The organism is Rhizobium yanglingense (assembly GCF_977109285.1).
In genome coordinates this window covers 280,574-336,103 of sequence record NZ_CDSAWY010000004.1, presented here as the reverse complement: position 1 = coordinate 336,103, position 55,530 = coordinate 280,574, and the positions used below count along the sequence as shown (strand labels likewise).

General features: G+C 60.7%; 53 protein-coding genes and 10 pseudogenes (2 of these 63 only partly in view). 33 read left to right on the top strand and 30 right to left on the bottom strand.

The window, feature by feature from the left end:
• Positions 1-667, top strand: partial view of an alanine--tRNA ligase gene (gene alaS / locus ACW4PC_RS06600; protein ID WP_455873233.1) — the end only. It extends 1,994 nt beyond the left edge of the window; the window shows 667 of its 2,661 coding nt (coding positions 1,995-2,661); its start codon lies off the left edge, out of view; it ends in the stop codon at positions 665-667.
• Positions 668-811: 144 nt separating this feature from the next.
• Positions 812-1,663 (top strand): AraC family transcriptional regulator, encoded by an 852-nt coding sequence (locus ACW4PC_RS06595; protein WP_455873232.1) that lies wholly within the window; start codon positions 812-814, stop codon positions 1,661-1,663.
• 3 nt (positions 1,664-1,666) lie between these two features.
• On the opposite strand, the gene ACW4PC_RS06590 is transcribed toward ACW4PC_RS06595, so the two are convergent.
• The 3 genes and pseudogenes from ACW4PC_RS06590 to ACW4PC_RS06580 all read right to left on the bottom strand — a co-directional run bounded on the left by ACW4PC_RS06590 (position 1,667) and on the right by ACW4PC_RS06580 (position 4,093).
• Complete coding sequence (locus tag ACW4PC_RS06590; RefSeq protein WP_455873231.1) at positions 1,667-2,287, bottom strand: glutathione S-transferase family protein; 621 nt, start codon at positions 2,285-2,287, stop codon at positions 1,667-1,669.
• Positions 2,288-2,349: 62 nt separating this feature from the next.
• A complete protein-coding gene (locus ACW4PC_RS06585; RefSeq protein ID WP_455873230.1) occupies positions 2,350-2,796 on the bottom strand; it encodes an N-acetyltransferase family protein in 447 nt (148 codons plus the stop codon).
• A gap of 81 nt (positions 2,797-2,877) precedes the next feature.
• Positions 2,878-4,093 (bottom strand): annotated as a pseudogene (locus ACW4PC_RS06580) (NADP-dependent isocitrate dehydrogenase).
• 192 nt (positions 4,094-4,285) lie between these two features.
• On the opposite strand from ACW4PC_RS06580, the gene ACW4PC_RS06575 reads away from it, so the two are divergent.
• From ACW4PC_RS06575 to ACW4PC_RS06530, 10 genes and pseudogenes are all read left to right on the top strand, one after another.
• The gene (locus tag ACW4PC_RS06575; RefSeq protein WP_455873229.1) at positions 4,286-4,810 is read left to right on the top strand and encodes a hypothetical protein; all 525 of its coding nucleotides are present in this window, start codon (positions 4,286-4,288) and stop codon (positions 4,808-4,810) included.
• A gap of 112 nt (positions 4,811-4,922) precedes the next feature.
• Entirely contained in the window at positions 4,923-5,753 is an 831-nt protein-coding gene (locus ACW4PC_RS06570) for an RNA methyltransferase (protein ID WP_074070284.1), read from the top strand.
• Positions 5,734-6,537 (top strand): glutamate racemase, encoded by an 804-nt coding sequence (gene murI / locus ACW4PC_RS06565; RefSeq protein WP_455873228.1) that lies wholly within the window; start codon positions 5,734-5,736, stop codon positions 6,535-6,537. The genes ACW4PC_RS06570 and murI overlap by 20 nt, the downstream gene beginning before the upstream one ends.
• A 67-nt stretch (positions 6,538-6,604) precedes the next feature.
• Positions 6,605-6,931: an MmcQ/YjbR family DNA-binding protein gene (locus ACW4PC_RS06560; RefSeq protein ID WP_455873227.1), complete on the top strand. Its 327-nt coding sequence runs from the start codon at positions 6,605-6,607 to the stop codon at positions 6,929-6,931.
• Between the two features lie 150 nt (positions 6,932-7,081).
• A pseudogene (locus tag ACW4PC_RS06555) lies at positions 7,082-8,591 on the top strand (helicase HerA domain-containing protein).
• Positions 8,557-8,754 carry a hypothetical protein gene (locus tag ACW4PC_RS06550; protein ID WP_455873226.1) on the top strand — a complete coding sequence of 66 codons (198 nt, stop codon included), beginning with the start codon at positions 8,557-8,559 and terminating at the stop codon, positions 8,752-8,754. Before ACW4PC_RS06555 ends, ACW4PC_RS06550 begins: the two are co-directional and overlap by 35 nt.
• Positions 8,755-9,241: 487 nt before the next feature.
• Positions 9,242-9,859: a 30S ribosomal protein S4 gene (gene rpsD, locus ACW4PC_RS06545; protein WP_022715225.1), complete on the top strand. Its 618-nt coding sequence runs from the start codon at positions 9,242-9,244 to the stop codon at positions 9,857-9,859.
• Positions 9,860-9,930: 71 nt separating this feature from the next.
• Entirely contained in the window at positions 9,931-10,860 is a 930-nt protein-coding gene (locus tag ACW4PC_RS06540) for a glutaminase (protein WP_455873225.1), read from the top strand.
• 56 nt (positions 10,861-10,916) lie between these two features.
• Positions 10,917-11,801: a tRNA 2-thiocytidine(32) synthetase TtcA gene (gene ttcA / locus ACW4PC_RS06535; RefSeq protein ID WP_455873224.1), complete on the top strand. Its 885-nt coding sequence runs from the start codon at positions 10,917-10,919 to the stop codon at positions 11,799-11,801.
• 31 nt (positions 11,802-11,832) lie between these two features.
• Positions 11,833-12,657, top strand: a complete 825-nt coding sequence (locus tag ACW4PC_RS06530) for an inositol monophosphatase family protein (RefSeq protein WP_455873223.1) — start codon at positions 11,833-11,835, stop codon at positions 12,655-12,657.
• Between the two features lie 124 nt (positions 12,658-12,781).
• Here ACW4PC_RS06530 and ACW4PC_RS06525 read toward each other — a convergent pair whose 3' ends face one another.
• Positions 12,782-12,910, bottom strand: coding sequence for a hypothetical protein (locus tag ACW4PC_RS06525; protein WP_455873222.1), 129 nt, complete (start codon positions 12,908-12,910; stop codon positions 12,782-12,784).
• Between the two features lie 215 nt (positions 12,911-13,125).
• Between ACW4PC_RS06525 and ACW4PC_RS06520 the strand changes: the two genes are divergently transcribed.
• Both ACW4PC_RS06520 and ACW4PC_RS06515 read left to right on the top strand, forming a co-directional pair.
• Complete coding sequence (locus ACW4PC_RS06520; protein WP_455873221.1) at positions 13,126-13,374, top strand: DUF982 domain-containing protein; 249 nt, start codon at positions 13,126-13,128, stop codon at positions 13,372-13,374.
• The gene (locus ACW4PC_RS06515) at positions 13,374-14,132 is read left to right on the top strand and encodes a phosphotransferase family protein (protein WP_455873220.1); all 759 of its coding nucleotides are present in this window, start codon (positions 13,374-13,376) and stop codon (positions 14,130-14,132) included. Before ACW4PC_RS06520 ends, ACW4PC_RS06515 begins: the two co-directional genes overlap by 1 nt.
• 66 nt (positions 14,133-14,198) lie before the next feature.
• Here the strand turns inward: ACW4PC_RS06515 and ACW4PC_RS06510 are convergent, their stop codons facing one another.
• The 4 genes from ACW4PC_RS06510 to ACW4PC_RS06495 form a co-directional block, all read right to left on the bottom strand.
• Entirely contained in the window at positions 14,199-15,479 is a 1,281-nt protein-coding gene (locus ACW4PC_RS06510) for a multidrug effflux MFS transporter (RefSeq protein ID WP_455873219.1), read from the bottom strand.
• Positions 15,480-15,518: 39 nt separating this feature from the next.
• The gene (locus ACW4PC_RS06505; protein WP_455873218.1) at positions 15,519-16,724 is read right to left on the bottom strand and encodes a multidrug effflux MFS transporter; all 1,206 of its coding nucleotides are present in this window, start codon (positions 16,722-16,724) and stop codon (positions 15,519-15,521) included.
• 140 nt (positions 16,725-16,864) lie between these two features.
• Positions 16,865-17,197 carry a Grx4 family monothiol glutaredoxin gene (gene grxD / locus ACW4PC_RS06500; RefSeq protein ID WP_022715234.1) on the bottom strand — a complete coding sequence of 111 codons (333 nt, stop codon included), beginning with the start codon at positions 17,195-17,197 and terminating at the stop codon, positions 16,865-16,867.
• A 146-nt stretch (positions 17,198-17,343) separates the two neighbouring features.
• A complete protein-coding gene (locus ACW4PC_RS06495) occupies positions 17,344-17,571 on the bottom strand; it encodes a hypothetical protein (protein WP_455873217.1) in 228 nt (75 codons plus the stop codon).
• Positions 17,572-17,727: 156 nt separating this feature from the next.
• On the opposite strand from ACW4PC_RS06495, the gene ACW4PC_RS06490 reads away from it, so the two are divergent.
• A complete protein-coding gene (locus tag ACW4PC_RS06490) occupies positions 17,728-18,879 on the top strand; it encodes a hypothetical protein (RefSeq protein ID WP_455873216.1) in 1,152 nt (383 codons plus the stop codon).
• A gap of 25 nt (positions 18,880-18,904) precedes the next feature.
• Here ACW4PC_RS06490 and ACW4PC_RS06485 read toward each other — a convergent pair whose 3' ends face one another.
• From ACW4PC_RS06485 to ACW4PC_RS06470, 4 genes and pseudogenes are all read right to left on the bottom strand, one after another.
• Positions 18,905-19,138 carry a BolA/IbaG family iron-sulfur metabolism protein gene (locus tag ACW4PC_RS06485; protein ID WP_039845020.1) on the bottom strand — a complete coding sequence of 78 codons (234 nt, stop codon included), beginning with the start codon at positions 19,136-19,138 and terminating at the stop codon, positions 18,905-18,907.
• 19 nt (positions 19,139-19,157) lie between these two features.
• On the bottom strand, positions 19,158-21,392 hold the full coding sequence (gene purL, locus ACW4PC_RS06480; protein ID WP_455873215.1) for a phosphoribosylformylglycinamidine synthase subunit PurL: 2,235 nt from the start codon (positions 21,390-21,392) through the stop codon (positions 19,158-19,160).
• 128 nt (positions 21,393-21,520) lie between these two features.
• A pseudogene (locus ACW4PC_RS06475) lies at positions 21,521-21,658 on the bottom strand (acyloxyacyl hydrolase); the annotation flags it as partial.
• A 52-nt stretch (positions 21,659-21,710) separates the two neighbouring features.
• The gene (locus ACW4PC_RS06470; protein ID WP_455873214.1) at positions 21,711-23,129 is read right to left on the bottom strand and encodes an aminotransferase-like domain-containing protein; all 1,419 of its coding nucleotides are present in this window, start codon (positions 23,127-23,129) and stop codon (positions 21,711-21,713) included.
• Between the two features lie 73 nt (positions 23,130-23,202).
• Between ACW4PC_RS06470 and ACW4PC_RS06465 the strand changes: the two genes are divergently transcribed.
• Positions 23,203-23,454 (top strand): DUF1127 domain-containing protein, encoded by a 252-nt coding sequence (locus ACW4PC_RS06465; RefSeq protein WP_455873213.1) that lies wholly within the window; start codon positions 23,203-23,205, stop codon positions 23,452-23,454.
• Here ACW4PC_RS06465 and ACW4PC_RS06460 read toward each other — a convergent pair whose 3' ends face one another.
• The 6 genes from ACW4PC_RS06460 to ACW4PC_RS06435 form a co-directional block, all read right to left on the bottom strand.
• A complete protein-coding gene (locus ACW4PC_RS06460; protein WP_455873212.1) occupies positions 23,455-23,853 on the bottom strand; it encodes a hypothetical protein in 399 nt (132 codons plus the stop codon).
• A gap of 47 nt (positions 23,854-23,900) precedes the next feature.
• Positions 23,901-24,572: a phosphoribosylformylglycinamidine synthase subunit PurQ gene (gene purQ, locus ACW4PC_RS06455; RefSeq protein WP_455873211.1), complete on the bottom strand. Its 672-nt coding sequence runs from the start codon at positions 24,570-24,572 to the stop codon at positions 23,901-23,903.
• A 270-nt stretch (positions 24,573-24,842) separates the two neighbouring features.
• Positions 24,843-25,085 (bottom strand): phosphoribosylformylglycinamidine synthase subunit PurS, encoded by a 243-nt coding sequence (gene purS / locus ACW4PC_RS06450; RefSeq protein ID WP_039845014.1) that lies wholly within the window; start codon positions 25,083-25,085, stop codon positions 24,843-24,845.
• 30 nt (positions 25,086-25,115) lie between these two features.
• Entirely contained in the window at positions 25,116-25,880 is a 765-nt protein-coding gene (gene purC / locus ACW4PC_RS06445; protein WP_022715264.1) for a phosphoribosylaminoimidazolesuccinocarboxamide synthase, read from the bottom strand.
• A 229-nt stretch (positions 25,881-26,109) separates the two neighbouring features.
• Positions 26,110-28,335 (bottom strand): bifunctional diguanylate cyclase/phosphodiesterase, encoded by a 2,226-nt coding sequence (locus ACW4PC_RS06440; RefSeq protein WP_455873623.1) that lies wholly within the window; start codon positions 28,333-28,335, stop codon positions 26,110-26,112.
• A gap of 153 nt (positions 28,336-28,488) precedes the next feature.
• Positions 28,489-29,043 carry an RBBP9/YdeN family alpha/beta hydrolase gene (locus tag ACW4PC_RS06435; protein ID WP_194730134.1) on the bottom strand — a complete coding sequence of 185 codons (555 nt, stop codon included), beginning with the start codon at positions 29,041-29,043 and terminating at the stop codon, positions 28,489-28,491.
• 166 nt (positions 29,044-29,209) lie between these two features.
• Between ACW4PC_RS06435 and ACW4PC_RS06430 the strand changes: the two genes are divergently transcribed.
• Entirely contained in the window at positions 29,210-30,007 is a 798-nt protein-coding gene (locus ACW4PC_RS06430) for a DUF2189 domain-containing protein (RefSeq protein WP_455873210.1), read from the top strand.
• Between the two features lie 85 nt (positions 30,008-30,092).
• Positions 30,093-30,551: a low affinity iron permease family protein gene (locus ACW4PC_RS06425; RefSeq protein WP_455873209.1), complete on the top strand. Its 459-nt coding sequence runs from the start codon at positions 30,093-30,095 to the stop codon at positions 30,549-30,551.
• Positions 30,552-30,604: 53 nt separating this feature from the next.
• On the opposite strand, the pseudogene purB reads toward ACW4PC_RS06425, so the two are convergent.
• The 4 genes and pseudogenes from purB to ACW4PC_RS06405 form a co-directional block, all read right to left on the bottom strand.
• A pseudogene (gene purB, locus ACW4PC_RS06420) lies at positions 30,605-31,917 on the bottom strand (adenylosuccinate lyase).
• Positions 31,918-31,981: 64 nt separating this feature from the next.
• On the bottom strand, positions 31,982-32,467 hold the full coding sequence (locus ACW4PC_RS06415) for a hypothetical protein (protein ID WP_455873208.1): 486 nt from the start codon (positions 32,465-32,467) through the stop codon (positions 31,982-31,984).
• A gap of 19 nt (positions 32,468-32,486) precedes the next feature.
• A complete protein-coding gene (gene rpe, locus ACW4PC_RS06410; RefSeq protein WP_455873207.1) occupies positions 32,487-33,164 on the bottom strand; it encodes a ribulose-phosphate 3-epimerase in 678 nt (225 codons plus the stop codon).
• Between the two features lie 115 nt (positions 33,165-33,279).
• Positions 33,280-34,363: pseudogene (locus ACW4PC_RS06405) on the bottom strand (ABC transporter substrate-binding protein).
• A gap of 173 nt (positions 34,364-34,536) precedes the next feature.
• On the opposite strand from ACW4PC_RS06405, the gene ACW4PC_RS06400 reads away from it, so the two are divergent.
• The 7 genes and pseudogenes from ACW4PC_RS06400 to ACW4PC_RS06370 all read left to right on the top strand — a co-directional run bounded on the left by ACW4PC_RS06400 (position 34,537) and on the right by ACW4PC_RS06370 (position 40,223).
• A complete protein-coding gene (locus ACW4PC_RS06400; RefSeq protein ID WP_455873206.1) occupies positions 34,537-35,031 on the top strand; it encodes a flavin reductase in 495 nt (164 codons plus the stop codon).
• Between the two features lie 21 nt (positions 35,032-35,052).
• Positions 35,053-35,976 (top strand): AAA family ATPase, encoded by a 924-nt coding sequence (locus ACW4PC_RS06395; RefSeq protein ID WP_455873205.1) that lies wholly within the window; start codon positions 35,053-35,055, stop codon positions 35,974-35,976.
• Positions 35,977-35,978: 2 nt separating this feature from the next.
• Positions 35,979-37,239, top strand: a pseudogene (locus ACW4PC_RS06390) (vWA domain-containing protein).
• On the top strand, positions 37,236-37,565 hold the full coding sequence (locus tag ACW4PC_RS06385) for an XdhC family protein (RefSeq protein WP_455873204.1): 330 nt from the start codon (positions 37,236-37,238) through the stop codon (positions 37,563-37,565). Before ACW4PC_RS06390 ends, ACW4PC_RS06385 begins: the two are co-directional and overlap by 4 nt.
• The gene (locus ACW4PC_RS06380) at positions 37,565-38,272 is read left to right on the top strand and encodes an XdhC family protein (RefSeq protein WP_455873203.1); all 708 of its coding nucleotides are present in this window, start codon (positions 37,565-37,567) and stop codon (positions 38,270-38,272) included. The genes ACW4PC_RS06385 and ACW4PC_RS06380 overlap by 1 nt, the downstream gene beginning before the upstream one ends.
• Positions 38,269-39,903, top strand: a complete 1,635-nt coding sequence (locus ACW4PC_RS06375; RefSeq protein WP_455873202.1) for an NTP transferase domain-containing protein — start codon at positions 38,269-38,271, stop codon at positions 39,901-39,903. Before ACW4PC_RS06380 ends, ACW4PC_RS06375 begins: the two co-directional genes overlap by 4 nt.
• Before the next feature lie 2 nt (positions 39,904-39,905).
• Positions 39,906-40,223, top strand: a complete 318-nt coding sequence (locus ACW4PC_RS06370; RefSeq protein ID WP_039845002.1) for a TfoX/Sxy family protein — start codon at positions 39,906-39,908, stop codon at positions 40,221-40,223.
• Here the strand turns inward: ACW4PC_RS06370 and ACW4PC_RS06365 are convergent, their stop codons facing one another.
• The 5 genes and pseudogenes from ACW4PC_RS06365 to ACW4PC_RS06345 all read right to left on the bottom strand — a co-directional run bounded on the left by ACW4PC_RS06365 (position 40,224) and on the right by ACW4PC_RS06345 (position 45,012).
• On the bottom strand, positions 40,224-40,646 hold the full coding sequence (locus tag ACW4PC_RS06365; protein ID WP_039845001.1) for an NUDIX domain-containing protein: 423 nt from the start codon (positions 40,644-40,646) through the stop codon (positions 40,224-40,226).
• Between the two features lie 7 nt (positions 40,647-40,653).
• The gene (locus ACW4PC_RS06360; RefSeq protein ID WP_455873201.1) at positions 40,654-42,147 is read right to left on the bottom strand and encodes a DEAD/DEAH box helicase; all 1,494 of its coding nucleotides are present in this window, start codon (positions 42,145-42,147) and stop codon (positions 40,654-40,656) included.
• 157 nt (positions 42,148-42,304) lie between these two features.
• Positions 42,305-43,615 (bottom strand): M23 family metallopeptidase, encoded by a 1,311-nt coding sequence (locus tag ACW4PC_RS06355; protein WP_455873200.1) that lies wholly within the window; start codon positions 43,613-43,615, stop codon positions 42,305-42,307.
• A 101-nt stretch (positions 43,616-43,716) separates the two neighbouring features.
• Positions 43,717-44,526, bottom strand: a complete 810-nt coding sequence (locus ACW4PC_RS06350; RefSeq protein ID WP_455873622.1) for a ferritin-like domain-containing protein — start codon at positions 44,524-44,526, stop codon at positions 43,717-43,719.
• Between the two features lie 11 nt (positions 44,527-44,537).
• A pseudogene (locus ACW4PC_RS06345) lies at positions 44,538-45,012 on the bottom strand (peroxiredoxin).
• Between the two features lie 122 nt (positions 45,013-45,134).
• On the opposite strand from ACW4PC_RS06345, the gene ACW4PC_RS06340 reads away from it, so the two are divergent.
• Positions 45,135-48,533: a YhdP family protein gene (locus ACW4PC_RS06340; RefSeq protein ID WP_455873199.1), complete on the top strand. Its 3,399-nt coding sequence runs from the start codon at positions 45,135-45,137 to the stop codon at positions 48,531-48,533.
• Positions 48,534-48,598: 65 nt separating this feature from the next.
• On the opposite strand, the gene tyrS (ACW4PC_RS06335) is transcribed toward ACW4PC_RS06340, so the two are convergent.
• Both tyrS (ACW4PC_RS06335) and tyrS (ACW4PC_RS06330) read right to left on the bottom strand, forming a co-directional pair.
• Entirely contained in the window at positions 48,599-49,255 is a 657-nt protein-coding gene (gene tyrS / locus ACW4PC_RS06335; RefSeq protein ID WP_455873198.1) for a tyrosine--tRNA ligase, read from the bottom strand.
• Complete coding sequence (gene tyrS / locus ACW4PC_RS06330; protein ID WP_455873197.1) at positions 49,242-49,847, bottom strand: tyrosine--tRNA ligase; 606 nt, start codon at positions 49,845-49,847, stop codon at positions 49,242-49,244. The genes tyrS (ACW4PC_RS06335) and tyrS (ACW4PC_RS06330) overlap by 14 nt, the downstream gene beginning before the upstream one ends.
• A gap of 112 nt (positions 49,848-49,959) precedes the next feature.
• Here tyrS (ACW4PC_RS06330) and ACW4PC_RS06325 point away from each other — a divergent pair.
• Both ACW4PC_RS06325 and ACW4PC_RS06320 read left to right on the top strand, forming a co-directional pair.
• Positions 49,960-51,083: pseudogene (locus ACW4PC_RS06325) on the top strand (anhydro-N-acetylmuramic acid kinase).
• Positions 51,083-51,604 carry a GNAT family N-acetyltransferase gene (locus ACW4PC_RS06320; protein ID WP_455873621.1) on the top strand — a complete coding sequence of 174 codons (522 nt, stop codon included), beginning with the start codon at positions 51,083-51,085 and terminating at the stop codon, positions 51,602-51,604. The pseudogene ACW4PC_RS06325 and the gene ACW4PC_RS06320 overlap by 1 nt, the downstream one beginning before the upstream one ends.
• Before the next feature lie 3 nt (positions 51,605-51,607).
• Here ACW4PC_RS06320 and ACW4PC_RS06315 read toward each other — a convergent pair whose 3' ends face one another.
• Complete coding sequence (locus tag ACW4PC_RS06315; RefSeq protein ID WP_455873196.1) at positions 51,608-52,288, bottom strand: alpha/beta hydrolase; 681 nt, start codon at positions 52,286-52,288, stop codon at positions 51,608-51,610.
• Between the two features lie 201 nt (positions 52,289-52,489).
• Here ACW4PC_RS06315 and ACW4PC_RS06310 point away from each other — a divergent pair.
• The 5 genes and pseudogenes from ACW4PC_RS06310 to sufC form a co-directional block, all read left to right on the top strand.
• Positions 52,490-53,657, top strand: a pseudogene (locus ACW4PC_RS06310) (cysteine desulfurase family protein).
• A gap of 663 nt (positions 53,658-54,320) precedes the next feature.
• A pseudogene (locus ACW4PC_RS06305) lies at positions 54,321-54,410 on the top strand (hypothetical protein); the annotation flags it as partial.
• A 28-nt stretch (positions 54,411-54,438) separates the two neighbouring features.
• Positions 54,439-54,915, top strand: coding sequence for a SufD family Fe-S cluster assembly protein (locus ACW4PC_RS06300; protein ID WP_455873195.1), 477 nt, complete (start codon positions 54,439-54,441; stop codon positions 54,913-54,915).
• The gene (locus tag ACW4PC_RS06295) at positions 54,873-55,322 is read left to right on the top strand and encodes a SufD family Fe-S cluster assembly protein (RefSeq protein ID WP_455873194.1); all 450 of its coding nucleotides are present in this window, start codon (positions 54,873-54,875) and stop codon (positions 55,320-55,322) included. Before ACW4PC_RS06300 ends, ACW4PC_RS06295 begins: the two co-directional genes overlap by 43 nt.
• 72 nt (positions 55,323-55,394) lie before the next feature.
• On the top strand, positions 55,395-55,530 hold the beginning of the coding sequence (sufC, locus tag ACW4PC_RS06290; protein ID WP_455873193.1) for a Fe-S cluster assembly ATPase SufC. It continues 620 nt past the right edge of the window; only the first 136 of its 756 coding nucleotides appear in the window; the start codon lies at positions 55,395-55,397; its stop codon lies beyond the right edge, outside the window.

The window sequence follows — 55,530 nt, the reverse complement described above, 5'->3', positions numbered from 1 at the left end:
GAAGGCCGGCAAGCCTTATTCGATCGAACTCTGCGGCGGCACGCATGTCGCCGCGACCGGTCAGATCGGGCTTGTGCGCATCCTTAGCGAAAGTGCCGTCGGCGCGGGTGTCCGTCGCATCGAGGCGGTCACCGGTGAGAACGCCCGCGAATATCTGGCCGAACAGGACGAGCGCGTGAAAACGCTTGCTTCGTCGCTGAAGGTTCAGCCTGCCGACGTGCTTTCGCGCGTCGAAGCGTTGATGGACGAGCGCCGCAAGCTCGAGCGGGAACTCGCCGATGCCAAGCGCAAGCTTGCCATGGGCGGCGGGCAGGGCGGCTCGACGGACGCGGCGCGTGAGGTTGCCGGCGTAAAATTCCTCGGAAAGGCGGTCACCGGCGTCGATCCGAAGGATCTCAAGGGGCTTGCCGACGATGGCAAAACAAGCATCGGTTCGGGCGTGGTGACGCTGATCGGCGTTTCTGACGACGGCAAGGCAAGCGCAGTCGTTGCCGTAACGCCGGACCTGACGGCGCGGTTCAGCGCCGTCGATCTTGTGCGGGTCGCATCTGCTGCCCTTGGCGGCAAGGGCGGCGGCGGCCGGCCGGACATGGCACAGGCGGGCGGCCCCGACGGCTCCAAGGCCGACGAGGCGATCGAGGCGGTGGCGGCAGCACTTGCTGGCTGATCTCATTTGCCGGTGAGGTTTGAAAGGCGGGGGCTAGTCCTCCGCCTTTGTGTGCGTGCCCCCGTGATCGGCACGAAATTCCGCAGGATTTGTCAAATCGGGTTATGGTTTTCTGGAGCCGATCGATTTGTACGAGGCTTTGACATGAACGGCGAAACGGCATGGGCACTTTATGAAAACCGCCTGCGGCGAGTTTCGGCCTATATCCACGATCATCTTGACGAGGATCTGGATATGGAGCGCCTTGCCGAAATCGCCTGCATGTCGAGCTATCACTGGCACAAGATTTATCGCGCGATTTACGGCGAGACGCTGGCGGCGACCGTCAAGCGGCTGCGGCTGCATCGCGCGGCGGGCGATATCGTCTGCACGGATCTCACTGTCGGCGAGATTGCGAAGCGATCAGGCTATCCCAATCTCCAATCCTTTAACCGCATCTTCAAGTCTGTGTACGGCATGCCGCCGGCGCGCTACCGGAAAGAGGGAAGCCATAAAACCTTTGAACCCTCACCTAACGGAAAGACAGCGGCCATGTTTGACATAACCTTACGCAAGATAGTGCCGATCGAATTGATCGGCGTTGTCCATACAGGCTCCTATATGCAGATCGGCAAGGCGTTCGAGACGCTCTTCGGCGCGCTCCATGCCCGCGGCCTGGCAGAACCGCAGATGCGGATGATCGGCGTCTATTTCGACGATCCGGAAATCGTGCCGGCGGAAAAGCTGCGCTCCATCGCCTGTGTGACTGGCGGGTCAGGCGTTCCGATAGAACCGCCTTTCGAACGGCGGACGATCGATGGCGGCGAATATGCCGTTCTCCGCCATAAGGGACCCTACGCCGATATGCACAAGGCCTATCAATGGCTCTACGCGGAATGGCTTCCGAAATCCGGCAGGCAGATCAAGGACAGCGTGATGTTCGAGGAATATCTCAACAATCCCCGCGACGTTCCGCCGACCGAATTGCTGACGGATATCTACATGCCGCTCGCATGAAGCCTATTGCATCTGCTTCATGACTTCATCGTCCAGCGCGGTGGCTCGCCTGTAGCCTTCGCGGTTGGTCACGCGGCCAAGATAATCCGCAAAGGCCTGGCGATTTTCGAACGTGCCGAAGCCCATCCCCCAGCCGATATGCGAACCGACGTAGACATCGGCGGCCGTGAAGCGGTCGCCGGCTATATAGGGCGAGGCGCTGACAGCTTTTTCGAGCGTATCCATGACGTCGCTGAAGCTGCCGTAACCAGCCATCCTGCTTTTTTCGGCGGGCGTCACAAAGCCGAGTGCACGGTTCGTGGCAGCGGCTTCAAGTGGTCCGGCGGCGAAGAACATCCATCGGTAATAGCTGCCGCGTTCATTCGGTCTTGGAGCGAGCTCCTTTTCCGGAAAGGTATCGGCGAGATAGGCGCAGATCGCGGCGCATTCCGTGACGACCGTCTCGCCATGCCGGATCGCCGGCACCTTACCCATCGGGTTCACGGTCAGGTATTCCGGCGCCTTCATCGTGCCGCCGAAGGTCATGATTTCCGTGCGGTAGGGAACGCCGGTCTCCTCCAGCATCCAGCGAGCGATGCGGCCGCGCGACATCGGGTTCGTATAGAATACGAGTTCTTCCGCCATGTTCTCCTCCTCCTGTTCTTAATTCCGGTTTAGCGTGCGCCCAAGCAAAATCAAGCCTCCGATCAAAGCGCCTTGCGGTACTGGATGAAGCCGGAGCGTTCGGCGATCTGGTCGTAGAGGCGCCGCGCCGTCGCATTGGTCTCATGTGTCATCCAGTAGAGGCGTCCGGCGCCATTTCTGCGCGCAAGGTCGGCAACGGCCTCGATCAAGGCCGCTCCAGTTCCAAGGCCGCGCTGGTCGGCTTCGACATAGAGGTCCTGAAGATAGCAGGTCCATTGCGGCAGCCAGCAGGAGCGGTGGAAGATGGCATGCACGATGCCGGTGAGGCGGCCATCGCCATCGAAGGCGCCCAGCGCGTACATCTCTTCCGCCCGGTCGTGGAAGCGGCTCCAGGTCAGGTCGGTGGTTTCCAGCGGAATAACGACTTCGTAGAAGCGCTGGTAGGCGGCCCACAGAGGCTCCCAGGCGGCGCGGTCAGACGGCTGCAGCGGGCGGATGGTCGTGGTCATTCTGGTGCTCCCCATTCTGTCGCTGAAATGAAAACGGCGGGAAGAACCCGCCGTTACGTTGTTCGATGTCCTCCGGGTGCCTCAGGCGCCCATGGCTTTCTGCAGGTTGGAGTCGATCTTGTCGAGGAAGGCAGTGGTTGAAAGCCACGGCTGGTCGGGGCCGATCAGCAGTGCCAGGTCCTTGGTCATGAAACCGGCTTCGACGGTGTCGACACAGACCTTTTCCAGCGTTGAGGCGAAGCGGGCGAGCTCGGCATTGTCGTCGAGCTTGGCGCGGTGCGCGAGGCCGCGGGTCCAGGCGAAGATCGAGGCGATCGAGTTCGTCGAGGTCTCCTGGCCCTTCTGGTGCTGGCGGTAGTGGCGGGTGACCGTGCCGTGTGCGGCTTCGGCTTCGACCGTCTTGCCGTCCGGCGTGAGCAGAACCGAGGTCATCAGGCCGAGCGAACCGAAGCCCTGGGCAACGGTGTCGGACTGGACGTCGCCGTCATAGTTCTTGCACGCCCAGACGTAGCCACCGGACCACTTCAGCGCCGAAGCGACCATGTCGTCGATCAGGCGGTGCTCGTAGGTGATGCCGGCTTCCTTGAACTGATCCTTGAACTCGGTCTCGTAGACTTCCTCGAAGATATCCTTGAAGCGGCCGTCATAGGCCTTGAGGATGGTGTTCTTCGTCGAGAGGTAGACCGGCCACTTGCGCATCAGGCCGTACATCATCGAGGCGCGAGCGAATTCGCGGATCGATTCATCGAGGTTGTACATGGCCATGGCAACGCCGGCACCCGGCGCGTTGAAGACTTCCTTCTCGATGACCTGGCCGTCTTCGCCGACGAACTTGATGGTGAGCTTGCCCTTGCCCGGGAACTTGAAGTCGGTTGCGCGGTACTGGTCGCCGAAGGCGTGACGGCCGACGACGATCGGCTTGGTCCAGCCCGGAACGAGGCGCGGAACGTTCTTGCAGATGATCGGTTCGCGGAAGATGACGCCGCCCAGGATGTTGCGGATCGTGCCGTTCGGGCTCTTCCACATTTCCTTGAGGCTGAATTCCTTCGACGCGGGCTTCGTCCGGCGTGATCGTCGCGCACTTGATGCCGACGCCGTATTTCTTGATGGCGTTGGCGGCGTCCACCGTGACCTGGTCGCTGGTCGCGTCGCGGTTTTCGACCGAGAGATCGTAGTAGTCGATGTCGAGGTCGAGATACGGATGGATCAGCTTGTCCTTGATGAGCTGCCAAATGATGCGAGTCATTTCATCGCCGTCGAGATCGGCGACGGGATTGGCGACCTTGATCTTCTTCATGTATCTGCCTCGTAAGCTGGGTGGGGACGCATGTCCCGGGTGGGTGACGAAAAAATCCCGAGCGCTATAGCATTGCGAGCCAGGAACGCAAAGCCGCAAGCGCCGTTCAAAGCGTATTTTGGCGTGCGTTTGCCAAGTCTGAAGATTCGGCTAGTGTCCGTCGCTATTGCCTTTCAAACCGGATATTTCATCATGAAGACAATCGCCCTTCTGTTTCTCGCCTTCGCTGGTCTTCCTGCCGTCTGCGATGGAGCGGAGGTTCCGGCGCCGGTGCAGGAAATCATGGATGCGACCGTCAAGAACTGGTCGGGCAACGACACCGAATGGATCGACATCTTCAGCCCTGGAAAGCTCGACAAACTCTACAGCAAGGATTTTGTCGCGAAATATCACGAGGCTGAGAAGCACCCGGCGATGGAGGACGGCATCTCGCCCTTCGACTACGACGTGATCGTCAACGCACAAGACGCATGCCCGCTCCAAGACCTGACGCTGACACCCCAGGCGGCTGCCGACGGCAAGGAGGAGGTCGTCGTCAGCTTCCGCAAGATGGCCTGCGGCGATGGACCGGAGGCGCAGACGATCTCGACCGTGCGTTTCGAGATGGTCACTGATGGCGGCAAGCCACTGATCGACGACATCATGATGGAGAGTGCCGAGACAAAGGAAATGCGCTCGCTGAAGGCGGAAATGGTTGCCATCGCCAAGGGTGAGTGAAGGCGACGTCCGATTTGATCGGCGGCACCCCGAACTGGTCTATCCTCAGGCATGGGCCTTGCCGTTTCGGTTGTGCAAAGCTATTCCCCGCATGAAAGCAAGGACGGCATTCATGGCAGGCACCAACAGCGAGCGTAAACTTTTGGCCGAAGGACCGGTCATCATTCTGGTCGAGCCGCAGATGGGCGAGAACATCGGCATGGTGGCGCGAGCGATGGCGAATTTCGGCCTTGCCGAATTGCGCCTCGTCAATCCGCGCGACGGTTGGCCGAACGAGAAGGCACAGGCCGCCGCCTCGAAAGCCGATCACGTCATCGAAGGCACTAAGGTTTTCGAGACGCTGGAGCAGGCGGTCGCCGACCTCAATTTCGTCTATGCGACGACGGCGCGCGAACGCGATGGCTTCAAGCCGGTGCGTTCCCCGGTGGTAGCCGCAGAAACGCTGCGGGCGAAATTCCGCTCGGGCGAGGGCACGGGCATCCTTTTCGGCCGTGAACGCTGGGGCCTGACCAACGAGGAAGTGGCGCTCGCCGACGAGATCGTGACCTTCCCGGTCAATCCCGCCTTTGCCTCGCTGAACATCGCGCAGGCTGTGCTTTTGATGTCCTACGAGTGGATGAAATCCGGCATGGAGGATACAGGTACCGTGCCGTTCCAGGCGACGTCGCAGACGCAATCGACGAAGGAGCAGCTCTTCGGCCTTTTCGACCAGTTGGAAGAGGCGCTAGAGGCACGCAATTATTTCCATCCTGCCGGGAAAAAGCCGAAAATGGTGGACAATCTGCGTGCAGTCCTTTCTCGCCGCGCCTTCACGGAACAGGAAATCAGCGTGCTGCGCGGTGTAATATCCTCCCTTGACCGCTTCTCGCGCAAGTATCCGCGCGGAAGCCGGCCGCCTGCAGACGCCAAGGAACAGCCAAAAGATGACATCAGCGGCGAATGAGCTGAAACCGGTCTTGATCTTCGATTCCGGTATCGGTGGGCTGACTGTGCTCCGCGAAGCCCGCGTGCTGATGCCGGAACGCGGCTTCATCTACATCGCCGACGACGCGGGATTTCCTTATGGGGGCTGGGAAGAGCAGGCGCTGAAGGAGCGTATCATCACGCTCTTTGGCAGGCTGCTCGGGGAATACGATCCGGAAGTGTGCGTCATCGCCTGCAATACCGCCTTCACGCTGGTCGGTGCCGATCTGCGCGCCGCCTTTCCGCAGAAGACGTTCGTCGGCACGGTGCCTGCGATCAAGCCCGCCGCCGAGCGGACGCGTTCCGGCCTCGTCTCCGTGCTTGCCACGCCCGGCACGGTCAAGCGCGCCTATACGCGGGATCTGATCCAATCCTTTGCGCAGCAATGCCACGTACGCCTCGTGGGCTCGGAAAACCTGGCGCGCATGGCGGAGGCCTATATCCGCGGCGACGCCGTCTCGGACGTGGCCATCATGACGGAAATCGACCAGTGCTTCGTCGAAAAGGACGGCCGCAAGACGGACATCGTCGTGCTTGCCTGCACGCATTATCCCTTCATGGCGAACCTTTTCCGGAGGCTGGCGCCATGGCCCGTGGACTGGCTTGATCCGGCGGAGGCAATCGCTCGGCGGGCGCGCAGCCTTGTACCGCAGGTGGCCGATGGCGTTCACCCCGACAATTTCGACTTTGCGGTCTTCACCTCCGGCAATCCGGATTTCGCCACAACGCGCTTGATGCAAGGCTTCGGGCTGACAGTCAGGTGACGCTTCCGGTACTCAATCGTGATAGGATACTGCGCACGATCGGATCAACCTCGAAGGTGGGCGTGCAATGGCGACGGGCGAAGACTTGCGGCGCATCGCGCTATCACTGGCGGGTACGGTCGAGGCCCCGCATTTCGATCGAAGGGCATTCAAGGTCGCGCGAATCTACGTCGCACTCGCCGCCGACGGCCGGACGGCAAACTTCAATTTCACGCCCGACGAACAGCAATTCAAATCCATGATGTTGCCGGAGGCCTTCTCGCCGGTGCCGAATGCCTGGGGCAGGCGGGGCTGGACGGCCAGCGATCTGTCGCTGCTGGGCGAGGAGGATCTCGAGAATGCATTGCGCATGGCGTGGGCGCATGCGCAGCCTGGGAAGCCGGCCCGGCGATGAACGCTCGATCGCGTAGGCGGAATATCCGCATTCGCTGTGGGTTTTGCAAACGCGTGGGCGAAATGTCCGGAAATCTTTGATAGACGGAAGCGCGCCGTTTCAGGACAATGGCGCTTCGCATCATTGAGTCTCATCTGATAGGTCATTGCATTGCAGGTTGGTATCGATATGGGAATGGCGTCAGGGAACACCCCGGCGACGCTCGATATCGAGGAGCTTCTGGCGACCCGTCTTCTCGTCCAGGGCAATTCCGGCTCCGGCAAGTCGCATCTGCTGCGACGGCTGCTTGAACAGTCCGCGCAATGGGTCCAGCAGGTCATCATCGATCCGGAAGGCGACTTCGTCACGCTCAGCGACGCGATTCGGCCATGTCGTCGTCGATGGCGAACGGACCGAGGCTGAGCTTGCGGGCATTGCCAACCGTATCCGCCAGCATCGCGTTTCCTGCGTCCTGACGCTCGAAGGTCTTGACATCGAGCAGCAGATGCGGGCTGCTGCCGCCTTTCTTAACGGTATGTTCGATGCCGATCGCGAATACTGGTACCCGGTGCTCGTCGTCGTCGACGAGGCACAGATGTTTGCCCCGTCGGTTGGTGGCGATGTTTCCGAAGACGCCCGCAAGATGTCGCTGGGCGCCATGACGAACCTGATGTGCCGCGGCCGCAAACGCGGGCTGGCGGGCGTGATCGCCACGCAGCGCCTCGCGAAACTTGCGAAGAACGTTGCGGCGGAAGCCTCGAACTTCCTGATGGGCCGCACCTTCCTCGACATCGACATGGCGCGTGCCGCCGACCTTCTCGGCATGGACCGGCGCCAGGCCGAAATGTTCCGCGATCTGAAGCGCGGCAACTTCGTGGCCCTCGGTCCGGCGCTGTCTCGCCGTCCGCTGCCGATCCAGATCGGTACCGTGGAAACCTCAGCGCGCTCGTCGAGCCCGAAGCTGATGCCGTTGCCGGATGCGCCGCGGGATGTCGAGGATCTGATCTTCACGCCTGACCCTGAGGAATTCCAGCGGCCAATCATGCGCCGAACGGCACCGGCGCCACGGCCGACGACGGACATCCTGGCAGAACTTTCGCGCTCCGCGCCCGCTGCGACGGCAGCGCCGGCCGAGCCGCGTACAAACCATCCGGATCTCTCCACCGAGGAGCGCGAGGAACGGCTTTCGGCCGTGCTTTTGGAAATCCTCGACGATCCGGCTTCGGGTTTCCGGACGGATTCGGTACTCTATCAGGAATTCCTGGTGCGGCTGCGCATGCGCCGCCTGCCCGGGCCGCCGATGTCGCTTCCGGAGTTCCGCCGGCACGTGGCAATCTCGCGCTCGGGCGTCGATGCCGCGACGGCCGCGACGGAAGCCTGGGCGACGGCGCTGTCGCTTTCAACCGGCGTGACCGACGATCTGCAGGGCGTGTTCCTGATGCTGGCCAAGGCCGCGGTCTGCGGCGAACCTTGCCCCTCCGACGCCCGGATAGCGCGTGCCTACGGCACGCATTCGGCTCGCCGGGCCAGGCGTCTGCTCGGCTATTTCGAGGAGCAGGGTACGATCGTCGTGCACACTGATTTCGCGGGCAAACGCATTGTGGCTTTCCCGGATATGAACTGCCAGACTGCGCCAGGCGATGCGAATGCGCCTGATGATGCGCGGCAAGCGGCGGAATGACGCACAGCTAAGCTTCAATCTGATGGAGCGTTTCGACACCGCCGATGACGGCATCGGTATCGATGCATCGGTCGAGCGTTACAAGGTAGCCGCTGTGTCGGCCGCCTATCCTAACAGAATGTATCTGTTATCTGTCGGGACGACAGTAAGGGAACCGGTCTGAAAAAGTGGCTATCCAAATACTGACCGCCTCCGGGCAAAACTCATATCTCGGATGAAATTCTAGCTCGGCTAGCATTTCCACACCATCAGCGGAGGATTCGTACAGTCAGGATACCGGGGATTGGCAATATTTCTTATGAGGCCACTTTTCTGTAATTGCACGTGTGGCCCAATCAACCTGAGAATTTTCGAGCGACCGATGTGCGGGCATTGTGATGTTCGCGATAGCGATCAACGAGCAGCTGAATAGAGCGATAAACGCGATATCCCCCAACGCGCTCCGCTGTTGACATTTTCATGACGAGCCCCTAAAGACCGCGTGAGCACCGGGCAGCAATGTCCGGTGTTTCATTTGACATGTCCCGTGGATTTGTCCTGTTCGCGTAATAGGATAGTCCTGTCGGGCTTTCGGAAGAAAGCCAAAGGAGGGCGTGTTTCCTTCGCGCGGTTTGGCAACAAACCGTCCTAACACTCTGAAAGGAAATACGATGAGCAAGCGCGAATCGTCCAAGTACAAGATTGACCGCCGTATGGGCGAAAACATCTGGGGCCGTCCTAAATCCCCGGTGAACCGCCGCGAATACGGCCCGGGCCAGCATGGTCAGCGCCGCAAGGGCAAGCTTTCCGACTTCGGTGTGCAGCTGCGCGCCAAGCAGAAGCTGAAGGGTTACTACGGTGACCTGCGCGAGAAGCAGTTCCGCGCGATCTTCGACGAAGCCAACCGCCGCAAGGGTGACACATCGGAAAACCTGATCGGTCTTCTGGAGTCCCGTCTCGACGCGATCGTCTATCGCGCCAAGTTCGTTCCGACCGTTTTCGCTGCCCGCCAGTTCGTGAACCACGGCCACGTGACCGTGAACGGCGTCCGCGTCAACATCGGTTCCTACCGTTGCAAGGCCGGCGACGTCATCGAAGTTCGCCAGAAGTCGAAGCAGCTCGTAACCGTTCTGGAATCCATCGGCCTCGCTGAGCGCGACGTTCCGGAATACATCGAAGTTGATCACAACAAGATGGTTGCGACCTTCGCACGCGTTCCTTCGCTCTCCGACGTTCCGTATCCGGTCGTCATGGAGCCGCATCTGGTGGTCGAATTCTATTCGCGTTAATCAACGCGAGGCGTTTTCGCATACGGAAAAGCCGCCTCCTGGGCGGCTTTTTTGTTCTCTGGAGAGAAGCCATGGTGGATTTGCAGGCCGTCCTCGACAGTATCTACAAAGAGCTGACCCCCCGCATCGGCGAGGGCAAGGTCGCGGACTATATCCCTGAGCTTGCAAAGATCGATCCGAACCAGTTCGGCATGGCGGTCGTGACGGTCGACGGCAAGATCTACCGCACCGGCGATGCCGACGTGCCGTTCTCCATCCAGAGCATTTCCAAGGTCTTCATGCTGACCTTAGCGCTCGGCAAGGTCGGCGAGGGACTCTGGAAGCGCGTCGGGCGCGAACCTTCCGGGTCAGCCTTCAATTCCATTGTCCAGCTCGAGCATGAGCACGGGATCCCGCGCAATCCCTTCATTAATGCCGGGGCAATCGCCGTCACCGACGTCGTGATGGCCGGTCATGCGCCGCGCGAGGCGATCGGCGAGCTGCTGCGCTTCGTTCGCTATCTGGCGGACGACGAATCGGTGACGATCGATGACAAGGTGGCGCGCTCCGAGACGCAGACCGGATACCGGAATTTCGCGCTCGCCAATTTCATGCGCGCCTACAAGAACATCGATCATCCGGTCGAACACGTGCTTGGCGTCTATTTCCATCAATGCGCGTTGTCTATGAGCTGCGAGCAACTCGCAAAGGCCGGGCTGTTCCTTGCAGCCCGCGGCAGCAATCCCATGACCGGCCATTCGGTCGTGTCGCCGAAGCGCGCGCGGCGCATCAATGCACTGATGCTCACCTGTGGCCATTACGACGGCTCGGGCGATTTCGCCTATCATGTCGGCCTTCCCGGCAAGAGCGGCGTCGGCGGCGGCATCTTCGCCGTTGCCCCGGGGATCGCCTCGATCGCCGCCTGGTCGCCGGGTTTGAACAAGGTAGGCAATTCGCAGCTTGGGGCCGTGGCGCTGGAAATGCTTGCAGCGCGCACAGGCTGGTCGGTTTTCGGCGATTGATGCTTCGTTGACGCATGGCTTTCTGCTAAGGCAGAGTTATTGGATTGGGTAGGACGATGAATATCGCAGCCAACATTGATGAGGCATTCGGGGAGGCTGCGGGAGACGGCGTGACCGGCCATGCGCTCTTTGCCAATGCCCCGGGTTCCGTCTCCTTCAACAAGCTGCGAAAGCGCCTGCTCCGGCAGGTTCGCCAAGCCTTCGACGATTTCGGCATGCTGAAGGGTCACAAGCGCTGGCTGGTCGGCATTTCAGGCGGCAAAGATTCCTACGGTTTGCTGGCGCTACTGCTCGACTTGCAATGGCGTGGACTGCTACCGGTCGAACTGATCGCCTGCAATCTCGACCAGGGCCAGCCGAACTTTCCGAAACATATCCTGCCGGATTATCTGGCGAGGATCGGCGTGAAGCACCGTATCGAATATCGGGATACCTATTCGATCGTGAAGGAGAAAGTACCGGAGGGGGCGACTTACTGCTCGCTCTGTTCCCGTCTTCGCCGCGGCAACCTTTACCGCATCGCGCGGGAGGAGGGCTGTGATGCCCTGGTGCTCGGCCATCACCGCGAGGATATCCTCGAAACCTTCTTCATGAACTTTTTCCATGGCGGGCGTCTCGCCTCCATGCCGGCGAAGCTGCTCAACGACGAAGGCGACCTCATGGTGCTCAGGCCGCTTGCATATTGCGCAGAGGACGACATGGCGAAGTTTGCGGCGGCCATGCGGTTTCCAATCATCCCCTGCGATCTTTGCGGCTCGCAAGACGGCCTGCAGCGCAATGCGATGAAGGATATGCTTGCGGATATCGAGCGGCGCATGCCGGGCCGCAAGGAAACGATGCTGCGGGCGCTCGCGCATGTGAACCCCTCACACCTGCTCGATCCGCAGCTTTTCGATTTTTCCAGCCTGATGGTCACAGAGCCGTCACCGAAGAGCGCATAACTGGGCTAACGCTCAAAAGTAAGGACATGCCATGACTTCGACTGTTGATGTGACGACGCTCTCCGATCTCCTCAGGCGGGCGGCGAAGGCCGAGATATTGCCGCGCTTCCGGCGGCTTGGCAGCGGTGACATACGGGTTAAGACCGAGGCGACTGACCTGGTGACGGAAGCCGACGAGCAGGCTGAGCGGATGATGAAGGCGGAGGCGGCAAAACGCTGGCCGGACGCAGTCTTCATCGGCGAGGAGTCGGTTGCTGCCGACACTGCGCTGCTCGGCAAGCTGCAGGGAGCGGATCTTGCGATCGTCGTCGATCCAGTCGACGGCACCTTCAATTTTGCTTCCGGCATTCCCGCCTTCGGCGTCATGGCTTCGGTCGTGTCGAAGGGTGAAACCGTTGCCGGCATCATCTACGACCCGATGGGCGACGACTGGGTGATGGCGGAAAAGGGGGGCGGCGCCTGGCTTCGACGGCCGGAGGGCGAGGCGCAGCGGCTTTCGGTGGCAGCGCCGGTGGCATTGGAACAGATGGTCGGTATGGCTTCGACCGGCTACCTGCCGAAGGAGAAGCGTCCGGAAATTCTCGCAAATCTCGCAAAGGTACGCTTCCTCGTAAATTACCGCTGCGCCGCGCATGAATACCGGACATTCGCGTCAGGACACGTGCATTACCTGATGTACAATAAGCTGATGCCCTGGGATCATCTGGCGGGAACGCTGATCTGCCAGGAGGCGGGCGCCCATGCGGCGCGTTTCGATGGAACGGCCTACCTTCCGCACCACGTCGGCGGCGGGTTGCTGATCGCTCCGGACAAGGCGTCGTGGGAGTTGCTGCGGCGGGAGGTTTTCACGGTCTGAGGACTGAGGGGCGTAAGCCTCGATCCATGCCCGACATATAGAAAGATATGCATATTTCCTCCCAAGCTGTTTTGATCACGATACGGCCCCGCTTCTAAGCGGGGTTTTTCGTGTCGGGCTGGGCTTAGTTCGTCGAACTTGTCGTCACCTGATCGACCGGGATGCTGGGGGAGTTTTGCGGGAGGGATGCGATTGCGAACATCGCAAAGGCATAAGCGGCAAATACAGAAGCCGCGACGGTGGTCTTGATCATCTCTTGCTCCATCGTTGCCAGGGCAGATTAGCCCGAAAGGGCGATGGCCACAAGAAATATGAACGCCAGATGAACAAAACGTCCTGGAAAGTGTCCGCATCGTCGCGCGCGGCGTGCCGTCAGGCTGCTCGGTACCCGAGCGATTGCGCTGGAACGAGTTGCCCGGTGATTCGTTGAGTCGAATGTTTTGCGTGAGGTATTGCGTCATGGAGAAAATGGATATTCGGAAATTCCCGCCCGTCAGGATCAAACTCGGCGGACGCTATCGCGTCGTCAGGACGGTTCACGATGCCTACAAGCTGATGGTCACCGAATGGCCGATCCACGATGGCCCTGCGCTCTACCGCGCCGAGATCACATGTTTGGATGCCTTCAACGACGCGACGCCGGCCGCTGAGGTGCGGAAGAAGTTCCTGGTCGCGGCCAGCGAGGCGCACCTGGAATATTTGTCTGATCCGGCGTGATGAGCTCCATTGATATTGGAGAGCTACTCGGTACCGGCAAAGAGGCGGAGGTCTACGAGCATGGGGCGCTGGTCCTTAAGCTTTACAGGGTCACCGCGTCCAAAAGTGCTGCGTTCAGAGAAGCTGCGATTCTGGCGCAGATCGAGCCATTTGGGCTGCCGGCGCCAAAGGTTTCATACGTCAGACAGTATGGCGACCGCTGGGGACTGGTGATGACCCGGGCCTGCGGGCAGCCATTTGCCAACGCGATGATCTCCCAGCCCGCGTTGGCTCCAAAATACCTGGATGAAATGGTGCGGCTGCACAGGGAAATCCACGGCCAATCCGCGCGCGCACTTCCGGAGCTTAAGGCGAGACTGGCCTCAAATATTCGGCATGCGCCATTCTTAAGTACAGCACATCGTGAAAGGCTTCTGAGGGGACTCGATACGCTGCCGCACGGGAACGTTCTCTGTCACGGAGATTTTCATCCCTCAAACATCCTCGGCTCACCTGGTCAAGCGATGGTCGTGGATTGGTTGGACGCATGCGCCGGCAGCCCGGCCGCTGATGTCTGTCGCAGCTATGTCCTAATACGTCATGCAGCTCCCGAGATAGCCACGTCCTATGCCGAAACCTATGCAAGAGCCAGCGGCCTTGCCCTAGGCGATATTTTCGCCTGGTTGCCCTTTGTTGCCGCGGCCCGGCTGGCAGAGGGAGTTTCGAAGGAAGAAGACGAACTGATACGAATGGCTGACACGGGTTGGTCAGATATCTGATCGCGCGCCAATCGCAAATCGAAGTTCCGCCTGCCGGCGCAAGGCGCAGGCTGACATGGCACACCATCACAAATGCGCAGCACCCGGGTCGAGTTGCGGGCTGTCGCCCGGGTGGGTGAAGAGTTTGCCCTTTTCGGCAAAGAGCGTGGCGACGATGCTGATTGCGCCGAAGACCGCAAAGCCTGCAAAGAGCGGCTGGACGGTGCCGTTGAAGAGCTGGCCGACGCCTCCTCCGAGCAGCGCGCCGACGGAGGTCGAGACGAAACCGGTGATGGCGGTCGCCGTGCCTGCAAGATTGCCCATCGGTTCCAGACTGATTGCCGTGAAGTTCGTGGCGATGACGGCAAACATCATCAGCAGAATGGAGAACAGAGCGTAGTCCAACGCGAAATTGACGTTGGCATCGAGCGCCATGACGTAGCCGAATGCCGAAATCACCGTAAAGAGGATCATTGCGGTGTGCGAGATGCGGCGCATGCCGAAGGTGCGCACGAAGAAGCCGTTGGCGAAGTTGGCAACGGCAATGCCGCCTGCCGTTGCCGCAAAGGCGATCGGCAGCCAGTCGCCGAGGCCGTAGACGTCACCGAAAACCTGCTGGACGGAGATCACGTACGCGCTGATTACGCCCGTGAACATCGTGAGCCCGATCATGTAACCGCAGGTGATGCGGTTGGTGAGAACGGTCCTGAAGCCGTCGACGATCGAGCCGACGGAGAGCGGGATGCGCTCATCGACCGGCAGCGACTCCTTCAGGCGTAGCAGTGCCCAGAGGAAGAGGACCGCGCCGACGATGCCGAGCAGGATGAAGATCCAGTGCCAGTCGGCGTAGCTGATGATCAGCTGGCCGACGGAAGGCGCGACGATCGGCACGATCATGAAGACGATCATCACGTAGGACATGACGCGGGCCATTTCGCGGCCGCCGAAGCAGTCGCGGACAACCGCCATCGTGGTGATGCGCACCGCGGCACCGCCAATACCCTGGACGAAGCGCATGACGAGCAGCATCTCGAAGCTGCCGGTCAGTGCCGCGCCGAACATCGCCAGCACGTAGACGGCGAGGCCGCCGAGCAGGATGCGGCGGCGGCCGAAGGTGTCGGAGAGGCTGCCGAAGATGATCTGCGAGACACCGAAGCCGAGGAAGAAGACACCGATGATGAGTTGCGCATCGTTGGTGCTCGTCACGCTCAGCGAGCGGCCGATGGCGGGAAGCGCCGGCAGCATGCTGTCGATTGCCATGGCGATGCTGGCGGTCATGATCGCGATGGTTATGACGAATTCCGTAAAGCCCATGCCGATCCGACTGGAGCCCTGATTTTCAGTGTGCGGTTTATGCTGCGGGATCATTCTTCAAATCCAGTCAATGTAAAATGGTTAGATGGCTGCTCAGAGGCGCGGATTGTGAGGCTGAAACAGACGGCCCTTCTCGGCAATCAGGACGAAGACGAGTCCGATGATCGACACGGCGAAATAACCGGAGACCATCGGCAGCGCCGTCCCGTCGAAGGCTTGGCCGATTGCCGCGCCGATGATTGCGCCGCCGATCGTGCTCATGAAGCCGAGGACGGAGGAGGCTGTGCCCGCCACGTGGCCGAGCGGCTCCATGGCGAGCGAGTTGAAGTTCGAGCCGATCCAGCCGAACTGGAACATCGCAATGCCGAAAAAGCCGATGAACAGGAAGAAAGGCATCGGCTGCGGGCCAACGACCTGCACGATCATCCAGAGCGTGTTGACCGCGACGAAACCGAGCAGCGATCCATGCGACAGCCGCCGCATGCCGAACTTGCCGACGAAGCGCGAATTGAGAAACGACGCAATGGACATGAAGACCGCGACAGCGGCGAAGGCGAAGGGGAAATAGACGCCGAGATCGTAGATGCCGACATAGATCTGCTGCGCGGAGTTGATGAATCCGAACAGCGAGCCGAAGATGAAGGTGGTCGCAAGCGTATAGCAAAGTGCAATGCGGTTCGTCAGAACGAGCTGGAAGCCGCTGAGGATCGAGCGCGCGGTGAAGGGGCGCATGTTGCGCGGATCGAGCGTCTCCGGCAGGCGATAGAAGGTCCATGCGGCGATTGCCGCCCCCATTGCGGCGATGAAGACGAAGATCATGTGCCAGCTCGCAAAGAGCATGATGATCTGGCCGCTCCCGGGCGCGACGACCGGCACGATCATGAACACCATCATGATCAGCGACATGACTTCGGCCATCTGCCGGCCGCCGTAGATGTCGCGGACGATCGAAATGGTGATGACGCGCGTTGCGGCAGAGCCGATGCCCTGGATGAAACGCAGGACGAGTAAGCCGGCAAACGAGGGTATGAAAGCAATCCCAATCGCGGAAGCGATATATATCCCCAGACCGACGAGAAGCGGCAGGCGACGGCCGAAGCGGTCGGAAATCGGGCCATAGAAGAGCTGAGCGCCGCCGAACCCGAGAAGATAGGACGAGACGACGAATTGCCGGTGGTTTTCGCTTTCGACGCCCAGATTGGCGCCGATCTCCTGCAAAGCCGGCAGCATGATATCGATCGCCAGCGAATTGGTTGCCATCAAAAAGGCGGCGAGCGCGATGAATTCACGCTTGCCCATGGGCGTCTGGCCCGCGGACACGGCTTGAGATGAATCTGTCACAATGAAAATCCCATAAACAGGTCAAGGCGCTGTTGAGCACAGCGCCTTGAACTCGAATTAGAACAGATTTGGAAACCGGACGGACGCCCGGTGACCTGTCAGGCGGCGCGAACCGTTACGCCGTTTTCCTGGAAGTGCTGCTGTAACTCGCCGGCCTGGAACATTTCCCGCACGATGTCACAGCCGCCGATAAACTCGCCCTTCACGTAAAGCTGCGGGATTGTCGGCCAATTCGAATAGTCCTTGATGCCCTGGCGGATTTCCGAATCGGCGAGCACGTCAATGCCCTTGTAGTCGACACCGAGGTAATCGAGGATCTGGACGACCTGGCCGGAGAAACCACACTGCGGAAACTGCGGCGTGCCCTTCATGAATAGGACGACGTCGTTCGTCTTGATTTCGTTGTCGATGAATTCGTTGATACCGCTCATGGGACCTAATCCTTTCAACAGGCAGGTTAAAGGCCTGCCGTTTCAATCGTGAGCCTTAGATAGCATGTGACGGCTCAAATTCCAGCCGCCAAAATCAAAAAAAGATAAGCATGCTTACGGTGGATGATGGCACGATGTCGGTACACCTAGCGGCTGCGCTGCCTGCTGCGGGCAGTGGCAGTGCGGCGTTTGCTGACCTGCTTGCGGGCGGGTTTATTCGCCGTTGAGCCGGTGCGGGCGAAGCGCCCGGTCGTGGAAGAGCGTGTCTGGCGCTTCTTTCGCTTGGTGGTGGTTCGGAGCGCAGTTTTCTTGAGGATTTCCTTGAGCACGGTCTCGACAATGCCGCTCACGAGTTCCTTCACGATATCAGCCATTCAAATCCCTCCAGCACCCAAACGCTTCGTAGCTATTGAATTCCCGATGCTTTCGGTTAGCAAGCGCTCTTCAACAGCACGAGAGCTTTTTTTGCCGCATTTCACATGCATGCGCGTTTTGCGAATTGGCGGGCAGAGCTCGCCGGAAAGATATTTATGGAATTGATCAAGAAGAGGGTGGTACTTCACTTCCCGGGTTTCGAACCGCTGGACGGGAATGCTCACCGGGCGCGCTACGAGCGAACGGCCAGACAAAGCGGAAAGGTTTGGGGCTTCCAGGCGCAGCTAGGCGAAATAGACGATTGCCACGAGTTTGCGAAATTCGACGTACTCGCTGCGTCCGATTTCTGGCAGACCGCAAGCAGGGTTCATATCTTCGATCATGACGTGCTGGTACAGCATCTTAGCGCCAAGCCGGCGGTAAAGCGCATAGTCGACGGCTTTGCGGCCTGCGGCCGCATCATCGTGGACGGGGGATTGGCCGGCTATTTCCGCCATGCCTGGCGCTTCGGCCTCTTCTTCATCTTTCCGTTCGCGCTGATGCTGCTCGGCCTCATGCTGATGGCCACGATCGCTTCGGCGCCGATGGGCTTCGGTCTCGGGATCTGGCACATCGTCTGGAGCCTGCCGGCGGCGGCTGGCTTCTTCGTCTATCTCTTCCTACCTTTCGCCGAACGCTTCTACGCCCTGCATCTCTTCGCGGATTGGGAAATGGCGGTTGCGCTCGGGCGCATGGATCGCCCCGAGGTCGACGCATGGCTCGTACGCTGTGCGACTGCGGCGCGCGAGGCGCTGCTGGAGGAGGCTGACGAATATGTGATCTCGTCGCACAGCATGGGCTCGAGCGTTGCCGCGCATGTCGTCGGTTTGCTCCTTGAGGACGAGCCGGAACTCTTCGACGGCAAGCAGGTTGTCTTTGCTTCGCTTGGTTCGGCGGTGCTGCAATGCGCTCTGCTGTCACCCGCAAAAGCGTTGCGCGCCCGTGTCGGGCGGATCGCATGCTGTCGATCCGTCTCCTGGCTCGACGTGCACTGCCTGACGGACGCCATCCATTTCTATAAGGTGCCGGTTGTCGCCGCAGCGGGCCACCCGGACGCGCCGCAGGCAAGAATGCAGTTCATCCGCGTCAAGCAGATGCTGACGCCGGAACACTACAAGAAGATCAAGCTGGATTTCCTGCGGGTGCATCGGCAATACGTGCTGGGGCCGGACCTGCGCGCAACCTTCGATTTCACGCTGCTGACGGCCGGACCGGTGCCCGCCGCTCTTGTCGCCGATGGCGGACTGCAAAAAATGCCCGGCTTGTGACCGGGCATTCCCAATTATCGAAGCATCATTCCGGGGCCGATGTCTGCAGCGCCAGTGCGTGCAGGATGCCGCCCATGTTTCCTTTGAGGGCCTCATACACCATCTGGTGCTGCTGGACGCGGCTCTTGCCCCGGAAGGCTTCGGCCACGACTTCGGCGGCGTAATGATCGCCGTCGCCCGCAAGGTCGCGGATCGTCACCTTGGCACCGGGTATCCCGGCCCTGATCATGTCTTCGATATCGCCGGGTTTCATGGCCATGATCGTAACTCCTTGCACATCATTCCGCAGCGACAAGTGCCTCTGCGCTATCCATGAATTCAGGGAACCACGATTCATGGGCGTTGCGCAATTGCTGAATGGGGAGCGACAAAAGATCATCGACAACGAGGTCGCTGCCGGCAAGCGTGCCGAGACGGCGGAAGGGCACGCCGGCGCCTTCCGCATTGGCGCAGACGAAATCGGCGACGTCGGATTTGACCGCGATGACGTAGCGTGCCTGGTCTTCCCCGAATAGGAGGGCATGCGGCGCGCCCTTGCCTTCGGCAAGCGTCACCATCAGGCCCTTGCCCGATGCCATCGCCATTTCCGCGAGCGCCAGGGCGAGGCCGCCGGAAGAGATATCGTGGCAGGCGGTGACCTGGCCGTTGCGGATTGCCGAACGAACGAAATCGCCGTTGCGGCGCTCGGCGAAGAGATCCACTTCCGGAGCCGGACCATCGATGCTGCCGACGATATCGCGCAGGTAGATCGAGGAGCCCAGATGGCTGCCGTCGGTGCCGATCAGGATCAGCTGGTCGCCTTCGGATGCGCCGCCGATGCGCGCCATCGCCTGCCAGTCTGGCAGCAGGCCGACGCCTGCGATCGTCGGGGTGGGCAGGATCGCGATGCCGTTCGTCTCGTTGTAGAGCGAGACGTTGCCGGAAACGATCGGGAAATCCAGCGCACGGCAGGCTTCGCCGATGCCTTTTACGGCTTCGACGAACTGGCCCATAATTTCCGGCTTCTCAGGATTGCCGAAATTCAGGTTGTCGGTCGCAGCCAGCGGCTCGGCTCCCGTCGCGGTGATATTGCGCCAGCATTCGGCGACGGCCTGCTTGCCGCCTTCGAACGGATCGGCCTCGACATAACGCGGTGTGACATCGGACGAGAAGGCGAGCGCCTTGGTCGGATGGCCTTCGACGCGGACAACGCCGGCGTCGCCGCCCGGAAGCTGCAGCGAATTGCCCTGGATCAGCGTATCGTATTGTTCGTAGACCCAGCGGCGGCTGGATTGGTTCGGCGACCCGACGAGCTGCAGCAGCGCCTTACCATAATCGTCCGGTGCTGATACGAGCTCAGCGGGGAGGGGAGCGCGCTTACCGGATTCCCGCCAGGGGCGGTCGTATTCCGGCGCCTGGTCGCCGAGGTCCTTGATCGGTAGGTTGGCGACTTCTTCGCCCTGATGCACGACTTGGAAGCGCAGGTCGTCGGTGGTCTTGCCGACGATCGCGAAATCGAGGCCCCACTTGACGAAGATCGCCTTGGCGACCGCCTCCTTGTCCGGCTCGAGGACCATGAGCATACGCTCCTGGCTCTCCGAGAGCATCATCTCGTAGGCGGTCATCTGCTCCTCGCGGACCGGAACCCTGTCGAGTTCGAGCAGGATACCGAGATCGCCCTTGGCGCCCATTTCGACGGCCGAGCAGGTGAGGCCAGCCGCACCCATGTCCTGGATGGCGATGACGGCGCCGGTCTGCATCAGTTCAAGGCAGGCTTCCAGCAGGCACTTCTCGGTGAAGGGGTCGCCGACCTGGACGGTCGGGCGCTTTTCCTCGATCAACTCGTCGAATTCGGCGGAGGCCATCGTCGCGCCGCCGACGCCGTCGCGGCCGGTCTTGGCGCCCAGATAGACGACCGGCAGGCCGACGCCCTTGGCTTCCGACAGGAAAATGGCATTCGACTTCGCGAGCCCCGCCGCAAAGGCGTTGACGAGGATGTTGCCGTTGTAGCGGGCGTCGAACTCGACCTCGCCGCCGACCGTCGGAACGCCGAAGGAGTTGCCATATCCGCCGACGCCGGCGACGACGCCAGAGACGAGATGGCGGGTCTTCGGATGATCCGGCTCGCCGAAACGAAGAGCGTTCATCGCTGCGATCGGGCGGGCGCCCATGGTGAAGACGTCACGCAGGATGCCGCCGACGCCAGTCGCAGCACCCTGGTACGGCTCGATATAGGAGGGGTGGTTGTGGCTCTCCATCTTGAAGACCACACAATCCCCGTCGTCGATATCGACAACGCCGGCGTTCTCGCCTGGGCCCTGGATGACACGCGGCCCCTTGGTCGGCAGCGTGCGCAGCCACTTCTTGGAAGATTTGTACGAGCAGTGCTCGTTCCACATGGCCGAAAAGATGCCGAGTTCGGTGAAGGTCGGCTCGCGGCCGATCAAGTCCAGTATCCGCTGATATTCATCCGGCTTCAGGCCGTGGCTGGCGATGAGTTCGGGGGTGATCGGGCGGGTATTGGATATGGTCATGAGCTCTCGAAAGTCCCTGCCGTTGCGCGTTTTGCGGTGTCTTTAACCTATGTAAGGGCGGCACGCGACAGGAAAATGCCCTCCGTCAACAAAGAGCGGACGAAGTGCCTTTGAGGCCAGGCGTTCGCCTAGAATTTATACCCGATCTGGACGCCTGCGCGCGTCATGCCGTCGTTCGGGCCGTCACAAAGATCTGCGTGCGAGGAATGGGCAACTTGCGCCGTGACGCTCCAGTGGGTGTCGAAACGGTACCCCAGGCCAACAAAGGGCGGCCTGAGCCGCCCCTGAAAATCCCCGTCCCTTCGGACGGGGAAGATGTTAAATTTCGCCGACATAGGCCGAGCCGCCGCCTTCCAGGAGGCTTCTCAAAATGATCAGGCCGTTTTCAAGCGCGTCCTTGCTCTTCGGCGAGGAGAAGCCGATGCGCACGCGGTGATAGACCTTGTCGGCGCGGGCGGCCTTGAATTCATCCTCGTCATCGACGAGCACGCCATCGCGAAACGCGGCGTTCTTGAAGGTGCCGGACATCCAGGGATCGGGAAGCTTCAGCCAGAGGAAGGGTACATGCGGGTGTGATTCGAAATCGAACCCGTCCAGCAGTTCGCGGACGAGCCGCTCTCGTGTGGCAAGTTCGGTGATACTTGCCTTGCGCATGGCATGGGCGATGCCGCTTTCGACGAGGCGTGCGCAGGTCTCCGCGAGAATGAAGGGCAAGCCACCCGTGATCATCTTGTGCGTGACCTTGATTCGCTGGGCAAAATGCGGCGGGCAGGCGACCCATCCACCGCGGACGCCGGCAGCCACCGATTTGGAAAGTCCGTTGACGAGGAAGGTACGGTCGGGCGCCAGCGACGCCAGCAAAGGGATTTCGTCACCCGTCATGCCGCCATAAAGGTCGTCCTCGATTAGCCAGACGCCATGCCTGCGGGCCGTCGCAGCAATCGCGGCGCGGCGTTCATAGGGCATGGTTGCGAGCGTCGGGTTGTGCGCCGTTGGCATCAAAAAGGCGAGCTTGGGATGCTGCTGCTGGCATAGCCGCTCGAAGTCATCAGGAAGGACGCCGTTCTCGTCGGAATCGACGGTGATCGTCCGTCGACCCAGCAGGCGGGCGCTGCGGCTCACCTGCGTGTAGCTCAGGTTCTCAAAGACGATCTTATCGCCGGGCGAGGACACGGCCGAGATGATCGACACCGCCGCCGCATGGGCGCCTAGCGTCGGAACGATATTCTCCGTCTCCGGCGTCCAGCCATTTCGCGCCAGCCACCTCTGCCCCGCCAGGAACCAGTTTCGCGGAAAATTGCGGGAGTAGGAGGATATCTCCGAAATGTTCTGCTCTCCGATTTCGGCGAGGATCTGACCGATAATGCGGCCCTGGCCGAGATCGGGAGCCGCGGTGGTGTCAAAGCGGATCTTGTTTGCCGGCGCGTCGAGAACCCGCGTCCCGCCAAGCGAAATCGTCAGCGGATCGGCCTGTTCGCCCGGCGCCGTCTCCGCGCGATCAAGCACATAGGTTCCACGCCCGACTTCGCCTGCCACCAGTCCACGTTCGTGCACCAAAGCATAGGCCCGGCCGATTGTGCCGATCGTCACGCCGATATCGTAGGCAAGGTTCCGCTGCGGCGGCAGTTTGCTGCCTGCGGGGAGGGCGCCGCTGGCGATGGCGGCCTCGATGCTGTCCGCCAGACGCATATAGACTGGGCCGGAGCCGCGCGAAAGATCAGGGAGCCAATTTGTCATGGTAACAATTTGATAGATTGTCACCATTGGCCTGTCAAGAGTATGAACAATGCCAGTAACGAAGCGGACCTTCATGACGATGTCTATCAATCAGAAGATCGATCAGCGTATTGTATCAATTGTCTCCGTTGGAGAGCGGTACAAATTGCAACCCAGGCCGACGCAAGGGCTGCTTGCCAGGATTCAGGGCAGACTGTCTTGCTGGAGCATGAAGCGCGAAGGGCGGCGAGCCCTGCGCGAGATGGCGGACTGGCAGCTGCGCGACGTCGGGCTTTCGCCGGCAGATGCGGCGAAAGAAATCAGCAAGTCGCGTTTTTGGGATTGATCAGCGGCAGGTTTTGCCGCCGCCGGACCAGCGGGTCACGTCGCCAGCAATGCGGGTGGAAACCGGCTCGGACATCATCGGTCCGAAGGCCTGGAGGCGCGCTGGGTTGCCTTCGGCCTGAACAACGAGCAGCGGCCTGCCTTCCGGGCTGTTCTTGTGGACAACCAGGATTCGTGGGCGGCCGGAAAAGGAATTGAGTTCCGGCGCCAGGCGGTAGGCTGAAAATGCAGCATCGCCGGATTTGAACCAGCACGAATTGGCGCCGACAGCAACGCGCTCCATGGTGGAAAGCGCGCTGCGATCCGGGCCGGAGGCGGGTGCTCTGGACTGGCACGACGCGATGAAAATGCACAGCGTGCTTGCCGCCGCAACCGCTGCGATATTCGTGGAAGGGCGCATCAATCTTGCTCCGGTGGACCTCTTGAGTGCGTCTTACGCGCCGAAGGTTAAGCAGCGATTACGTCGAGCGCCGAAGCAAACAGCCCGCGGCCGTCGGAACCGCCATGGGCTGCTTCGATCAGGTTTTCCGGATGCGGCATCATGCCGAGAACGTTGCCCTTGGCGTTCATCACCGCGGCAATGTCGTTGATCGAACCGTTCGGGTTGGTGCCTTCCGCATAACGGAAAACCACCTGGCCATTGCCTTCTATCTCAGCCAACGTCTCGGCATCCGCGAAATAGTTGCCGTCGTGGTGGGCGACCGGGCAACGTATGACCTGACCCTTGGCATAGGCGCGGGTGAAATCCGTATCGGCGTTGGCGACCTCAAGCTTGATCTCGCGGCAGACGAACCTCAGCGAGGCGTTGCGCATCAGCGCACCCGGCAGCAGGCCGGCTTCCACGAGGATCTGAAAGCCGTTGCAGACGCCAAGAACCCTGACGCCTTTCTGAGCCTTGTCGACGATAGCCTGCATCACCGGCATGCGGGCCGCGATCGCGCCGCAGCGCAGATAATCGCCATAGGAAAAGCCGCCCGGAATGACGATCAGATCGACGTCGGGAATGTCAGTTTCCGTCTGCCAGATTGTCACCGGCGCGTGGCCGGAAATTTTCGTCAGCGCTGCGATCATGTCGCGATCGCGGTTGAGGCCCGGAAGTTGAACGACGGCTGATTTCATGGGTGCGGTTCAAACCTTGCTTGTGCTTCTGCCAATTCTCGAAGTTCGAGACGATTTTTAATGCGGCCCAGGCGATCAAGTACCTGGCTCATCGTGCCATGCAGATCGTTGGTGTCGCCCTGCATGACGTGCAATATGGTTGCGCAGGCTGTTGATTTCTCGACGAATGTCCCTCTGTCCTTCCTTCAACGTAGTGACATCGGACTGAATTTTCCCAAGATTTCAAACAGCATTCCTACGTCAGGTCAGCCATCACATTCTCCGCAACCGTCAGTCGAGAGAAATAGTATAATTTTCGATCACCGTGTTTGCGAGGAGTTTTTCGCACATGGCCTTGAGGTCGGCTTCGGCCTTGGCCTTGTCGGCGCTTTCGAGCTCGAGGTCGAAGACCTTGCCCTGGCGGACATGGCCGATGCCTGTGAAGCCGAGGCCGCTCAGCGCGCCTTCGATTGCCTTGCCCTGCGGATCGAGAACGCCGTTTTTCAGCGTGACGGTTACACGAGCCTTGATCACTTCTTCTTCCCTGTCTTTGACCAGAACGTCTTACTTGACCAAAACCGGGCCGGTGCCGCGCACAGGCTCGTTTTCGTTGATGATGCCGAGGCGGCGCGCGACTTCGGAATAGGCTTCGAGAAGCCCGCCCATATCGCGGCGGAAGCGGTCCTTGTCCATCTTCTCGTGGGTTTCGATGTCCCAGAGGCGGCAAGAATCGGGCGAAATCTCGTCGGCAAGGATGATGCGCATCATGTCGCCTTCGAACAGCCGGCCGCATTCGATCTTGAAATCGACAAGCTGGATGCCGACGCCAAGGAAGAGGCCGGTCATGAAGTCGTTGACTCGGATGGCGAGCGCCATGATGTCGTCGAGCTCGGCAGGGTTTGCCCAGCCGAAGGCGGTGATGTGTTCTTCCGAGACCATCGGATCGTCGAGGGCATCGGATTTGTAGTAGAACTCGATGATCGAGCGCGGCAGAACGACGCCTTCCTCGATGCCGAGGCGCTTGGCCAGCGAACCGGCAGCGACGTTGCGCACAACGATCTCGAGGGGGATCATCTCCACTTCCCGGATTAGCTGCTCGCGCATGTTGAGCCGGCGGATGAAGTGCGTCGGGATGCCGATCTTGTTCAGATGGCTGAAGATGTACTCCGAAATGCGGTTGTTCAGAACGCCCTTGCCATCGATGACTTCGTGTTTCTTCTTATTGAAGGCGGTGGCGTCATCCTTGAAGAACTGGATCAAAGTCCCCGGTTCCGGTCCCTCATATAGAATCTTGGCCTTGCCCTCGTAGATACGGCGGCGACGGTTCATTTTAGTTGTTCTCTGTCGTTGGCGCTCTTGGGATAGCGCGAGTGGATGGATCTCGTGGCGTCCCCATAAAGGAAAAGAGAGAGTTTCACAATGCGCCTGTCACTCCTTCCCCGGATTCCAGATATGTAGGAACGCGGCCCAAGAGAATCGAAGACTTTCTGGAGATAAGCTTACAGCGTTTTGTGATGCGGTGGAATCAAAGCCGCCAGCACGGCCGCTTATGCAGGCTTTATTTGCTGCGGTTGCTTTTGATCTGCTGGCGGAGAACACCCTGAAGGGCGTGGGCGCCGCCGTCGTGCCGCCGCCAGCCCGCATTGCGTACAAAAGCCGGAATCTGCATGGCCGGCATCGGCCGGGCCAGGGCATAGCCTTGCAGCATGTCGCAGCCGAGATCGCTAAGGATGCGGACGTGATCCATGCTTTCGACACCCTCGGCCGTGACGAGGATGTTCAGCGAACGGCCAATATCGATGATCGAACGGACGAGCTTTCTCTGCTCGGCCGACTGCGGCAGCATGCGGATCAGCTCCCGGTCGATCTTCAGCGTACGGGGACTGAGTTTGAGCAGGCTGACGATCGAGGCGTGACCGGTACCAAAGTCGTCGATCTCGATATCGATCCCGAGCTTGCGCAATTGCCTGAGATTGGTCAGGACCGCATCATCGCAATCGTCAAGCGATATGGATTCCAGGAGCTCGAAGGAGAGGATCCCCGGCTCGATCTTCTGCACCCGCAGCTTCTTGCCAAGGCCCGGATCGGCCAGGCGCCGAGAGGAGACATTCACCGAAAGCTTCGGTGTGACGAAACCGTCTCTCGCCCAGGCGGCGCGATCAGCCAGCCCTTTTTCGAGGATCAGGCCGTCGATCGCTGAGACGACGTCGAGATCTTCGGCAATCGTCAGGAAGTGGCCTGGTGTCAGCAATCCGTGCTCCGGATGCCGCCAGCGTGCCAGCGTCTCCACGCCGGCAACCTCCAGGGTCTGGGCATGAAACTGCAATTGATAGAAGGGAATGAATTCGTTGCGTTCCAGGCCCAGCAACATTTCGTCCGACAGGCGCTTCGCCGCGATGATGGTGCGGCGGGCGTCCTTCGAGAAGAATTCGTGGCGGTTGCGGCCTGCGCCCTTGGCGCGGTAAAGCGCGATATCGGCGTTGAGCAACAACTGCTTTGCATCGAGGTCCTTGCCGCTTTCCGCGGCAATGCCGATGCTGGCGCCGAAGCGACAGTCATGGCCTTCGTAGCGGACCGGCTTGCTGAGTTCGCGGATGATGCGGGCTGCCATATTGGAAAGCTTCTTCGGAGAGCTGTCGATCGTGCAAAGTACGACGAACTCGTCACCGCCGATGCGCGCAACGAAATCGCTGGCGCGCACGCTCTCCTTCAGCACCCTGGCCGCGTGTTTCAACATGGCGTCGCCGGCGCGGTGGCCGAGCGTGTCGTTGATCTGCTTGAAACGATCGAGGTCGATATGCAGGATCGCGAGCGTCAAGCCATTCTCGCGGCATCCGGCGGAACGCTCGTCAAGCATGCGGTCGAGATAGCGGCGGTTGGGCAGTTCCGTGAGATAATCGTGAAGCGCCAGATGCTCGATGCTTTCCCTGGCGGCTTCGAGTTCCTGATTGCGGGCTTCCGCGAGATCCTTTGCCTTCTGCAGATCGTTGCGAAGACTGACCTCTTCGGTGACATCCCAATTTGCGCCGATGAGCTTGCGATTGCCGTCGGCATCCAGGAAGAAAGCCGAGCGGGCGCGAATGACGCGTTCGGCGCCATCGCCGCGGATGATACGAAACTCCTGCAGCAGGCCGCGGTCTTTTTCGAGACTTGCATCCAGGTTCTTCAGCGTGCGCTCGCGGTCGTCCGGGTGCAGCGCCTGCTCCCATGCCTCGCTCAGCTTTACGCGCGGCGTGCCTTCAAGCCCGTACATCGCCAGCAAGCGGTCGTCCCACTCGACTGTTCCGGCGTCGAGATCGGCTTCGAAAACGCCTATGCGCGAGATTTCGAGAGCGAGATCCAGCCTGCGCGACAGGTGCTCGAGCATTTCCTCGGATCGCTTGCGGGCCGTGATGTCCGTATCCGTGCCGACGATGCGGGCAGGGGCGCCGTTTTCGTCCCATTCAACGCAGGCGCCGCGGCATTCGATCCAGACCCAGCCGCCGTCCCTGTGGCGCTCCCGGTATTCGAAGACGTGATAATCCGGGTCCCCGGCGATCTGCTTCTCAATGGCCCGGATGACGAAATCGCGGTCATCGGGATGAAGAAGCTTGAGCCATTCCTCGTAGTCTCCGTCGGCCTCCTCGTGCGGAGCCATGCCGCGGATTTCTTTCCATGTATCGGAGTAGTATTTGGTGCCGATTAGGTTGTTGTGGTCCCAGACGCCGAGGCCAGAGCCGACGAGCGCATAGTTCCAACGGCTCTCGCGCTCCGCCAGATCGGAGGTATCCGGTGCCTGCTTCACCGCAAGCTCGTTGTCAGTATTGAAAGCGCTGACCTGTTTTCGCTGCTTCACTGCGCACTCGCTCAATTCGCGTGCAGGCAGTATGAAGTCATTGAATAAAATAACCGTTAAGCAGTGCCTGAAAGACGTGGAAATCTTTCGGTTTTCCAGGGCCTAAGGCTTCAGGCGGCTCAGGAACTGCGCAAAGACCATCGTTCCCTCCGGCCAGGGGCCGTGGCCTGACTCTGCGTTGATATGTCCGGATTCACCAGCGTCGATCAGAAGCGAGCCCCAGCTTGCGGCAACGTCATCGGCATGCTCGTAGCTGCCGAATGGATCGTTGCGGCTCGCCACTGTGATCGCAGGGAACGGCAGCGGATCGCGCGGGTAGGGACCGAAGGTCATGAGGTGCTTCGGGCGGATCTTCGGGTTGGCGACATCGGGCGGTGCCACGAAGAAAGCGCCGGCCACCTTCTTCCTGAAATGCGGGATCGCATGGATCGCCGAGGGTATTCCGAGCGAGTGGGCGACAAGGACGACGGGGCGGGACGAGGCGTTCACCTCCTCGGCGATGCGGGCGACCCAATCTTCGCGGACCGGCTTTGACCATTCCGCCTGTTCGACGCGCCGCGCGGTGCTGAGCTTTGCTTCCCAGCGGGTCTGCCAGTGGTCGGGACCGGAATTCGTGTAGCCAGGGATGATGAGAATATCGACGTCAGAAGCTTTCATGATCCCGCCGATGTGAGAAAGCTTGGCCGTTCTGTCAAGGGAAAGCGCGACAACGGCGGTGAAATTCGTTATCATCGCGCCATTGCCGGTTGCGGTTTCTCGTGTCGGCTGCGTCAATGCCGATGCATTTCCGCCGCCGGCCGATCGGCTTACGGAGGAGAAAGCCATGTCGGCATTTCATGTTATGACAGGATCAGGCGAGCGCTATGCACGTCTCGCTATCAACAAGATCAGCACCGCAGACGTCTTCGACGCATTACGTCGCGGGCTGGACGATTTTCGCGAAAAGCCTTCCCATTACGTGTTCTTATGCCTCATGTATCCGATTGCCGGCATTTTTCTTGCCCTTGCGTCATCGGACGCAAACCTTCTGCCGATGATCTTTCCGCTGATGTCCGGGTTTGCGCTGATCGGGCCGATTGCCGCCATCGGGCTCTACGAAATCAGCCGCCGCCGCGAGGCGGGTCTCGATACGTCGTGGAGGCATGCGCTCGAAGTCAGGCAATCGCCGGCCTTGCCGGCGATCATCGTCGGCGGGCTGCTGCTGTTCGGCTTCTTCATCGTCTGGCTCGTCGCAGCGCAGACGCTCTACACGAACCTGTTCGGCGATGTTTTCCCGCGGTCGATCGAAGTGTTCACCTCGCAGATTTTCGGCACGCCCCAAGGCATGCAACTGATCATCTGGGGCAATTTGCTGGGGCTGGTCTTCGCCATCGTGGTTCTGGCGACGACCGTCGTCACGTTTCCCTTGCTTCTCGATCGCGATGTAGGGCTGGTGGCTGCTATGGCGGCTTCGATCCGCGCAACTGTCGTCAACCCGGTACCGGTCATGCTGTGGGGCCTGATCATTGCTGCGGCGCTGGTCATCGGCACGATCCCGCTTTTTGTCGGGCTGGCGCTGGTGATGCCTATCCTCGGCCACGCAACATGGCATCTCTACAGAAAACTGGTCACGCCTGCATAAGGCACGATGCAGTCTGTGCGTTAAGCGAGCGGAACCTGCAACCTCCTTCAAAGTTAATCTGACGATGTCTTTGAAGGAGGCTTCCATGCCAGCACCGCGGCACGTCTTTACCCGCTTTGCCACCAACGTGTCGGAATGGGCGGGCAAGCCGGCCATCTTCGTTCTCGCGGTCGCGGTCGTCATTGTCTGGGCGGTGTTGGGGCCGTTCTTCGACTATTCGGAAACATGGCAGCTGATCATCAATACAGGCACGACGATCGTGACCTTCCTCATGGTTTTCGTGCTGCAGAACGCGCAGACGCGCGACACGCGTGCCATCCAGGCCAAGCTCGATGAACTCATCCTGACCAGCCATGCCGAGAACCGCTTCATCGGTATCGAAAACCTCGACGAGGAGGATTTGAAACATCTAGACCGGCTGGTGGCGAAAGCCGCCAGAGGGAAAGACCGGACGGAGGCGAGCAATGTATCGCAGGCGGCGGAAGGACGCCGCAAAAGATCGCAGGGAAGCAAACGCGCTGCACCATCGAAATCGCGCAAGTAAAAATGACAACGGCGCCGTTGCGCCGGCGGCGTTTTCGAATGCAGTCGGTGGGGTTAGCCGAAAACGCGCTTGAAGATCGTGTCGACGTGTTTGGTGTGGTAACCGAGGTCGAACTTCTCTCGGATATCGTCTTCCGAAAGTGCCGCACGGACTTCCTGGTCGGCGAGCAGTTCTTCGAGGAAGTCCTTGCCCTGTTCCCAGACCTTCATGGCGTTGCGCTGCACGAGGCGATAGGCGTCCTCGCGGGAAACGCCTGCCTGGGTCAGAGCCAGCAGAACACGCTGCGAATGGACAAGGCCGCGGAACTTGTTGAGGTTCTTCTCCATGTTCTCGGGATAGACCACGCAGCTTTTCGATCACGCCGGCCAGGCGGTGCAGGGCGAAGTCCAGCGTAATTGTCGCGTCCGGGCCGATGGCGCGCTCGACACGACGAGTGGCTGATATCGCGCTCGTGCCACAGCGCCACGTTTTCCAGTCGCCGGAACGACCGACATGCGCACCAAGCGGGCAAGGCCGGTGAGGTTCTCGGTCAGCACCGGGTTGCGCTTGTGCGGCATAGCCGACGAGCCCTTCTGGCCCGGCGAGAAGAATTCCTCGGCCTCCAGAACCTCGGTGCGCTGCAGGTGGCGGATCTCGATCGCGATGTCGCTCGATCGACGAAGCGATGACGCCGAGTGTGGCGAAGAACATTGCATGGCGGTCGCGCGGAATGACCTGGGTCGAGACCGGCTCAGGCGTGAGGCCAAGCTTGTCGGCAGACATGTTCTTCGACGCGCGGGTCGATATTGGCGAAGGTGCCGACGGCGCCGGAGATCGCGCAGGTGGCAATCTCGTCGCGTGCGGCGACGAGGCGGCGCGTGGTTGCGGCCGAACTCGGCATAGAAGCGGGCCAGGGTGAGCCCGATGGTGGTCGGCTCGGCGTGGATGCCGTGGCTGCGGCCGATGCGGACCGTGTCCTTGTGCTCGAAGGCGCGGCGTCTTGAGCGCTGCGAGTACGCGGTCGATGTCGGCGAGCAGAATGTCGGCGGCGCGCACCAGCTGGACGTTGAACGCAGGTGTCAAGCACGTCGGACGAGGTCATGCCCTGGTGCACGAAGCGGCTGTCCGGTCCGACGAATCTCGGCAAGATGCGTCAGGAAGGCGATGACGTCATGCTTGGTGACGGCTTCGATCTCGTCGATCCTGGCGACGTCGAATTCTGCCGCGCCTGCCTTTTTCCCAGATCGTCTTTGCTGCTTCCTTTCGGAATGACGCCGAGTTCGGCCAGCGCGTCGCAGGCATGTGCCTCGATCTCGAACCAGATGCGGAACTTGGTTTCGGGCGACCAGATGGCGACCATCTCTGGGCGGGAGTAACGCGGGATCATGGCTCACTGCTTTCGTTGCGAGGAAGACTTTCTGGCGCCCCTGTAGCAAAGACGCGCGGTAATCTCAACGCATGCGTTTTGCAAGCGCGTAGCTGGTTACAAGCAGGCAGACGAGGCCGAACGGCAGGAAGAGCCGCAGACCGAGGACCAGGAACTGATAGACGGCGTTCGCGCCGGTGAAGATGAACTGGTAGGTCCATACCAGGCTGCCGAACGGCGCATGCCAGCGCGAATAGAAAATGCGGTAGTCCATGGAAAAGAGAAATGCCGTCATCAGCATCGTGCCCGCCGTCAGGCAGACGAAGAAGGCGGCAAAGCGCGTTTCGATCCGGCGCCGGTAGGCGAAGAAGCGGCCGATCGGCAGCATGAAGGGCCAGGACAAAAGGCCGCCGGCGAAATAGAGAAGCGCCAGTTCGGCCGCGTGTTCCGTCTCGAAGCGATTGCGCATGTAAAGCGCCGACATCGCCGAGGCCATCATCATGAGGCCCCAAAGCGCGGCGCCGCCAAACAGCTCGAAAATGGGTGGTCTGGCAGCGCGTATCCGGTCCATCGTCAAGGATATGCCAATGTCATGAGCGCCCGGCCTTTGCAGCGCTTCGCAGGTCGCTGATGGCGGTGCGGTAGGCTTCGACGGAGGCGCCCTTGAAGATCGCCGAACCGGCGACGAGCACGTTGCAGCCCGCCTTGCCGACGATCGGCGCGGTCTCGACCGTGACGCCGCCGTCGACCTCAAGCTCGATCGGCCTGTCACCGATCAGGGATTTCGCGGCTGCAATCTTTCCGGCCATCGCGGGAATGAATTTCTGGCCGCCGAAGCCGGGGTTCACCGACATGATGAGGATGAGGTCGACGTCGTCGAGAACGTTCTCGATCGCCGACAGCGGCGTTGCCGGATTGACCGTCACTCCGACCTTCTTACCGAGATTGCGGATCGTCTGCAGCGAGCGGTGAAGATGCGGTCCCGCCTCAGCATGAACCGTGATGCGGTCGCAGCCAGCCTTGGCGAAAGCCTCCAGATAAGGATCGGCCGGCGAGATCATCAGGTGGCAATCGAAGGTCGCGTCCGTATAGGAGCGCAACGACTTGATGACGTCGGCGCCGAAGGAGATGTTCGGCACCAAATGGCCGTCCATGACGTCGAGGTGGATCCAGTCTGCGCCTGCCGCCGTCACATCGCGCACTTCCTGTCCGAGCTTGGCAAAATCCGCAGCCAGAATGGAGGGGGCAATCCGGATCGGCAGGGTCATGGCACTCTTCTCTCTCCGTGGGGAACTTGCGGCGGTTTAGCAGGGCTTAATCGAACGGGCAACAGCATCAACGCTGCACTCGTGAACTCCGCGTAAACGGCATTCTCGTCTCGGGCTAATCGCCGGGCGCGGCGGGCGCGGCGAAAATGCCGCGGCGCCATTCCAGCAGCCTGTAAGGGTTCTCCGAAAGCTCGTGGCCAGCCGTGAACGTCAGATCGCCGATCGGCGTAGAGAACCTCGTGCCGACGAGTTTTTCCGCCACCGTCCTTCCTTCTGCCGTGGCGGCCGTTGCCGCCTGTTGCGCGACGGCCGCTGCTGCGGCTGCCGGCAGGACATAGCCTTCAGGCTCGATGCCTTGCGCGCGCAGTTCCGCCGCTGCGGCGTGTGCGGGCTGCAAAGTGTCGAATTCCGGCATGGTGACCGCGCGCACGCCGTCCGGAAGCGGTAGCGGCTGGTTTGCCGCGCGCATTGCATCTCCGCCCAAAACAGCGAGCGGAATTTTCTCAGCTGCGGCATCTCGGGCGATGACTGCGACGTCGGCGCGGTCGCCGCCGATGAAAACCTTGGTGGCGCCGGCCTTCTTCAGGCGGCGGACGAGGGCGATCTGCTGATCCTGACCCGGGCGATAGGTGTCCGGTAAAGACGGGCTTCAGCCCTTTTTCCTCAAGCGCATTCCGGATGGCCTCGGTCAGTTCGCGGCCATGGATGGTGCCGTCCTCGATAAGGGCGATCGGTGCTGCCTCCCAGTCGTTGAGCATCGCTTCGATGATGCGTGCGGCTTCGGCGCCATCGGCCGGCGCCAGACGAAACAGCGGCCAGCCGTTCTTCAATGCGTCTTCCATTAGGATGCGTGCGCGTACCGAGACGGTGATCGCCGGAATGTTCGCATCCTTGAGCTTCGGCAATGCACTTTCCAGCGTTTCGCTGCAGAGAAAGCCGATTGCGACTTGCACCTTGGCGTTTACCAGCGCATCGGCAATCGCGGCACCACTGTTTTCCTCGCAGGGCTCGTTGATTGTGACGACGGTATTGCCATCCTTGGTGATCTGATAGTTCGCTCCGGCGAATACCTGGGCGCCAAGCTGCTGCAGGTTGCCGCCCTGCGGAGCGACGACGCCGATCGTAAGGCCCGCGGCATGGCTTTCGGCTGCTGCAAGAAACAGCATCGAAAAAGCCGCTATGCCACGCAGAATACTCATGAAAATCGTCGGTTCCCTGTCGCCCTTCATGCCCTTTTAGCTGCCCGGCGGCAATCGTCAAAGAAAAACAGGCGGAATGCGCCGCATTTCGTCGGCTTCATTGTAGAAAAGGTAACCGATGGCATCCATATTAGCGGCACAAGAATAGGCGGCGCGGCCGCAGGAGACCGCATTTGTTGAACAGGCAGCCGATCGATCCGCAGCTTTATCGCGATGCCATGAGCCGTTTCGGCGGTCATGTGCAGCTCGTGACGACGGTGCTTGGCGAGACACGCCGCGGGGTGACGATTACCGCAGCCTGTTCGGTATCCGACGATCCGGCCTGCGTGCTCGTCTGCCTCAACAACAGCAATCCGAAGAACGACATCTTCTTCCAGAGCGGCATTTTCGCGCTGAACACACTCGGCGCGCACCATCAGGCGCTGGCCGACGCCTTTTCCGGACGCAAGCCGATGAGCAACGACGAGCGGTTTGCGACCGGCAAGTTCGACAAGCTGGTCACCGGTGCGCCCGTGCTCTGGGATTCGCTTGCCTCCTTCGATTGCAGGGTGATGGAGATCAAGGAGATGTCGACCCACCACATCATTTTCGGTGAGGTCGTGGCCGTACGTTTCAACGAAACAAAACCGGCGCTGCTCTATATGAACCGCGACTACCACACGCTATAACTCCCTTAAAAGGGAGGAGACATGCCCGATCATCCGCTGCCGCCCGCGTCTATCGACGAGACGATCGCCATGCTGGCAAGAGAGGATTATCTCGCAGGCCGGTCGCTGGCCACGGTCCTCTTTCTCGCCCTGAAGATGAAGCGGCCGCTGTTTCTCGAAGGAGAGGCCGGCGTCGGGAAGACCGAGATCGCGAAGGTGCTGTCGAAGGCGCTCGACCGGCCGCTGATCCGGCTGCAATGCTACGAAGGCCTCGATATCGCATCCGCCGTCTACGAGTGGAATTATCCGGCGCAGATGCTGGAGATCCGGCTTGCCGAAGCCTCTGGATTGACCGATCGCAGTCGTATCGAATCCGATATCTTTTCCGAGCGCTACCTTATCCGCCGCCCTGTGTTGCAGGCGCTTTCGTCTGCGGAAGGCCGTGCGCCGGTCTTCCTGATCGACGAACTCGATCGTACCGACGAGGCTTTCGAAGCCTTCCTGCTGGAAGTGCTCTCGGATTTCCAGGTGACGATCCCCGAGCTCGGGACCATCAAGGCCGCCGAGCCGCCGATCGTCATCATCACGACCAACCGGACGCGCGAAGTGCACGATGCGTTGAAGCGCCGGTGCCTCTATCACTGGGTCGATTATCCGGAGGCCGCGCAGGAACTGGAGATCATCCGCCGGAAGGTGCCCGGCTGCAACGAGGCTCTCTCCCAGCAGATTATCGCCTATGTGCAGAAGCTGCGCACGCTCGATCTCTTCAAGAACCCCGGCGTGGCAGAGACGATCGACTGGGCGACGGCGCTGACCGAACTCGACCGTCTGGCGCTCGATCCGGAGACCATTTCCGACACGATTGGCACGCTCTTGAAATATCAGGACGACATTGCGCGCATTCATGGTGGCGAAGGCGCTCGTGTGCTGACCGAGATCAAAGACGAGTTGAGGGCAGCGGGTTAAAGATGAAAACGCAACCGGCGCAGGATGGGATCGTCGTTCCGCCGCCGCCGGCCGAGGGGCGCTTTGCCGACAATATCGTCTTCTTCGCCAGGGCGCTCCGTAGCGCGGGGCTCAAGATCGGTCCGGGATCCATTGCCGATGCTATCGAAGCTGTCGAGGCGATCGGCATGGGTTCGCGCGAGGAATTCCACGCGGCGCTCTTTTCGGTCTTCGTCAAACGCCACGAGGACAAGCCTGTCTTCGACGAAGCCTTCCGGCTTTTCTGGCGCTCCCGCGATCTCGTGGAGAAGATGATTGCGATGATGTTGCCGCAGGCGCCGGACAACCGTGGAAGGGAAAAGGCGAAGGCGGGCGAAACGCGCGCTAGCGATGCGCTTCTCGGTGATCGGCGCGATAATAAGCCCCCTCGTGATGAGCCGGAAATCGAGATAGACGCGCGGTTCACCACCTCCGGGAACGAAGTCTTTCGCCGGATGGATTTCGCGCAAATGTCGGCGGCGGAAATTGCGTTGGCGAGAAAAGAACTGGTCCGGCTGCAACTGCCGCTCGACAGCGTTCCCACTCGGCGTTTCAGGCAATCGCATGTTCAGCCGGCAGGTCGATCCACGCGCGACGATGCGCTCGGCGCTGCGCACCGGCGGGTCGCTGATCCTGCCGCGCTATCGCCAACAGAAAGAGATCCAACCGCCATTGGTGGTGCTTGCGGATATTTCGGGCTCGATGAGCCAGTACACTCGTATCTTCCTGCATTTCCTGCACGTGCTGACGGAGAGGCGGCGCCGCGTCCATACGTTTCTTTTCGGAACGCGGCTCACCAATGTCACCAGGCAGATGCGCCACAAGGATCCGGACCAGGCACTGAACGAATGTGCCGCCGCGGTAAAGGACTGGTCGGGCGGCACTCGTATCGGCGAAACGGTGAGGGAGTTCAACCGCCTGTGGGGACGCCGCGTCCTCGGGCAGGGCGCGTTGGTGCTGCTGATCACCGACGGGCTGGAGCGGGAAGGCATCGAATTGCTGGCCGAAGAAATGGACCGGCTGCATCGATCCTGCCGGCGGCTGATCTGGCTGAACCCGCTTCTGCGCTTCGAGGGCTTTGAGCCGCGGGCTCGCGGCGTTCGCGCGATGCTGCCGCATGTTGACGAACTCCGTCCGGTTCACAATCTATCATCCTTGAGCGACCTTGCTGCGGCGCTCGACGCGGGCAGATCACCGGCGCACGATCCCCGGCGCTATCTCGACAGAATGAGAGGTTTTGCATGAGCGAGACGTCTTTCGGCCTCGATCCGCTGATGACGGCGGAGGAATGGATGAAAAGCGGCCGCAGTGTGGCGATCGCGACAGTCATCGAAACCTGGGGCTCGGCGCCCCGTCCTGCCGGCAGCCATCTGGTAGTCGATGGTGACGGCAATTTCGAGGGCTCGATCTCCGGCGGTTGCGTCGAAGGTGCGGTGATCGCGGAGGCGATGGACGTCATCGACGACGGCAAGGCGAAGATGCTGGAATTCGGGGTTGCCGACGAGACCGCCTGGCGCGTCGGCCTATCCTGCGGCGGCCGCATCCGCGTCTTTGTCGAAAGGCTTATCTGATGGACGCCAACAATCTGGAGCGACTGAATGCAGCGCGCCGAGCACGCAAGGCCGTGATGCTGGTCACCAACTTGGAGCATGGAACGGATCGCGTGATCGTCGAAGGCGGGCCGGTCGATAGCGCACTGAGCGATACCGTCGCTGCGGCATTCCGCTCCGGCAAGTCCGGCATCTGCGATATCGATGGCGGCAGGTACTTTCTGAACGTGCACCTGCCGCCAGCCCATGTCGTCATCATCGGCGCGGTCCATATTAGCCAGGTCCTGGCGCAGATGGCGGCGCTTGCCGGCTTCGATGTCCGCATCATCGATCCGCGAACCGCCTTTGCAACGCCGGAGCGTTTCGCCGGCATAGATCTCACCGCCGACTGGCCGGTCGATGTGCTGAAGGCCCGTCCGCTCGATGCCTATACCGCTGTCGTGGCGGTCACGCATGATCCGAAGATCGATGATTTCCCGATCGCCGAAGCGCTTAGAACGGGCTGTTTCTATGTCGGTGCGCTCGGCAGCCGCAAGACCCACGGTTCGCGTCTTGAGAGACTGAAGAAGGAGGGTTGTTCCGACGGCGAACTGGCGAGGATCAATGGCCCTATCGGGCTTGATATCGGCGCCTCCAGCCCGGCGGAGATTGCCGTTGCGATCCTTGCGCAGATCATCCAAGCCTTGCGCTCGCGCGACGTCTCCTATCCGAAAGGTGACAAAGCATGATCTTTGGAGAATTCGATGTCGGCGGTGCGGAAGGGCTCATGCTCGCCCATTCCGTCAAGATGCCGGATGGGACTTTGCCCAAGGGGCATGTGGTTGACGCTGCCGACGTCGAGCGGCTGAAGAGCTCGGGAATCGAGAAGATTATTGCGGCACGCCTGGAGGACGGCGATCTAGGCGAGGACGAAGCGGCGGCACGGCTGAGTGAGGCAATCGCACCCGATCATCTCCGCTTTTCGGAGGCTGCGACCGGCCGCGTCAACATCTATGCTGCGGCGGACGGGCTTTTCGTGGCTGACCGGGAGGCCGTCGATCGCCTGAACCGCATCGATCCGGCGATCACGCTCGCCTGTCTTGACGATCATACACATGTCAGCGCCGGCGATATGGTGGCGACCTTCAAGATCATTCCCCTGGCGGTTCCGGGCGCGAAGATAATTGCCGCCTGTGCGGAGCTTCGTGCGAGTGGGCCATTTCAGGTGAAGCCGTTTGCCGATCATGCCGTTTCGCTGATTGCCACGGAACTGCCTTCGCTGAAAGTGTCGGTGATGGACAAGACGGCGCGCATCCTTGAGCGGCGGTTGGCTGCTTGCGGCAATCGTCTCCTGCGGGAGCGGCGCGTGCCGCATGAGACCAAGGCTCTTGCCGCTTCGATCCAGGATATCATGCGGATTCCGGAGAAGGCGCCGAAGCTCGTCATCGTCTTCGGTGCCTCGGCGGTCATCGACGCGGCGGATGTCATTCCGCAGGCAATACGCGAGGCGGGCGGGCGTATCTTGAGCGTCGGCATGCCCGTCGATCCGGGAAATCTGATGGTCCTCGGCAGCATCGGCGAGACTTATGTCGTCGGTGCGCCTGGTTGCGCCCGCAGTCCGAAAGAAAACGGTTTTGACTGGGTTCTCGACCGCATTCTGGCCGGTGAAGAGCCGGGTGCGCATGAGGTGACCGGAATGGGAGTCGGAGGCCTGCTAATGGAGATACAATCGCGGCCGCAGCCGCGCGATGTGCCTGCCAGGAGACGTGCCGACGCTTCCGTTGCGATCGTCCTGCTTGCCGCCGGCAAGGCACGCCGCATGGGCGAGGGCGGCCAGCACAAGCTGCTGGCGGAATTCGATGGCATGCCGCTGGTGCGCCGCTCGGCATCCATTGCTGTTGCTAGCAGGGCTTTGTCGGTTGCGGCCGTAACGGGACATCGCCGCGCTGAGATTGAAGCAGCACTTGAAGGCTTGAGCGTGCAGCCGGTCTTCAACGCCGATTATGCCTCCGGCATGGCAAGCTCTCTTGCGGCCGGCTTCGCACATGCCCATGCAAACGGCGCCGAGGGCGTCCTTGTCATGCTTGCTGATATGCCGGGGGTCTCGACGGCGGACCTCGATCACTTGATCAGCGCATTCGAGCAGGCCGAGGGCCGGGCGATCGTTCGGGCGGTCTCCGGAGGCAAACGCGGAAATCCGGTCATTCTGCCGCGTTCATTGTATCATGCAGTGCTTTCACTCGAAGGCGATGTCGGCGCGCGCCACATCGTCGAGACGGCGCGGCTGCCGGTCGTCGATGTCGATATCGGCGAGAGTGCGCATCTTGACGTGGATACGCCGGAGGCGATTGCCGCAGCAGGCGGCATATTGAAGGGATAGCAATGGACGCGGCCGGTATAGAGGAAATGTTTCAGGGGCTCGGTCCCGTGACGATCAAGCGTATGTTCGGCGGCAAGGGCATCTATCACCTCGGCCGCATCGTCGCGGTCGAAGTTGGCGGCGAGGTGCTGCTCAAGGCCGATGACAAGAGCTCGCCGGAGTTTGCCGCAGCAGGCTCCAGCCAATGGTTCTATGAGGGCAAGAAGGGCAATCCGGTGAAAATGCCTTACTGGTCGATCCCGGACGCGGCTTATGACGATCCGGATGAAATGGCGAAATGGGTGCGGCTTGCCTATGAGGCGGCGCTTAGAGCCGAATGATCAGCGGAAGTCCTCGTTGTCGAGATAGCCGATTGCGGCCTTGGCAAAGTCGGATAGTGGTGTCGGCAATTGTGATCGCGTAAACCAGCCGAAATCCGAGAGTTTTTCCGGTTCCGTCAACTGAGGGTCGCCGCTGACTTCTCTAGCTATATAGAGAAACGAGACCCAATGCTGCGCATCGGCGCCTGAAATCACTTCCGCATGACCGAGAAGTTCGGTTCGAGCGATCGTCAATCCGGTTTCTTCCTCGGCTTCCCGGCGCGCGGCTTCGGCTATTGGCTCCATATGATCTACTTTGCCGCCGACGATGCTCCAATGACCGGCCTCAGGCACACGAATGCGCTTGTAAAGCAGGATCTTGCCGTCGCGCAAAATCACCAGGCCGACGCCGAGACCTGGAAAATGAATGCCAGGCTTGCCCATCGGAAGATTAGACCTTGGCGTTTGCCGCGATCAGCATGAAGGCGGGAATGTCGTCGCCGAAGCCGACCGGCGTCGGGCCGTCGTCGTGGTCGCGATAGCGGCGGCGCTCGCGATTATCGTCGTTCGCCGGATAGGGCCGAGAGTTGCGCGCGTTGTTCTGCGGCTTGTTTTCTGCTTTGCGCTCGTGCTTCACGCTTTCGGCCTTTGCTGGTGCTGCTGCTTCGATGGCTTCGGCGGCATTATCATCGGCGCCGATATCAGTTTTATGACCCCGGCGCTCCTTGACGCGGCCACGGCCCTTGTCGCGATCCCGGCTACCTGCGCGGCGTGGGCGATCGTCTTCGCGGCCGGGTTCTGGAGGCGGAAGAGCGGAAAGATCGCCATTCAGCCACTCGACCTTCTCGCCGATCAGCTTTTGGATCGCGTCGGCATGTTTCTGGTCACGGCCTGTGACAATGGTGAAGGCAGCGCCGGAACGGCCTGCACGGCCGGTGCGGCCGATGCGGTGCACGTAATCCTCGGCATAAATCGGCACATCGAAGTTGAAGACGTGGCTGACATCCGGAATGTCGAGGCCGCGGGCGGCGACGTCGGAGGCGACGAGCAGTTGCAGCTGTCCATCACGGAAGCTTTGAAGCATATTCGTGCGCGAGCGCTGGTCCATGTCGCCGTGGAGCGCGCCGACGGAAAAGCCATGGCGTTCGAGGGAGCGGAAGAGGTCGGCCACGTCCTTCTTGCGGTTGCAGAAGATGATGGCATTCTTCAGGTCTTCTTGCGCGCGGACCAGATCGCGCAGTGCGGCGCGCTTCTCATAGTCCTTGCCATGCGAAGCAACGAAACGCTGCGTGATGTTCTTGGCGGCGGAGGCCGGCTTTGCGACTTCGATTCGCTCGGGATTTTGCAGGAACCGGTCGGCGAGCTTCTGGATTTCCGGCGGCATGGTCGCCGAGAAGAACAGTGTCTGACGCGTGAAGGGGATGAGCTTGGCAATACGCTCGATATCGGGGATGAAGCCCATGTCGAGCATTCGGTCGGCTTCGTCGATGACGAAGATTTCGACGGCGCTCATCAAAAGCTTGCCGCGCTCGAAATGGTCCAGCAGGCGGCCGGGCGTGCAGATGAGAACGTCTGCACCGCGCTCGAGCTTGCGGTCCTGGTCTTCGAAGGAAACGCCGCCAATCAGCAGCGCGACGTTCAAACGGTGGTTCTTACCGTATTTTTCGAAGTTCTCCGCGACTTGCGCGGCGAGTTCGCGCGTCGGTTCGAGGATGAGCGTTCGTGGCATGCGGGCGCGGGCGCGGCCCTTTTCCAGCAGCGACAACATCGGCAATACGAAGGATGCCGTCTTGCCTGTTCCTGTCTGCGCGATCCCGCAAATGTCACGGCGCTGCAGGGCGAACGGGATTGCTCCTGCCTGAATAGGAGTGGGGATCGTGTAGCCGGCGTCGGTAACGGCGGAAAGCACTTTTTGGCTCAGGCCAAGGTCAGCAAATGTCGTCAAGGGGAAAACTATTTCCGTTCAGGTTCGGCCATACTCTGGTTGAGTCGGCGGGATTGCATGCCGCAATGCAGCGCGACATAGTCCCAAACGGCTTGCAAGTCAAGGAATACGGGCTCTGCAGCCGTCGAACAGGTAAAACTGTGGTTACTGCAATTGGTTATTTGATATAAGTCGCGAGTTTCAAGCCTGCGTTCAAGAAATACACCGGATCGACCGCGCGGCCGTTCTGGCGTACCTCGTAATGCAAATGCGTGCCCGTCGAGCGGCCGGTGCTTCCGGCAAGACCGATCACATCCGAGCGGCCGACCATGTCGCCGGCCGTCACCAGAATCTGCGACATGTGGCCGTAACGGGTAGAAATGCCGTTACCGTGATCGATCTCGACCATGTTGCCGTAGCCGCCCGTCCAGCCGGCATTGACGACCTTACCGGGGGCTGTCGGGCGGATCTCTTCGCCGGCAGCAAAGCGAAAGTCAACGCCGGAATGAAGGGCGAGACGTCCGAGGAAAGGATCGCGCCGATTGCCGAAGGGACTGGTGATTTCCTTGCCGATGGCCGGATTGCGGAATGGCAGGGATTCCGCCGTACTGCGAACGGCTTCGAGCCGGGTCAGGGCGGTATCGAGCTGCGCAAGGGAATTGTTGAAGTTGTCGCCGTTTTCCGGCTCGACATAGGGACCGCCGACAGCGCTGTCATCATCATCGGGCTTGACGGCTGCCTGCTCCGGTACGGCAATCCTGAAGCGGGTCAGGACTTTCTCGATATTGCTGGCGGCATCGCCCGCATCCACGGTCAGCTGCTCAACGCGGGCGCGCTGCTCTTCCTCGACGCCTTTCAGTGAAAGCGTGACCTTCGAGAACAGGCGGTCGGCACGATCGCCGACGGTTTCGGGTGTGGGGACATTGGCGAGTGTCGAATTGTCGGGCGTTGCGGCGGCGGGTTCGTCCGTGCCTGCCAGGAGCTTGTCGATCGCCCGGGCACCGCTTGAAAGCGACGCACGCTTGTCCGTTGCTTCGGGCGCGAGGGATTGAGCCGGTATCATCTCATCCTTCCTCGTCAGGCCGGAATTTTCCGCACGGTCGAGGAGGGAGCCAAACTTACCGTGGCGCGAGGTCAGCGCCATCTGCTGCTGCATGAGCTTGTCCACCTTGTCCTCCACCAGCTGCTGGTCGAGCAGCTGACGCGAGGTGACCCGATCGACCTGCGCACGAAGGGCCGCAATGCGATCCTCATAATCATGCTGCATGCGGGCTTGGCGCGCCATGGTGGCGCCGATCAGGTCGTCGCGAAGGACGAGGTAGGAGGTTGCAAGCAGATAGCCGATCACGAAAACGGCGGAAAAACAGAAGCCGAGGGCTGCCATCCACGGCTTTATGGTTACGTGCCGGACCTTGTCGCCACTGGCGAGAATGAGGATATGTTCCTTCGAACGCTTGCCGAATACGCGATTATGCTGTGCATGCGTCACGGAGAATCTCCCAATTGATGCGCCCGTGCTTCGATCAGGAATGATTACACACTGTTATGGTTAACAAATGCCTTAGCTGGCATATTAATGCACGTATAGGTTTATAGATTGCTGGTCGAGGTCAATGAACGATAGAAAGAAGGCGTGAGGCCTGCTTCGGCGCGCGCCAGGTCGTTGAATGGCGGTTTCAGCGGGCCGCGGAAGTTTGCACGCACCAGCTCCTTGAAGGTCTGCGCCGGGTCGCGGCGCTCGCGGGCGCAGAGAAAGCGGAACCATTTGGCGCCGATTGCCACATGCCCCTTTTCGTCATTGTAGATAACCTCGAGGACGGCCGCACTTTCGAGATCGCCGGTTTCACGCATCTTCGCCTGCAGCGAGGGCGTGACATCCAAGCCGCGGGCCTCGAGAATCAGGGGAACGACGGCAAGCCGCGCCGTGAGATCGTTTCTGGTCGCGTGCGCCGCCTGCCAAAGGCCGTCATGCGCGGGCATATCGCCGTAGTCGGCGCCAAGATCGCGCAGCCGCCCGCGAACCAAGCGGAAGTGCTTCGCCTCCTCGAAGGCAACCTGCATCCATCCGTCGAAGAAAGAATTGGGGACCGCTTCGGTGGCAAACCGCGCAACGATATCGAGCGCCAGGTCAACGGCGTTGAGCTCGATATGGGCGATCGCGTGAAGAAGCGCGATGCGACCGTTGACGGTGTGCAGCGAGCGCCTCTCGACCTGCGTCGGAGGTACCAGTGTCGGCTTTTCCGGGCGACCCGGCCTATCCGGCAGCGCCGCATCGCACGGCGAACGCAGGGAAACCCTTCGTGCGAACCAGCGGGTCGCAGCTTCCTGCGCCAGAGCTGTCTTGCGATCGAGATCGGCGGAACCGATGGCCTCGATCGCGCCACCGCGCAGAGATGGCATCGAAAGCGTACTCACGCGGCAAGGTTCCTGAGGGCCTTCAAAACCTCTTCGGCATGGCCGGGCACCTTGACCTTCTGCCAGATCATCGCGACGGTACCATCGGTGCGGATCAGAAAGGTCGTGCGCTCGACGCCCATGAAATTGCGGCCATACATGCTCTTTTCCTTCCAGACGCCATAGGCCTGCAGCGTCGTTTTCTCCTCGTCCGAGGCGAGCGCAACGGAAAGGCTGTATTTCTTGATGAAGCGTTCGTGGCATTTGACCGAATCAGGGGACATCCCGACGACCGCCGCTCCCGCGGGCATCGAACTCGTCGGCCAGAGCGGTAAAGGCCAGCGATTCCGCGGTGCAGCCGGTCGTATCGTCCTTCGGATAGAAGAACAGAACCAGCGGTTTTCCGCGGAAATCGGCAAGCGATACCCGCCCGCCGCCGTCGCGGGGAAGGTTGAAATCCGGCGCCGTGGCGCCGATGCCGAGAACCGCCATATGTGGAAACCTTTCTTTTGCCGGGTTTATGGATGACACTATGTTCCGCGGATATATATTGAAGCTCAAATCGTCCCGCCAGACCGGGCGGCCACATTCTAACTCGGGGTTATCCAAAGCGCATGTCGGCGATCCGCGGCGAAAAGGTTACATTTCGCAAAAAAGACATCGTCGCGCTGCATGAGCTTCCCTCCGCACAGGCCGAAGACCCCATCATCGTGCATTGCCCGCCGCCGCGGCGTTCACGCATGCGGCGTGCGGCCAATGTGACGGCTGGTTGCTTTGCCGCCGTTCTCTTTGTTCTGGCGGCGATCGTTTTCACTATCGAAAGCGGAATGTTCGACGCGACGCTGTCGCGCCAGGCGCAGACCGCGTTGAATTCGGCGATAGGTCCCCGCTACCGGGCAGAGGTGGGGTCGACCGTCATCCGGTTCACGTCCGGTGCACAGCTCGCGCTTGAAGCCCGTAACGTCAATATGGTCGATCAGGAAAGCGGGCAGCATCTGTCGACGACCGGCGCGATGCGCATGGCGCTCGATCCGTTTGCGCTTTTTCGCGGCCGGGTGGCCGTGACGGCGATCGAAGCCGACGATATTGCGCTCGACACGGCCCTTCTGCCGTCCGGCAGCCCGCTGGACTTAAGCAAGCTTCGCATCGACGCAATTCCGCAGGCGATGGAAGCTGCGTTTTCTCATCTCGATATCCTGGACGATTTTGTTGAGCGCGGGGGTACGGATACCGTGCGTCTCTCCGGCATCGACATCAAGCTCGCCGATACCGCGAATGGTCCGCTTTCGATCGTGGTCGACAATCTGGTCTTTGCACATGCGGGGCCATCTTCGCTGCATTTGACGGGCGAGGTGGCGATCAACGGCGAAGTGGCGATGCTGGACGTGCTTGCTGAAAGGAGCGCCGGGAAAGCGTCGCGGTTCATGGCAAAACTCACCCATGCCGATCTGACGCCATTTACCTTGAAGAGGAACGGGCTCGGGGAAATTCGGCAGGGCGTGAACAGTTTTGCGGACGTTGCCGTTTCCGCGGTGCGGGATGCAGGCGATGTTGCGCCCTCCCTGGCCGCCAGGGCGGATCTTGCGCCCGGGTCGATCTATGTCGACGGAGACGAGCAGCAGCTTTCCGGCGGCCGCATCAATCTCGGCTATGACTTTACGAAGCAGACGCTTGAGATCGCAAGATCGCAAGCGCAATTCGGCAACACCGCCGTCCCGTTCAACGGCGCAATCATCGACCTCGACAAGCTCGATCCGGCCGTCGGCAAGGGTTTTGGCATCGATCTCCTGATCAGCGGCGGCACGGCTGCGCCGGTGGGCTCGGGCGAACAGCCGCTCCCATTCGATATCCAGACGACGGGCCGCTACCTCGTCGCCTCGCGGGAACTGCAGTTCGCGGGCATGACAGTTTCTAGTCCTCTGGGGCAGCTGTTCGGATCGCTTCATGTCAAATTCGGCGACAAATCGCCGGAAATCAGCTTCGTCGGACAATCGCAGCAGCTTCAGACGGCTGCGATCAAGCAGCTCTGGCCCTTTTGGATGGCGCCCAGAGCGCGCGAATGGGTTTTGGGAAATCTCTTCGGCGGCACGGTCACGAACGCGTCGATCTCGGTATTCATTCCGTCCGGGAAATTGGACGAGGCCGTCGGCAAGGGGCTGAGACTCGGCGACGAGCAAATCCGTATCAATTTCGATATCGCCAATGCGCGCATGAACGTGGCAGGCGATATTCCGCCGATCCGCGATACGTCCGCCCATTTCGATCTGACCGGCCAGAGGGCGACGATTTCGATCAAAAGTGGCACGTCATATTTCGCGTCGGGCCGTTCCGTCAGCCTCGGAGAGGGTCAGTTCGTACTGCCCTCGACTTACCAGAAGCCACTGATGGCGGAAATGAAGCTCGCGATCTCCGGCGATGCCGATGCGGTGGGCGAACTCCTGACCTATAAGCCGGTCCAGGTCCTGCAGCGCGCGGGCCTTGTGCCTGGGGACCTGAAGGGCAAGATCACCGCCGACGTCGAGGCGCGGCTCGGCCTTCTGCGATCGCAGGATCCTCCGCCGCCCGAATGGAAGGCGACCATGCAGCTCAGCGGCGTCGATGTCGGCAAGCCGGTGTCGGGCCGGGTGATTACCAATCTGAATGGCGCGCTCGACGCCAATCCGCAGCAAGTGGCGCTCGACGCCGAGGGGCAGATCGACGGCGTTCCCGCCGAGATCGAGCTTGTTGAGCCGACCGACAAATCGTCCGGCCTCAAGCCGCAGCGCATCATCACGGCGACGCTGAACAACGCTCAGCGCGCAAAGGTGCTTCCTGGCCTATCCGGGATCATCGACGGTAGCCTGACGATGCAACTGACGAAAATCGATGAGGAACGCCAGAATGTTCAGATCGATCTCGACAAGGCGTCGTTACAGCTTCCCTGGATCGGTTGGGCGAAGGGAAGCGGGATCGGCGCAACGGCGGAATTCGAAGTATCGGGACCACCCGAGAAAACGCAGATCAGGAATTTCCGTCTGAAGGGCGACGGCTTTGGCGCCAGCGGCTCGTTTGCCCTCAGCAAGGGCGACCTCGAATCTGCCGATTTCGACAGCGTGAGACTTTCGTCCCTTGATGACTTTGCGATATCGATCCGGCGCAACAGGGGCAATTTCGACGTTTCGGTATCTGGAAACACTGCCGATGCGCGTCCGATCCTTGCACGATTGAAGAACGGACAGGGCGACAGCGACGGGGAGGGTGGTGGCAGTGCCAGCGTCTCGGTCCGTGCGAATCTCAACAGCGTCGTTGGCTTCAACGATGAAAAGATCGGCAATTTCGAGGCCAGATACGTATCGAGCGGCGGGCGGCTGCAGGCGCTGAACTTTTCCGGCATCACCGGCAGCGGCGAGGCGGTCGTCAGCCAGACAAGGGAAGGCCGCGCCTTGAATATCACGAGCGGCGATGCCGGTGCCGTCTCGCGCTTCGCCGATCTCTATCAGCATATGCAGGGTGGGCTGCTCAACATGTCGATCAGGCTCGGCAACGGCGGCAATTGGGATGGCTCGGTCGATATACGCCGCTTCGCCATCGTCAACGAACAGCGCCTGCACTCGATCGTTTCAACGCCGGTCGGCGAGAACCAGCGCAGCCTCAATTCCGCCGTCAAACGCAATATCGACACCTCCGCGCAGCGCTTCCAGCGCGGCTTCGCGCGCGTCGTGTCCCGCGGCGGCGTGGTCGGTATCGAAAACGGCGTGGTGCGCGGCGATCAGATCGGGGCCACGTTCCAGGGCGTGATCCGCGATCAGCGTGGCAACATGGATATGACCGGCACCTTCATGCCGGCCTATGGCTTGAACCGGCTGTTTGCCGAGTTGCCGGTCATTGGCATCATTCTCGGGAACGGTTCGGATCGCGGCCTGATCGGCATCACGTTCAAGCTGACCGGCAAGTTCGACCATCCGGCCATGCAGATCAATCCGCTGTCGATCATTGCGCCGGGCGTTTTCCGCAACATCTTCGAGTTCCAATAAAAAAGCCGACGCGAAGGCCGGCTTCCTTGGATTTCGATACCGTGTGGCTCAGGCCGCGCGGCGGATCAGGATGTGCTTCTTCTTGCCGAGCGACAGCTTGATGACGCCATCGGCGGTGATTTCAGCCGCTGCCGATCAGCCGACGCTCGTCGCTGACCGCTTGGTCGTTGATGCGCACGGCTACCGCCCTGAACGTGACGGCGGGCCTCGCCGTTGGAGTGAGCAAGGCCGGCGCCGCGACGATCAGCGAAAGCAGGCCGATATCCGGCGTCGAGTTCGGATGCGGGAACATCGACGGAGGGAAGGTTCTCGGCGATCCCGCCTTCTTCGAAGGTTTTTCGAGCCGTTTCCGCGGCCTCTTCGGCAACGGTGCGGCCATGCAGGATCGCCGTTACTTCGGTTGCGAGTATCTTCTTTACCTCGTTGATTTCCGAGCCACCGAGCGCAGACAAGCGTGCGATCTCGTCCATGGGCAAGGTGGTGTAAAGCTTGAGGAAGCGCGGGATGTCGGCATCTTCGGTATTGCGCCAGTATTGCCAGAAGTCATAGGCCGAGAACATATCGGCGTTCAGCCAGACGGCACCGGTCGCCGACTTGCCCATCTTGGCGCCGGAAGATGTCGTCAGAAGCGGTGAGGTCAGGGCATAGAGCTGTGTAGTCCCCATGCGGTGACCGAGGTCGATGCCGTTGATGATGTTGCCCCACTGGTCAGAACCGCCCATCTGCAGCTGGCAGGCCGTAGTGTTTTGCCAGTTCGACGAAGTCGTAGGCCTGCAGGATCATGTAATTGAATTCGAGGAACGAGAGCGACTGTTCGCGATCGAGACGCGTCTTCACGCTGTCGAAGGCCAGCATGCGATTGACCGAGAAGTGGCGACCGACATCGCGCAGAAAATCGAGGTAGTTGATCGAACGCAGCCATTCGGCGTTGTTGATCATCAAGGCGTCCTTCGGACCCTCACCGTAGGTCAGGTAATTCGAGAAGACACGCTTGATCGAGGCGATGTTGCTTTCGATCGTTTCGACGGTCATCAACTGGCGTGCTTCCTCCTTGAAGGACGGATCGCCTACCATGCCGGTGCCGCCGCCCATCAGCGAAATCGCGCGGTGGCCGGTTTTCTGCAGCCAGTGGAGCATCATGATCTGGATCAGCGAGCCTGCATGCAGGCTCGGCGCCGTCGGGTCGAAGCCGATATATGCCGTCACGCTTTCCTTGGCGAACAGATCGTCGAGGCCTGTTTCATCGGAGATCTGATGAATGAAAAAGCCGCGCTCTTTCAGGATGCGCAGGAAATCGGATTCGAACTCGGACACTGACTTCGTCTCTTCGGGGTGTCGGATCGAGACTCGTTTGAACCGCCCGCGGCGCGTTTAGCACTGTTTTGCCGAAAGTGCACTATTCCGTTCGGAATGTTTTGGAGGATGGATGGGTAAAATAAGAACCGCAATCGGCCTTATGAGCGGAACGTCGATGGACGGGATCGATGTCGCCCTGGTTCGTGCGCCACGGTGAAGCCAGCGTGGAACGCGGGCCGTTTCTGGGGGTGCCTTGACGATCCGGCCTTTCGCGACAGGCTGAAGCTTTCGCTTGAAGGCGCCAAATCCATACTCAGGCGCAAGGAACGCCCCGGCGAACTGGCAACAATCGAGCGAGAGCTTACGATGCGTCATGCATCTGCCGTAACGGAATTTCTCGATCGTTGCGGTCTGGATCGAGAGCGCGATCGATGTCGTCGGATTCCACGGCCAGACCGTGCTGCACCGGCCCGACGAGGCGCTGACCGTCCAGCTTGGCGACGGGCGGCTGCTTGCGAGCGAGACCGGCATCCCGATCGTTTACGACATGCGGGCGAACGACATGGTGCATGGCGGGCAGGGTGCGCCGCTCGTGCCGGCCTACCATGCGGCGCTTTCCGGGGACTCTTCGAGACGCCGAGCTGCCGGTCTGCTTCGTCAATATCGGCGGCATCTCGAACCTCACCGATATCGGCGCCGACGGCTCGATCGTCGCCTATGACAGCGGGCCGGGAAATACCTTGATCGACCAATGGGTCGAGACAGAATGCCGGGATTCCGTTCGACCAGGGCGGCATGATTGCTTCGGAAGGCAAGATCGTCGCCGAACTGGTCGACCGGTATCTGGAAAGCCCGTTCTTTACTGCCGGGAAACGCCGTTCGCTCGATCGCAATGACTTTCTACCGCCGAGCGGAGCGGACGCCGAGCTCGCGGACGGCGCGAGGACGCTCGCCTATGTGGCTGCCGCCTCGATCATCAAATCGGCCGGTCACCTGCCGGGGATGCCGACGCTCTACATCGTCTGCGGCGGCGGACGGCTGAACCGCACGATCATGCGCGATCTTGCTGATCTCGCTGCCCGCCAGAATGCCGACGTGATCTCCGCCGAGGTTGCGGGCTTTAACGGCGACGCCATGGAAGCTGAAGCCTGGGCCTACCTAGCAGTCCGGTCGCTGGAGGGACTGCCGCTGACTTTTCCGGGCACGACCGGCGTCAAGGAACCAGTCAGCGGCGGCATTCTTGCGAGGCCATGATGGTGGGAACGCTTATTCTCGAAACGTCGCGGCTGCGGCTGGTGATGTGGGACGCAAGCGATGCCGGACTGGTCCGCACGCTGCATTCGACGATTGGCACAACGCGCTATATGTCCGGCGGCACGCCTTGGAGCATCGAGAAGTGCGAGGAGCGGCTTGCCAGCTGGTTCAAAGAAAATGCGCAGGACGGAACGACAAAGTACAAGCTCCTGAGCAAAGATGATGGCCGCTTCATCGGCCGCGCTGGCATTTCGATGCATGACCGCGACGAGAACGAATTCGAACTCGGTTATGCGCTTTGCGAGGAAGAATGGGGAAAGGGCTATGCGACGGAAGTGGCCAGTGCGCTTGCGATGTGGTTCTTCGACAAGGGCTTCGCCACGCGTTTCATCGCTTTCACGCATCCGGAAAACTTCGCCTCGCAGCATGTACTGAAGAAGATCGGAATGCGGCCGGTCGCGCCGCGGCTGATCGACGGCTTTGTGGCGCCGACATTCGAGCTCGGCGCCACCGACATTTGATTGTCAGCGAATACGCTTCGCTGCCGGTTCCGGCACCAGTTCGCCGTTCAGGCGGCGGTCGAGATAGTCCTCGCATTCCGCCATCAGTGTTTCGACCTGGCCGTTGAAGAAGTGATTGGCATTCGGCACGGTACGGTGAGTGATGAGGATGCCCTTCTGCGTCTTCAGCTTTTCGACCAGACCGTTGACATCCTTTTCCGGCGCGACCTTGTCGGCTTCGCCGTTGATGATCAGGCCGGAAGACGGGCAGGGCGCCAGGAACGAGAAGTCGTAGGTGTTCGGTTGCGGCGCAATCGACATGAAGCCTTCGATTTCCGGGCGGCGCATCAGCAGCTGCATGCCGATCCAGGCGCCGAAGGAATAGCCAGCGACCCAACAGGTCTTCGAATTCGGCGATGCAAACTCTTGCACCCAATCGAGCGCGGAAGCGGCATCCGAAAGCTCGCCGGCGCCGTGGTCGAATTCGCCCTGGCTGCGGCCGATTCCGCGGAAGTTGAACCGCAATGTCGTGAACCCGCGCTTCTGGAACATGTAGAAGAGCTGGTAGACGATCTGGTTGTTCATCGTGCCGCCGAACTGCGGGTGCGGGTGCAGGATAAGGGCGATCGGCGCACTTTTTTCCTTGGAGGGCTGGTAGCGGCCTTCAAGACGGCCGGCTGGGCCGTTGAAAATGACTTCGGGCATCGGTACTCCGGGTTTTTATTTTCGCGTTCCTGCTGCTTAGACTTGACGAACGTTGTCAGCTTTTCTAAAACGCAGTTTAGAACAATTCGAAACTTGCATGCGATCCACGCATCGTGGACGTGTCATAAGGCAAGCCCGGCGGAAATTTCAAGGAAAATGAACCGTGGCAGCCTAGCAGGATCAAGCGCAGGACAAAAGAGCATGGCGCCGCCCCGCCTTTATCTTGATTGGAACGCGACATCGCCGCTGCATCCCGCAGCGCGCGAGGCGGTTCTAAGCGCGCTTGCTCTGTTTGGAAATCCGAACTCTGTTCACGGCGAAGGCCGCGCCGTACGCGCTGCGATCGAGGGTGCGCGCCGCCAGATCGCGGCGCTGACCGCGGCCGAACCGGCACATGTGATTTTTACCAGCGGCGCGACGGAAGCGGCCAATATGGTGCTGACGCCGGATTTCCGCATGGGGCGCACGCCGCTTGCGATCGACCATCTCTACTATTCGGCGATCGAGCATCCGGCCGTGCGAGAAGGCGGGCGCTTTCCTGCTGAAAGACGACTGAGATTCCGGTCACGTCCGCAGGTGTCGTGGATCTGGCAGCGCTGGAGAGATTGCTTGCGGGCCACGACAGGGCCTCGGGCTTGCCGATGGTGGCGATCATGCTCGTCAACAACGAGACGGGTATCGTCCAGCCGGTCCGCGAAGCCGCCAAGATCGTACAGACGTATGGCGGACTTCTCGTCGTGGATGCGGTGCAGGCAGCAGGACGCCTGAAGCTCGACATCGACGAGCTCCGGTGCCGATTTTTTGATCGTGTCCTCACACAAGCTCGGCGGGCCGAAAGGCGCCGGTGCGCTTGTTTCGCGCGGTGAGGCGCTGATGCCGAGGCCGCTGATCCGCGGTGGTGGCCAGGAAAAAGGTCACCGTTCGGGGACTGAGAATTCCGCCGCCATCATTGGCTTCGGTGCCTCCGCAGCCGCGGCACTTGCCGAGTTCGACGAGCGCAATAGCAGATTTGAAAGGCTTCGCGACCCGTCTTGAGGCCGGAATGCGGCGCGCAGCGCCCGGTTTACTGATTTATGGCGCGGACGGGCCGCGGGTATCGAATACGAGCTTCTTCACGCTTCCGGGCCTCAAGGCCGAGACCGGCCAGATCGCCTTCGATCTCGAAGGCGTTGCGCTTTCGGCGGGCTCCGCCTGCTCGTCCGGCAAGGTCGGCGAAAGCCATGTGCTTGTGGCCATGGGCGAGGACCCGAAAATGGGCGCGCTGCGCATCTCGCTCGGTTTTGCGACGACGGAAGAGGAAATCGACGGGGCGGTCGCCGCCTTTGCGAAGATAGCCGGGCGGTGCAGGCCGGCCGGAGAGGTGGCCTAACGGCCTCACTAAATCGCGGAAATGCAAATTTCCGCTTGCCAATCGGGCTGAAAAGCGCCTTTTGGCCACCTACATACGGGGTAAGGAATATTGCCCCAAGACAAGCTGCCGGACCTTTACCCGGCAAGATTGGAGAACGACATGCCCGCCGTCCAAGATACGGTTGAACGCGTCCGCCAGATCGACGTGGACCAGTACAAATACGGCTTTCGAAACCATCATCGAGATGGACAAGGCACCCAAGGGCCTGTCCGAAGAGATCATTCGTTTCATCTCCGCCAAGAAGCGATGAGCCTGAATGGATGCTCGAATGGCGCCTTGAAGCATACAAGCGCTGGCTGACGATGGACGAGCCCACTTGGGCTCGGGTCGACTATCCGAAGATCGACTTCAATGAAATCCACTTATTACGCTGCGTCCGAAGAGCACATCCGGCCCGTCGTCGCTGGCTGAAGTCGATCCGGAACTGCTGAAGGTCTACGAGAAGCTGGGCATCCCGCTGCGCGAGCAGGAAATCCTTGCCGGTGTCGCAAGGTTGAGCAAGCGCGAAGATCGAGAAGCCAGTGACAACGTTTAAATCGGCGCGTGCGTTCGATTCCGTGTTCGACAGCGTCTCGTGTACGACCTTCAAGGAAGAGCTGACAGAAGGCCGGCGTGATCTTCATGTCGATCTCCGAAGCGATCCGAGAGCATCCCGAACTCGTGCAGAAGTATCTCGGCTCCGGTCGTTCCGCAGACTCGGACAATTACTACGCGACGCTGAACTCGGCCGTCTTCACGGATGGCTCCTTCGTCTATCGTGCCGAAGGGCGTGCGCTGCCCGATGGAGCTTTCCACCTATTTCCGCATCAACGAGAAGAATACCGGCCAGTTCGAGCGCACGCTGATCATCGCCGAGGAAGGCGCCTATGTGTCCTACCTCGAAGGCTGCACGGCGCCACAGCGTGACGAAAACCAGTTGCACGCCGCCGTCGTCGAACTGATCGCGCTGGACGATGCCGAAATCAAGTATTCCACCGTCCAGAATTGGTATCCGGGCGATGCCCAGGGCAAGGGCGGCATCTACAACTTCGTCACCAAGCGCGGCGATTGCCGCGGCGACCGATTCGAAGATCTCGTGGACGCAGGTCGAGACCGGCTCCGCCATCACCTGGAAGTACCCGTCCTGTCATCCTGCGCGGCGACGATAGCCGCGGCGAGTTCTATTCGATTGCCGTGTCCAACGGCCATCAGCAGGTCGACAGCGGTACCAAGATGATCCATCTCGGCAAAAACACCTCGAGCCGCATCATTTCCAAGGGTATTGCCGCCGGCGTGTCGCAACAACACCTATCGCGGTCAGGTGTCGGCCCACCGCAAGGCCTCGAAAACGCGCGCAACTTCACGCAGTGCGACTCGTTGCTGATCGGCGACAAGTGCGGCGCGCATACGGTGCCCTACATCGAGGCAAAGAATTCGACGGCACATTTCGAGCACGAGGCGACGACCTCGAAGATCTCCGAAGATCAGCTCTTCTATTGCCTGCAGCGGGGCATCCCGGAAGAAGCGGCGATTGCGCTGATCGTCAACGGCTTCGTCAAGGAAGTCCTGCAGGAACTGCCGATGGAGTTCGCCGTCGAGGCGCAGAAGCTGATCAGCATCTCGCTCGAAGGCAGCGTGGGCTAACGCCAAACGAAACGACTACGCAATGGCGCGCGCGGCGCGCCTTTCTACGATTGCTTTTTATGGGACATAACCATGCTTGAAATCAGAAACCTGCACGCCTGCATCGCCGAAGACGGCACCGAAATCATCCGCGGCTTGGACCTTACGGTGAAGGCCGGCGAAGTCGCTGCCATCATGGGGCCGAACGGCTCTGGCAAGTCGACGCTCT

Coding starts and splice junctions, on each gene's coding strand:
- ACW4PC_RS06595 (WP_455873232.1), top strand. CDS start 812: ATGAACGGCGAAACGGCATGGGCACTTTATGAAAACCGCCTGCGGCGA.
- ACW4PC_RS06590 (WP_455873231.1), bottom strand. CDS start 2,287: ATGGCGGAAGAACTCGTATTCTATACGAACCCGATGTCGCGCGGCCGC.
- ACW4PC_RS06585 (WP_455873230.1), bottom strand. CDS start 2,796: ATGACCACGACCATCCGCCCGCTGCAGCCGTCTGACCGCGCCGCCTGG.
- ACW4PC_RS06575 (WP_455873229.1), top strand. CDS start 4,286: ATGAAGACAATCGCCCTTCTGTTTCTCGCCTTCGCTGGTCTTCCTGCC.
- ACW4PC_RS06570 (WP_074070284.1), top strand. CDS start 4,923: ATGGCAGGCACCAACAGCGAGCGTAAACTTTTGGCCGAAGGACCGGTC.
- murI (WP_455873228.1), top strand. CDS start 5,734: ATGACATCAGCGGCGAATGAGCTGAAACCGGTCTTGATCTTCGATTCC.
- ACW4PC_RS06560 (WP_455873227.1), top strand. CDS start 6,605: ATGGCGACGGGCGAAGACTTGCGGCGCATCGCGCTATCACTGGCGGGT.
- ACW4PC_RS06550 (WP_455873226.1), top strand. CDS start 8,557: ATGCGCCTGATGATGCGCGGCAAGCGGCGGAATGACGCACAGCTAAGC.
- rpsD (WP_022715225.1), top strand. CDS start 9,242: ATGAGCAAGCGCGAATCGTCCAAGTACAAGATTGACCGCCGTATGGGC.
- ACW4PC_RS06540 (WP_455873225.1), top strand. CDS start 9,931: ATGGTGGATTTGCAGGCCGTCCTCGACAGTATCTACAAAGAGCTGACC.
- ttcA (WP_455873224.1), top strand. CDS start 10,917: ATGAATATCGCAGCCAACATTGATGAGGCATTCGGGGAGGCTGCGGGA.
- ACW4PC_RS06530 (WP_455873223.1), top strand. CDS start 11,833: ATGACTTCGACTGTTGATGTGACGACGCTCTCCGATCTCCTCAGGCGG.
- ACW4PC_RS06525 (WP_455873222.1), bottom strand. CDS start 12,910: ATGATCAAGACCACCGTCGCGGCTTCTGTATTTGCCGCTTATGCCTTT.
- ACW4PC_RS06520 (WP_455873221.1), top strand. CDS start 13,126: ATGGATATTCGGAAATTCCCGCCCGTCAGGATCAAACTCGGCGGACGC.
- ACW4PC_RS06515 (WP_455873220.1), top strand. CDS start 13,374: ATGAGCTCCATTGATATTGGAGAGCTACTCGGTACCGGCAAAGAGGCG.
- ACW4PC_RS06510 (WP_455873219.1), bottom strand. CDS start 15,479: ATGATCCCGCAGCATAAACCGCACACTGAAAATCAGGGCTCCAGTCGG.
- ACW4PC_RS06505 (WP_455873218.1), bottom strand. CDS start 16,724: ATGGGCAAGCGTGAATTCATCGCGCTCGCCGCCTTTTTGATGGCAACC.
- grxD (WP_022715234.1), bottom strand. CDS start 17,197: ATGAGCGGTATCAACGAATTCATCGACAACGAAATCAAGACGAACGAC.
- ACW4PC_RS06495 (WP_455873217.1), bottom strand. CDS start 17,571: ATGGCTGATATCGTGAAGGAACTCGTGAGCGGCATTGTCGAGACCGTG.
- ACW4PC_RS06490 (WP_455873216.1), top strand. CDS start 17,728: ATGGAATTGATCAAGAAGAGGGTGGTACTTCACTTCCCGGGTTTCGAA.
- ACW4PC_RS06485 (WP_039845020.1), bottom strand. CDS start 19,138: ATGGCCATGAAACCCGGCGATATCGAAGACATGATCAGGGCCGGGATA.
- purL (WP_455873215.1), bottom strand. CDS start 21,392: ATGACCATATCCAATACCCGCCCGATCACCCCCGAACTCATCGCCAGC.
- ACW4PC_RS06470 (WP_455873214.1), bottom strand. CDS start 23,129: ATGACAAATTGGCTCCCTGATCTTTCGCGCGGCTCCGGCCCAGTCTAT.
- ACW4PC_RS06465 (WP_455873213.1), top strand. CDS start 23,203: ATGACGATGTCTATCAATCAGAAGATCGATCAGCGTATTGTATCAATT.
- ACW4PC_RS06460 (WP_455873212.1), bottom strand. CDS start 23,853: ATGCGCCCTTCCACGAATATCGCAGCGGTTGCGGCGGCAAGCACGCTG.
- purQ (WP_455873211.1), bottom strand. CDS start 24,572: ATGAAATCAGCCGTCGTTCAACTTCCGGGCCTCAACCGCGATCGCGAC.
- purC (WP_022715264.1), bottom strand. CDS start 25,880: ATGAACCGTCGCCGCCGTATCTACGAGGGCAAGGCCAAGATTCTATAT.
- ACW4PC_RS06435 (WP_194730134.1), bottom strand. CDS start 29,043: ATGAAAGCTTCTGACGTCGATATTCTCATCATCCCTGGCTACACGAAT.
- ACW4PC_RS06430 (WP_455873210.1), top strand. CDS start 29,210: ATGTCGGCATTTCATGTTATGACAGGATCAGGCGAGCGCTATGCACGT.
- ACW4PC_RS06425 (WP_455873209.1), top strand. CDS start 30,093: ATGCCAGCACCGCGGCACGTCTTTACCCGCTTTGCCACCAACGTGTCG.
- ACW4PC_RS06415 (WP_455873208.1), bottom strand. CDS start 32,467: ATGGACCGGATACGCGCTGCCAGACCACCCATTTTCGAGCTGTTTGGC.
- rpe (WP_455873207.1), bottom strand. CDS start 33,164: ATGACCCTGCCGATCCGGATTGCCCCCTCCATTCTGGCTGCGGATTTT.
- ACW4PC_RS06395 (WP_455873205.1), top strand. CDS start 35,053: ATGCCCGATCATCCGCTGCCGCCCGCGTCTATCGACGAGACGATCGCC.
- ACW4PC_RS06385 (WP_455873204.1), top strand. CDS start 37,236: ATGAGCGAGACGTCTTTCGGCCTCGATCCGCTGATGACGGCGGAGGAA.
- ACW4PC_RS06380 (WP_455873203.1), top strand. CDS start 37,565: ATGGACGCCAACAATCTGGAGCGACTGAATGCAGCGCGCCGAGCACGC.
- ACW4PC_RS06375 (WP_455873202.1), top strand. CDS start 38,269: ATGATCTTTGGAGAATTCGATGTCGGCGGTGCGGAAGGGCTCATGCTC.
- ACW4PC_RS06370 (WP_039845002.1), top strand. CDS start 39,906: ATGGACGCGGCCGGTATAGAGGAAATGTTTCAGGGGCTCGGTCCCGTG.
- ACW4PC_RS06365 (WP_039845001.1), bottom strand. CDS start 40,646: ATGGGCAAGCCTGGCATTCATTTTCCAGGTCTCGGCGTCGGCCTGGTG.
- ACW4PC_RS06350 (WP_455873622.1), bottom strand. CDS start 44,526: ATGCCATCTCTGCGCGGTGGCGCGATCGAGGCCATCGGTTCCGCCGAT.
- ACW4PC_RS06340 (WP_455873199.1), top strand. CDS start 45,135: ATGTCGGCGATCCGCGGCGAAAAGGTTACATTTCGCAAAAAAGACATC.
- tyrS (WP_455873198.1), bottom strand. CDS start 49,255: ATGGGCGGTTCTGACCAGTGGGGCAACATCATCAACGGCATCGACCTC.
- ACW4PC_RS06320 (WP_455873621.1), top strand. CDS start 51,083: ATGGTGGGAACGCTTATTCTCGAAACGTCGCGGCTGCGGCTGGTGATG.
- ACW4PC_RS06315 (WP_455873196.1), bottom strand. CDS start 52,288: ATGCCCGAAGTCATTTTCAACGGCCCAGCCGGCCGTCTTGAAGGCCGC.
- ACW4PC_RS06300 (WP_455873195.1), top strand. CDS start 54,439: ATGGCTCCTTCGTCTATCGTGCCGAAGGGCGTGCGCTGCCCGATGGAG.